The organism is Acaryochloris sp. CCMEE 5410 (assembly GCF_000238775.2).
In the GTDB taxonomy this organism is placed as follows: domain Bacteria; phylum Cyanobacteriota; class Cyanobacteriia; order Thermosynechococcales; family Thermosynechococcaceae; genus Acaryochloris.
The window spans coordinates 1095759-1153228 of record NZ_AFEJ02000002.1; the positions used below are offsets into that span (position 1 = coordinate 1095759).

56 protein-coding genes and 4 pseudogenes (2 of these 60 cut by a window edge) are annotated in these 57470 nt (G+C 47.8%); 18 read left to right on the plus strand and 42 right to left on the minus strand.

The window, feature by feature from the left end; genetic code table 11:
• From infB to ON05_RS25890, 5 genes are all read right to left on the minus strand, one after another.
• A protein-coding gene (gene infB, locus ON05_RS25870; protein ID WP_010477053.1) for a translation initiation factor IF-2 crosses the window boundary here: on the minus strand, nt 1-730 show its start. The gene continues 2243 nt to the left of window position 1, outside the view; only the first 730 of its 2973 coding nucleotides appear in the window; the start codon lies at nt 728-730; its stop codon lies off the left edge, out of view.
• A 438-nt stretch (nt 731-1168) separates the two neighbouring features.
• Complete coding sequence (gene nusA / locus ON05_RS25875; RefSeq protein WP_010477050.1) at nt 1169-2527, minus strand: transcription termination factor NusA; 1359 nt, start codon at nt 2525-2527, stop codon at nt 1169-1171.
• Nucleotides 2528-2591: 64 nt separating this feature from the next.
• Nucleotides 2592-3056: a ribosome maturation factor RimP gene (gene rimP / locus ON05_RS25880; protein WP_010477048.1), complete on the minus strand. Its 465-nt coding sequence runs from the start codon at nt 3054-3056 to the stop codon at nt 2592-2594.
• A 150-nt stretch (nt 3057-3206) separates the two neighbouring features.
• Nucleotides 3207-4691 (minus strand): hypothetical protein, encoded by a 1485-nt coding sequence (locus tag ON05_RS25885; RefSeq protein WP_010477046.1) that lies wholly within the window; start codon nt 4689-4691, stop codon nt 3207-3209.
• 39 nt (nt 4692-4730) lie between these two features.
• Nucleotides 4731-5042 (minus strand): hypothetical protein, encoded by a 312-nt coding sequence (locus ON05_RS25890; protein WP_010477044.1) that lies wholly within the window; start codon nt 5040-5042, stop codon nt 4731-4733.
• A 159-nt stretch (nt 5043-5201) separates the two neighbouring features.
• Between ON05_RS25890 and smpB the strand changes: the two genes are divergently transcribed.
• On the plus strand, nt 5202-5666 hold the full coding sequence (smpB, locus tag ON05_RS25895; protein WP_010477042.1) for an SsrA-binding protein SmpB: 465 nt from the start codon (nt 5202-5204) through the stop codon (nt 5664-5666).
• An 18-nt stretch (nt 5667-5684) separates the two neighbouring features.
• On the opposite strand, the gene ON05_RS25900 is transcribed toward smpB, so the two are convergent.
• The 3 genes from ON05_RS25900 to ON05_RS25910 form a co-directional block, all read right to left on the minus strand.
• Entirely contained in the window at nt 5685-7142 is a 1458-nt protein-coding gene (locus ON05_RS25900) for a carotenoid oxygenase family protein (RefSeq protein WP_010477040.1), read from the minus strand.
• Nucleotides 7143-7246: 104 nt separating this feature from the next.
• Nucleotides 7247-7582, minus strand: coding sequence for a hypothetical protein (locus ON05_RS25905; RefSeq protein WP_262562370.1), 336 nt, complete (start codon nt 7580-7582; stop codon nt 7247-7249).
• A 5-nt stretch (nt 7583-7587) separates the two neighbouring features.
• A complete protein-coding gene (locus tag ON05_RS25910; RefSeq protein ID WP_262562371.1) occupies nt 7588-9966 on the minus strand; it encodes a lamin tail domain-containing protein in 2379 nt (792 codons plus the stop codon).
• Between the two features lie 479 nt (nt 9967-10445).
• Here ON05_RS25910 and ON05_RS25915 point away from each other — a divergent pair, with 479 nt between their 5' ends.
• From ON05_RS25915 to ON05_RS25930, 4 genes are all read left to right on the plus strand, one after another.
• The gene (locus ON05_RS25915) at nt 10446-11012 is read left to right on the plus strand and encodes a hypothetical protein (RefSeq protein WP_010474451.1); all 567 of its coding nucleotides are present in this window, start codon (nt 10446-10448) and stop codon (nt 11010-11012) included.
• A gap of 125 nt (nt 11013-11137) precedes the next feature.
• Entirely contained in the window at nt 11138-12436 is a 1299-nt protein-coding gene (gene thrC / locus ON05_RS25920; protein ID WP_010474450.1) for a threonine synthase, read from the plus strand.
• Nucleotides 12437-12479: 43 nt separating this feature from the next.
• On the plus strand, nt 12480-12755 hold the full coding sequence (locus tag ON05_RS25925; protein ID WP_010474449.1) for a MoaD/ThiS family protein: 276 nt from the start codon (nt 12480-12482) through the stop codon (nt 12753-12755).
• A 12-nt stretch (nt 12756-12767) separates the two neighbouring features.
• On the plus strand, nt 12768-13166 hold the full coding sequence (locus ON05_RS25930; RefSeq protein ID WP_010474448.1) for a DUF2996 domain-containing protein: 399 nt from the start codon (nt 12768-12770) through the stop codon (nt 13164-13166).
• A gap of 105 nt (nt 13167-13271) precedes the next feature.
• Here ON05_RS25930 and ON05_RS25935 read toward each other — a convergent pair whose 3' ends face one another.
• The gene (locus tag ON05_RS25935) at nt 13272-14750 is read right to left on the minus strand and encodes an ammonium transporter (RefSeq protein ID WP_029315243.1); all 1479 of its coding nucleotides are present in this window, start codon (nt 14748-14750) and stop codon (nt 13272-13274) included.
• A 796-nt stretch (nt 14751-15546) separates the two neighbouring features.
• Between ON05_RS25935 and ON05_RS25940 the strand changes: the two genes are divergently transcribed.
• Nucleotides 15547-15831: a hypothetical protein gene (locus tag ON05_RS25940; protein ID WP_010474446.1), complete on the plus strand. Its 285-nt coding sequence runs from the start codon at nt 15547-15549 to the stop codon at nt 15829-15831.
• Between the two features lie 426 nt (nt 15832-16257).
• Here the strand turns inward: ON05_RS25940 and ON05_RS25945 are convergent, their stop codons facing one another.
• The 7 genes from ON05_RS25945 to ON05_RS25975 form a co-directional block, all read right to left on the minus strand.
• Nucleotides 16258-16791: a chemotaxis protein CheW gene (locus tag ON05_RS25945; protein ID WP_010474445.1), complete on the minus strand. Its 534-nt coding sequence runs from the start codon at nt 16789-16791 to the stop codon at nt 16258-16260.
• 19 nt (nt 16792-16810) lie between these two features.
• Entirely contained in the window at nt 16811-20251 is a 3441-nt protein-coding gene (locus ON05_RS25950) for a response regulator (protein ID WP_010474443.1), read from the minus strand.
• 149 nt (nt 20252-20400) lie between these two features.
• Nucleotides 20401-22806 (minus strand): methyl-accepting chemotaxis protein, encoded by a 2406-nt coding sequence (locus tag ON05_RS25955; protein WP_262562372.1) that lies wholly within the window; start codon nt 22804-22806, stop codon nt 20401-20403.
• 186 nt (nt 22807-22992) lie between these two features.
• Entirely contained in the window at nt 22993-23487 is a 495-nt protein-coding gene (locus tag ON05_RS25960; protein WP_010474439.1) for a chemotaxis protein CheW, read from the minus strand.
• A 3-nt stretch (nt 23488-23490) separates the two neighbouring features.
• A complete protein-coding gene (locus tag ON05_RS25965) occupies nt 23491-23850 on the minus strand; it encodes a PleD family two-component system response regulator (RefSeq protein ID WP_010474437.1) in 360 nt (119 codons plus the stop codon).
• Between the two features lie 103 nt (nt 23851-23953).
• Nucleotides 23954-25183, minus strand: coding sequence for a response regulator (locus tag ON05_RS25970; RefSeq protein ID WP_010474435.1), 1230 nt, complete (start codon nt 25181-25183; stop codon nt 23954-23956).
• Between the two features lie 642 nt (nt 25184-25825).
• On the minus strand, nt 25826-26218 hold the full coding sequence (locus ON05_RS25975; RefSeq protein WP_010474433.1) for a late competence development ComFB family protein: 393 nt from the start codon (nt 26216-26218) through the stop codon (nt 25826-25828).
• Nucleotides 26219-26943: 725 nt separating this feature from the next.
• Between ON05_RS25975 and leuD the strand changes: the two genes are divergently transcribed.
• Complete coding sequence (gene leuD, locus ON05_RS25980; RefSeq protein WP_010474431.1) at nt 26944-27534, plus strand: 3-isopropylmalate dehydratase small subunit; 591 nt, start codon at nt 26944-26946, stop codon at nt 27532-27534.
• On the opposite strand, the gene ON05_RS25985 is transcribed toward leuD, so the two are convergent.
• The 4 genes from ON05_RS25985 to ON05_RS26000 form a co-directional block, all read right to left on the minus strand.
• The gene (locus ON05_RS25985; protein ID WP_010474429.1) at nt 27516-27941 is read right to left on the minus strand and encodes a hypothetical protein; all 426 of its coding nucleotides are present in this window, start codon (nt 27939-27941) and stop codon (nt 27516-27518) included. The genes leuD and ON05_RS25985 overlap by 19 nt on opposite strands.
• A 91-nt stretch (nt 27942-28032) precedes the next feature.
• Nucleotides 28033-28998 carry a homocysteine S-methyltransferase family protein gene (locus ON05_RS25990; protein ID WP_010474427.1) on the minus strand — a complete coding sequence of 322 codons (966 nt, stop codon included), beginning with the start codon at nt 28996-28998 and terminating at the stop codon, nt 28033-28035.
• Nucleotides 28999-29112: 114 nt separating this feature from the next.
• Nucleotides 29113-30177 carry a ribosome small subunit-dependent GTPase A gene (gene rsgA, locus ON05_RS25995; protein ID WP_029315242.1) on the minus strand — a complete coding sequence of 355 codons (1065 nt, stop codon included), beginning with the start codon at nt 30175-30177 and terminating at the stop codon, nt 29113-29115.
• Nucleotides 30178-30402: 225 nt separating this feature from the next.
• Nucleotides 30403-30984, minus strand: a complete 582-nt coding sequence (locus tag ON05_RS26000; protein ID WP_010474423.1) for a Uma2 family endonuclease — start codon at nt 30982-30984, stop codon at nt 30403-30405.
• A 160-nt stretch (nt 30985-31144) separates the two neighbouring features.
• On the opposite strand from ON05_RS26000, the gene ON05_RS26005 reads away from it, so the two are divergent.
• The 3 genes and pseudogenes from ON05_RS26005 to ON05_RS26015 form a co-directional block, all read left to right on the plus strand.
• Nucleotides 31145-31738 (plus strand): Uma2 family endonuclease, encoded by a 594-nt coding sequence (locus ON05_RS26005; RefSeq protein WP_029315241.1) that lies wholly within the window; start codon nt 31145-31147, stop codon nt 31736-31738.
• Nucleotides 31739-31867: 129 nt separating this feature from the next.
• Nucleotides 31868-32956, plus strand: coding sequence for a 3-isopropylmalate dehydrogenase (leuB, locus tag ON05_RS26010; protein ID WP_010474417.1), 1089 nt, complete (start codon nt 31868-31870; stop codon nt 32954-32956).
• A 151-nt stretch (nt 32957-33107) separates the two neighbouring features.
• Nucleotides 33108-33227 (plus strand): annotated as a pseudogene (locus tag ON05_RS26015) (Uma2 family endonuclease); the annotation flags it as partial.
• A gap of 89 nt (nt 33228-33316) precedes the next feature.
• On the opposite strand, the pseudogene ON05_RS26020 reads toward ON05_RS26015, so the two are convergent.
• From ON05_RS26020 to sufB, 8 genes and pseudogenes are all read right to left on the minus strand, one after another.
• Nucleotides 33317-33556: pseudogene (locus tag ON05_RS26020) on the minus strand (transposase); the annotation flags it as partial.
• A 39-nt stretch (nt 33557-33595) separates the two neighbouring features.
• Entirely contained in the window at nt 33596-34138 is a 543-nt protein-coding gene (locus tag ON05_RS26025) for an IS630 family transposase (RefSeq protein WP_262562373.1), read from the minus strand.
• Nucleotides 34139-34151: 13 nt separating this feature from the next.
• Nucleotides 34152-34655, minus strand: a complete 504-nt coding sequence (locus ON05_RS26030) for a winged helix-turn-helix domain-containing protein (protein WP_010482719.1) — start codon at nt 34653-34655, stop codon at nt 34152-34154.
• Between the two features lie 47 nt (nt 34656-34702).
• Nucleotides 34703-34897 (minus strand): annotated as a pseudogene (gene tnpA, locus ON05_RS26035) (IS200/IS605 family transposase); the annotation flags it as partial.
• A gap of 197 nt (nt 34898-35094) precedes the next feature.
• Nucleotides 35095-36357 carry a SufS family cysteine desulfurase gene (locus ON05_RS26040; RefSeq protein WP_010480915.1) on the minus strand — a complete coding sequence of 421 codons (1263 nt, stop codon included), beginning with the start codon at nt 36355-36357 and terminating at the stop codon, nt 35095-35097.
• An 18-nt stretch (nt 36358-36375) separates the two neighbouring features.
• Complete coding sequence (gene sufD / locus ON05_RS26045; protein ID WP_010480918.1) at nt 36376-37680, minus strand: Fe-S cluster assembly protein SufD; 1305 nt, start codon at nt 37678-37680, stop codon at nt 36376-36378.
• Nucleotides 37680-38468, minus strand: coding sequence for a Fe-S cluster assembly ATPase SufC (gene sufC / locus ON05_RS26050; protein ID WP_010480921.1), 789 nt, complete (start codon nt 38466-38468; stop codon nt 37680-37682). Before sufC ends, sufD begins: the two co-directional genes overlap by 1 nt.
• Before the next feature lie 51 nt (nt 38469-38519).
• Entirely contained in the window at nt 38520-39956 is a 1437-nt protein-coding gene (gene sufB / locus ON05_RS26055; protein WP_010480924.1) for a Fe-S cluster assembly protein SufB, read from the minus strand.
• Nucleotides 39957-40151: 195 nt separating this feature from the next.
• Between sufB and sufR the strand changes: the two genes are divergently transcribed.
• A complete protein-coding gene (sufR, locus tag ON05_RS26060) occupies nt 40152-40799 on the plus strand; it encodes an iron-sulfur cluster biosynthesis transcriptional regulator SufR (RefSeq protein ID WP_010480926.1) in 648 nt (215 codons plus the stop codon).
• A 396-nt stretch (nt 40800-41195) separates the two neighbouring features.
• Here the strand turns inward: sufR and ON05_RS26065 are convergent, their stop codons facing one another.
• The 7 genes from ON05_RS26065 to ON05_RS26095 all read right to left on the minus strand — a co-directional run bounded on the left by ON05_RS26065 (nt 41196) and on the right by ON05_RS26095 (nt 46273).
• Nucleotides 41196-41918, minus strand: a complete 723-nt coding sequence (locus ON05_RS26065) for a bifunctional 2-polyprenyl-6-hydroxyphenol methylase/3-demethylubiquinol 3-O-methyltransferase UbiG (RefSeq protein ID WP_010480928.1) — start codon at nt 41916-41918, stop codon at nt 41196-41198.
• 367 nt (nt 41919-42285) lie between these two features.
• Nucleotides 42286-42867 (minus strand): TetR/AcrR family transcriptional regulator, encoded by a 582-nt coding sequence (locus ON05_RS26070; protein WP_010480929.1) that lies wholly within the window; start codon nt 42865-42867, stop codon nt 42286-42288.
• A 92-nt stretch (nt 42868-42959) separates the two neighbouring features.
• Entirely contained in the window at nt 42960-43592 is a 633-nt protein-coding gene (locus ON05_RS26075; RefSeq protein WP_010480931.1) for a glutathione S-transferase N-terminal domain-containing protein, read from the minus strand.
• Nucleotides 43593-43647: 55 nt separating this feature from the next.
• Nucleotides 43648-44613 carry a pyridoxamine 5'-phosphate oxidase family protein gene (locus tag ON05_RS26080; RefSeq protein ID WP_010480933.1) on the minus strand — a complete coding sequence of 322 codons (966 nt, stop codon included), beginning with the start codon at nt 44611-44613 and terminating at the stop codon, nt 43648-43650.
• Between the two features lie 34 nt (nt 44614-44647).
• Entirely contained in the window at nt 44648-45055 is a 408-nt protein-coding gene (locus ON05_RS26085) for a VOC family protein (RefSeq protein ID WP_010480937.1), read from the minus strand.
• Between the two features lie 187 nt (nt 45056-45242).
• Nucleotides 45243-45911: an ImmA/IrrE family metallo-endopeptidase gene (locus ON05_RS26090; RefSeq protein ID WP_010480939.1), complete on the minus strand. Its 669-nt coding sequence runs from the start codon at nt 45909-45911 to the stop codon at nt 45243-45245.
• A gap of 2 nt (nt 45912-45913) precedes the next feature.
• On the minus strand, nt 45914-46273 hold the full coding sequence (locus ON05_RS26095; protein WP_010480940.1) for a helix-turn-helix domain-containing protein: 360 nt from the start codon (nt 46271-46273) through the stop codon (nt 45914-45916).
• A gap of 296 nt (nt 46274-46569) precedes the next feature.
• Here ON05_RS26095 and ON05_RS26100 point away from each other — a divergent pair, with 296 nt between their 5' ends.
• Nucleotides 46570-46893, plus strand: a complete 324-nt coding sequence (locus ON05_RS26100) for a hypothetical protein (protein ID WP_010480941.1) — start codon at nt 46570-46572, stop codon at nt 46891-46893.
• The gene (locus tag ON05_RS26105) at nt 46894-48048 is read left to right on the plus strand and encodes a DUF4417 domain-containing protein (RefSeq protein ID WP_139026188.1); all 1155 of its coding nucleotides are present in this window, start codon (nt 46894-46896) and stop codon (nt 48046-48048) included.
• A gap of 253 nt (nt 48049-48301) precedes the next feature.
• On the opposite strand, the pseudogene ON05_RS26110 reads toward ON05_RS26105, so the two are convergent.
• Nucleotides 48302-48769: pseudogene (locus ON05_RS26110) on the minus strand (DUF3352 domain-containing protein); the annotation flags it as partial.
• A 346-nt stretch (nt 48770-49115) separates the two neighbouring features.
• Between ON05_RS26110 and ON05_RS26115 the strand changes: the two are divergent.
• From ON05_RS26115 to ON05_RS26130, 4 genes are read left to right on the plus strand one after another with little or no spacing between them, the layout of a single operon-like run.
• Nucleotides 49116-49475, plus strand: coding sequence for a hypothetical protein (locus tag ON05_RS26115; RefSeq protein WP_262561758.1), 360 nt, complete (start codon nt 49116-49118; stop codon nt 49473-49475).
• The gene (locus tag ON05_RS26120) at nt 49367-50158 is read left to right on the plus strand and encodes a transposase (protein WP_262562374.1); all 792 of its coding nucleotides are present in this window, start codon (nt 49367-49369) and stop codon (nt 50156-50158) included. The genes ON05_RS26115 and ON05_RS26120 overlap by 109 nt, the downstream gene beginning before the upstream one ends.
• Before the next feature lie 34 nt (nt 50159-50192).
• Nucleotides 50193-50444: a type II toxin-antitoxin system Phd/YefM family antitoxin gene (locus ON05_RS26125; RefSeq protein ID WP_010480604.1), complete on the plus strand. Its 252-nt coding sequence runs from the start codon at nt 50193-50195 to the stop codon at nt 50442-50444.
• The gene (locus tag ON05_RS26130; protein WP_010480602.1) at nt 50444-50872 is read left to right on the plus strand and encodes a type II toxin-antitoxin system VapC family toxin; all 429 of its coding nucleotides are present in this window, start codon (nt 50444-50446) and stop codon (nt 50870-50872) included. The genes ON05_RS26125 and ON05_RS26130 overlap by 1 nt, the downstream gene beginning before the upstream one ends.
• 163 nt (nt 50873-51035) lie before the next feature.
• Here ON05_RS26130 and ON05_RS26135 read toward each other — a convergent pair whose 3' ends face one another.
• Together ON05_RS26135 and ON05_RS26140 are read right to left on the minus strand one after the other, a co-directional pair.
• On the minus strand, nt 51036-52544 hold the full coding sequence (locus ON05_RS26135) for an AMP-binding protein (protein WP_010480600.1): 1509 nt from the start codon (nt 52542-52544) through the stop codon (nt 51036-51038).
• A gap of 4 nt (nt 52545-52548) precedes the next feature.
• Nucleotides 52549-53364 carry an SDR family NAD(P)-dependent oxidoreductase gene (locus tag ON05_RS26140; protein ID WP_010480597.1) on the minus strand — a complete coding sequence of 272 codons (816 nt, stop codon included), beginning with the start codon at nt 53362-53364 and terminating at the stop codon, nt 52549-52551.
• Nucleotides 53365-53780: 416 nt separating this feature from the next.
• On the opposite strand from ON05_RS26140, the gene thrC (ON05_RS26145) reads away from it, so the two are divergent.
• Nucleotides 53781-55139 (plus strand): threonine synthase, encoded by a 1359-nt coding sequence (thrC, locus tag ON05_RS26145; protein ID WP_012161828.1) that lies wholly within the window; start codon nt 53781-53783, stop codon nt 55137-55139.
• 59 nt (nt 55140-55198) lie between these two features.
• On the opposite strand, the gene ON05_RS26150 is transcribed toward thrC (ON05_RS26145), so the two are convergent.
• The 4 genes from ON05_RS26150 to rpsI form a co-directional block, all read right to left on the minus strand.
• Nucleotides 55199-55741: a L,D-transpeptidase gene (locus tag ON05_RS26150; RefSeq protein WP_010480594.1), complete on the minus strand. Its 543-nt coding sequence runs from the start codon at nt 55739-55741 to the stop codon at nt 55199-55201.
• 125 nt (nt 55742-55866) lie between these two features.
• Nucleotides 55867-56958, minus strand: coding sequence for a peptide chain release factor 1 (prfA, locus tag ON05_RS26155; RefSeq protein ID WP_010480592.1), 1092 nt, complete (start codon nt 56956-56958; stop codon nt 55867-55869).
• 54 nt (nt 56959-57012) lie between these two features.
• Complete coding sequence (gene rpmE / locus ON05_RS26160) at nt 57013-57270, minus strand: 50S ribosomal protein L31 (RefSeq protein WP_010480591.1); 258 nt, start codon at nt 57268-57270, stop codon at nt 57013-57015.
• A 46-nt stretch (nt 57271-57316) separates the two neighbouring features.
• Nucleotides 57317-57470, minus strand: partial view of a 30S ribosomal protein S9 gene (rpsI, locus tag ON05_RS26165; RefSeq protein WP_010480589.1) — the 3' end only. 260 nt of this gene lie beyond the right edge of the window; the window shows 154 of its 414 coding nt (coding positions 261-414); the start codon falls outside the window, past its right edge — the gene reads right to left on this strand; it ends in the stop codon at nt 57317-57319.

The window sequence follows — 57470 nt, forward strand, 5'->3', positions numbered from 1 at the left end:
AAATGGGACGAATGAGTCGTGGACGAGGCGGTTCAGTGACCACTGGTTTGGCCGGTGGTTCCACAACTGGCGCAGCAGCGCTGGGTTTAGGACTAACTTTGGGTTCTTCTGGACGAGTGGGTTTAGGAGGTGTGTTTAAAGTGGGCTTGCTCAAGAGCTGAGGCTTCACCATCTCGGGAACCTGAGTGGCGGGCTTGGTTAGCACCTTCTCTGCTTTAGGTGCAGGAGGAGACAAGGTCGGACTCGCAGGTTTGGGGGCAGGAGCAACAGGCGGCGGCTTGATGGCAGGCTTTTCAACCGCAGCTGGTCTTTCCGGTGCCCGGGTGGGTTCTGGGCGAACAGGCTTGGGGGCCTGTAAGGACTCCGATGCATCTGCTGCACTGACGGATGATGGGGGCGCTAGTGTTTCAGGAGGTTTAGAGGGTTGTTTGCGCAGCTCAAGAATTTGTTGTTTCTTGGGTCGATCTTGCTTGACTGGCTTGGAAATAGGACGAGGCTTGCGCGCATTGCCGTCTTTAGCAGTAGGCTTACGGTTGGGCTGATTTGGCTTTTGGCTAGATGGATGATTTTTGGCAGCGGATCGAATTTTTGCGGCTTCTTCCTCAGTAATCGTACTGCTGTGATTTTTAACAGCAATATCAAGCTGATCGCATACTGCCAAAATGTCTTTATTCTCCAAATTTAACTCTCTTGATAGCTCGTAAATTCTAACTTTGTGATTATTACTCATCCACTGGCCCCTTTGGTCTCCTGTGATCTTACATAGTTCTACCCTTTACGTTTTTGGGATAAGGATATGTTTGGTGTTACTTTTTGGTTTTTTGGGTCCCTTTTACATCGCTAATTGCTCAGCTAATAGTGAGGATAAAAAAACCTTCTCTAGCATTATCCATGCTGTTTGACAAACTTGCGAGTGAGAAGTAAAACTTTCACGGCTCGTTTGATGAAGCTCGCTTTTCATCTAGCATCCACTTTATGGGAAGGATGATCAAGCGATATTGCTATTATCAACTATTTTTTGTTGGCATTGGTTGAAAGATGCCATGGTGCTGGCAAATGGGGTTTGTCATGGCATCTTTCAGAAATTCTGGGCATCGAAGAGGAACAAGCTGTTGGCAAGATTGGCGACTTCAGTTTGTCAGTCTGGGCAGAAAATTGATCCAACGTATCATTCTTCCACATCTTCAGAAGTGTCGGCTGCCTCCTCTACTTGTGGGACTTCTTCCTCCTCTACATGGGCTGTGAATTCTTCAGTTGAGGCTTCGTCACTCGATTCAGAGCTAGCGTCTGATGCCTCAGGTATCTCAAGCTCAGGTTGTTCTACTTCAGCGGTTTCGTCTTCATCGACTTTCTGGGCTTGAAGTTCGCTCAACTGCAGATCTTCAGCTTCTTGATCATAATTGGCAATATCTTTGATATCGATTTTCCATCCGGTTAGACGGGCCGCTAATCGGACATTTTGGCCTTCTTTACCAATGGCTAAGCTGAGCTGATCTTCGGCAACGAGGACATGGGCTTGACGTTCTTCTGTATCAATCAAACGAACTGCATCGACTCTAGCAGGGCTGAGGGCATTGGCAATATAGGTGGCTGGATCGGGTGACCAACGAATGACGTCAATCTTTTCACCTCTGAGTTCATTGACCACGGCCTGGATTCTGGATCCTCTGGCACCGATACAAGCCCCGACGGGATCGACATCTCGTTCAAGGGTATCCACTGCGATTTTGGTGCGGGGACCGACCTGGCGGGAAGGGGGATTGGCTTCTCGGGCGACGGCGACAATCCGAACGACCTCATCTTCAATTTCGGGAACTTCGTTCGCAAAGAGATAGACGACTAAGCCTGCATCGGCTCTAGAAACCACCAGTTGAGGACCCCGATGGGGACCATCTGCCACTCGCTTGAGAAATACTTTAAAGGTGGCATTGGCCCGATAGTTGTCATTGGGAAGCTGTTCGCGCTTGGGTAATTCTGCTTCGACTTCTGGCTGGCCAAAGGCACTGGTGACGGCCATGATCACGGACCGCCGCTCAAACCGCAAAACACGGGCTTGTAATACGGTTTTTTCGAGGTCCTGAAACTCTTCTTGAATCAGCTTACGCTGTTGATCCCTTAGTTTTTGGGAGAGGACCTGCTTGGTTTGGATGGCTGCCATTCGCCCAAATTCATTCTGTTCTGGCGTCACATCCAGGACAACCGTATCGCCCAGTTGAGCTTCGGGGGCAACTTCTCGCACTTCAGTTAACGCAATTTGGTGGTCCGTACTTTCCACCTGATCCACGATCATTTTGGTGGCTAGAACTAGAAAGCCTTCTTCTTCTACATCTAGTTCGACGTCGAAATTATAAAAATACTCTTCGTCAAATTGAGCCCCACTATCTAAAAGGAGGGTGCGTCGATAGCGTTCATAGCCTTTCAGCAGAGCTTCTTGGAGGGCAGCTTGCACCGCAGGTTTTGGCAGATTACGTTCACGGCTGATGACATTAATCATTTCCGCTAAACCTGGTAACTGGACCATGGACATAGGCTTACTCCTTGCTGAACTAGGGTGTGAGGGAGAGATTCGAGACAGGTAAATGTCTAGAGAGTTATTCAGGAGAGTCGTGGAGCTGCACCTGAAGAATTTCTTCTCGGGGAATCTTGATGGGGCGACCTTTTTGATTAAGCTGGACGAATTTCTCATCACGGCCTGTGAGGTTACCAATCCATTGATGATGACCCCGATAAGACTGATGGGTTTGGACCAGCACGGGGAAGCCTCTGAAGGAAACGAAGTCGCGATCGCAAGTCAGTAGCGTTGACAACCCAGGACTAGAGATCTCCAGTACATAGGCATCGGGGAAAACATCATCTTCGTCCAAGACCGCTTCCAAGGCACGACTCATTTTCTCGCAATCTTCCAAACCCGTGTCTGAATCACAATTGCGAATGTCAACCCGTAAAACCGGTGGACTTTGGTTAGTCTGAAACACAGCACCGACCACTTCCAGATTAAATTGTGCCGCGACAGGGGCAGCCAGGTCGATCACTTTGGGGATCAATGGATGTGTCATGGAAATAACCCTGACAATAAAAAAAGTGGGTATTAACCCACCTTGGAAGCTCATGTTTTTGGCATGAGCCGCGGGCAGACGCCCACTAAGGTCCTAGTGTAGCGCAGCCCGGTGCAGTTTGGATTAATTGGCAAGGGATGAATAGACTGCTTAGGAGCGAGAAGAGCCTGGAATTACCTGTACAGACGGTAACCGGCCGGAATCACGGGTGACTTGGCGTAAATGTTCAACTTCCGCAGCGGCCCCTTCTCCCCCTTTAGACTCTAGACGCTGCAAAATAGTGAGTTTCGTTTCTTCCAAAAAGTCTGTGAGTAGGGACTGGATTTCATCCAGGGTTTCTTGATTTTGTAGTTCACCCCGTAAAGCATCTGTGAAATGTTCTCCTAGCTGGTCGAAAATATCCTTTCCCTTCTGATCATTAAGGACCTTGGTTAGAGTAGATTGCGAGGTTTGAGTGAGTTGTTTGGACACTTGCTGGGCAATTACATTGGGAAGCGTCATCATCCCCGGCAGTTGCTGAGCCTGGCGATAAAAAGGAATATCGCTTAAGGCTTCCACAATGGCATGGCGGATCACATTTTCTAAGTCAGGGGTGAGCTGGGGCAAAACTTTGTAAATGGTGATTTTGACGGCTTGAAGAATCAGCTCTTCTATCTCATTCACCTCATTAATCTCGACCGTATCAGTCTGAGGATTGAGCAGCCATTGCTCAATCACCCCTTGCTCGATGGCATCCTGGGCAATGCCGACCGACTGAACCAAAACGATTTCCGTCATATCCCCAGCTAGACTTTCGGCTAAGAACCGATTGATTTGAGTCTGCATCCGGCTGAGATTAATCCAGCCCACCTGATGCAGTCGCAATGTGATCGGTAAAATGCGCAGAATTCGCCAAATGGGTATAAAAAAGAGGAGATCATACCAACGCCAAAAAATCGTATCTTTCCAACTGGTCCCCTGGCGGCGACGGCTCAGATAGAAGGTTCGGACCAAATAGTCCAGCCCAAATAGCAAAACAAAGGGCAAATCAATAACCACAAAGAAATCAACGAAATCGCCGCTTTCCCCAAAGGGGCGATAGTAGTTAGAGGCAATCAGGGGGCGAATATCTTTATTAAAAAATTCGAGCTCCCGTGTCCATAGATTCTTCTTCAGGTATTCGACACTCCAAAACTCCCGAAAAGAGCCCTTCGCCGACTCATCATCCATTTGCTCCCGCATCCGGTTCTTAATCTTTTCAAGGGTCCCGGTTTTATTGGCAAGCTCAAACGGATTTTCATCGACCAATTCTTCACTCTGCCCTCTCAACTGCTCCAATAACTTTTGGAGTTCAGCCCCTTCCGTCCCGGACTTTGCTAGCTGCTGCTCAACTTGATCTACCGTTTTGAGATATTGCTGAGTATCTCGATTGGGTACGATCCCTTTGATGGGGTCATACAGTTCGGTGATTTGAGGAAGGCGACTTAAGTAAAAATCTCGAAACGGAATGTAGGTGATATTGAAGAGTACTAAGCTCAAATTCGCTAGGGCCGCTAAGGCCATCAGTCGATCTAAGCCTAATAACCAAGGATTACGCCGAGTTCGTCGTCTTTTGTATTGCTTCGTATTGTTGCGACTAACGGGGGACGAGGGCATACCAGAAGATAAAGAAGGACATCAGGATGAAAGCGAACGTTACGCAGCGCCTAAGACTGCTTGGAGTCGGCTTCTAAATTCCCCTTTGGGATGCCCGCCTTTGACTTCGCCCAAAATTGAAAACTCCGCATCAGGAGAGTCACAAATAATATAGGTGGGCCAACCCATCTCTGATTTATCGGGGTATTGAGTCAGGAGGATTTTGCGATATTTGCGGTAAGTTGTGGTGTCCTGCATTTTGACATCAATAAATTCTAAGCCCAGCTCTTCTGTGACTTTCTGATCATAGAAGGACATTTTGTGGCATATCCCACAGTCTTCAGAAGAGAACTTGATGACGGCTCTACCCATTTTTGCTTACCTTAAATAGCCCAGTGTGCGTTATTGTCCATGCTATCAGTCCGAGTGAATCCCTCAAATCCATCAGTCGGTCCAGACCCGTCTTTGGCGATACGGGGGTACGGATGACTGAATCAACGAATTAGGATTTGGCAGAGTACATTAGAAGGTATGAGTGAGTCTTACAAAGTTATTAGTGATAATCGCCAAGCCCGATTTCAATACGAAATCCTAGAGGTGTTTGAGGCAGGTCTTGCCCTAACTGGCACGGAAGTCAAATCGATCCGAGCGGGGAAAGTGAACCTGCGGGATGGCTTTGCCCAAATCCGCAATGAGGAAGCGTTCCTACTGAATGTGCATGTCTCTCCCCATACCAATGCTGGCCAGTTTTTTAATCACGACCCTCGGCGGACCCGCAAACTTTTGATGCATCGCCAAGAGATTCGCAAGCTCATTGGCAAAACCGAACAAAAGGGACTGACCTTGGTGCCGCTGAAGCTTTATCTGCAGCGGGGCTGGATAAAGGTAACGATTGGTCTAGCGCGAGGTAAGAAACTCCACGATAAGCGGGAGTCGGTTAAGAAACGTCAGGATAAACGAGATATGGAGCGGGCCTTAAAGCGGGGGGCTGAGTAGAGTTGAGCACAGAGGAGCTTACGCCCTAGCTTGCCAAGCGCCATGAAACCCAAAGGGGATAATCTCGGGCAGTCCTAAAACGGCAATAGGACCTGCATCTAGCTGATTCGCTGAAAAAATTTGCACGGTACTTTGATCCTGGTTGCCATCAAAGACCACGGTTAACAACCACCCTTGATCAAAATTGTTGGGATCAGGAGCATAAATTGCTTCCATGGGGTAACAGCCAGAAGGAAAGGCCATACTCGTGACAGCTGAGGTTTTACCATCAATTCGAGCGATGCAGTCAAACATTTCTTCAACCGGTCGTTGAGTATGGGAATGATGGTTTAGGTAAATGGCGGTGGTCTTTTGTCCAGTTTCCAGGGGCGAAATGACAGGAAATTCGCAACCAAAGTTAAACAACGGTTCATTGTGCAGGACTTGGCCGGATTGAGGATTAATTTGTAGTTGCCACAACTTCCCAGTCGCAGGGGCTTGCGGATAGCCAGTGACCACTTCCTTCAGCCACTGATTGGTTTGGAAATCGTCATAGCGAACATAGTCCACCACAATATTCCCGGCAGCATCTTCATGTCCATTGCTAAAGTGCCATTGGAACCAAGGATCGGTATCTATGCGAGTGACCTCCTTAAAGGTGTCCCGATCAATGACAATGATTTGCGTTCCTTGATGGGGTTGCCACTGCAAGGCATCGCTTAAACTCTTGGTGCCCAACAGAATAGGAAGCATTTGTAATCTCAGGGGTGGCACGATAAAGACGAGATAGCGCCCCGCTAGGACAAAATCATGAACCATAGATAATCCCGGCAAGGGAATTGAAGCTTGCCGATAAATGTCGCCTGAGGCATGGCTGCAATAGATCTGAATATAGGTTTTGGGGCCAAAGATAACGCCAAAGTTATAAATGTTGCCTGTGTGTGGATCGCGTTTGGGATGGGCCGAATAGGTGAGCTTAGGAGTTAAACCTGAAAGGGTATCCAAGCCCTGGGTTTCTAGGGTAACGGGATCGAGGGCATGGGGGTTGCCCCCTTCCCAAAGAGCTAGCAATTTGTCGGGCAAGGCCAAAACTGAGGTATTGGCTACATTCTTTGGTGGAACCCCCCACCGTTTCCAAACCGGACCAGGGGCCATTTGTCCATAGCCAGAGTAGAGAAATTGATCTTTGGCTTCTTCCGCCTGTAGTTCTTGAGTTTGGACATAGCGGTAGCTAGCTGTCACCCCTCCATTGTCAACGTGAACAGCTAAAATACCGCCATCTCCATCAAACCAGTGATCCACGGTTTGCCCCTGACGAGATAAACGGCCAGGACCGTTGCGATACAGGGTGCCCTTGAGACCTTCAGGAATTTGACCGGACAGGAGCGGTAGGGATATGGGACCAAACTCCGTAGCGGGGGTTGCGATCGCACGAGCCCACAGTGGCTTTCCTTGCGCGAATTGGTCACGTTGGGTATCGCGGTCTTGAGTTTGCATGGACACCAAAATATGACTGAAACAATGGATAAACTTTAGCGCACCATACAAGACAGCCCTCTGGACCAGAGGGCTGTCTTGTTAAAAAACAGAGCGGTTACGACCTACCAAAGCGCTCGCACAGGGGGTGGAGATTCAGGCTCATCACGAGAGGGAGCCTTTATTTGCTGTTGGGGAGCTGGTCGCTCTGCCGGAGCAGGTGATTGCTCCGTAGGTGGAGGTGACTGTTCTCTAGGGTTACTGGGAAGATCAGTCTCACCTGGACTGATTGGATCTTTAGGATCTGGAGTTTCAGGAAGACCGGATTCAGGAACCTCGCCTGGGCCTGGAAGATTCTCTGGCACATTCCCTGGTTGAGGAGAAGGTGACGGTAAGGGTACAGGAAAGGGGAATGGCTGGGATGTCGAGCCACTCGGTGGATCTGTACTTGGCTGAGGCACAGGGGTCACGTCTGGACTAGGGGCTGGCCCAGGGGTAGGTTGAGGACCCGTTGGACCTGGAATAGTTCCAGGCGTCGACCCAGGTGTGGGTTCTGGAGTTGGCCCCGGAGCTGGCTCTGGTGATGGGGCCGGGGTTGGAACTGGCTCCGGTGTTGGCTGAGGAGTTGGGGTTGGTTCCGGGGTTGGGCTAGGCTCTGGCGTTGGGATTGGCAGCGGAATTGGCGACGGACCAGGTGTTGGTTCCGGAGTAGGTTCTGGTGTTGGACTAGGCTCTGGACTTGGCTCTGGATCTGGAGTAGGTGTTGGGACTGGGTCCGGCGTTGGGACTGGCTCTGGATCTGGTGTTGGAGCGGGTTCTGGCTCGGGGGTTGGAGCTGGAACTGGTTCTGGAGTCGGCTCCGGCTCTGGATCGGGAGTTGGAATAGGTTCTGGATCTGGGGTCGGCTCTGGATCCGGCTCGGGGGTTGGAGCTGGACTTGGCTCTGGAGTCGGTTCCGGAGCTGGCTCAGGCTCAGGTTCCGGCTCGGGGTTGGAGCTGGACTTGGCTCTGGAGTCGGTTCCGGAGCTGGCTCAGGCTCAGGTTCCGGAGTGGGTTCTGGTTCAGGTGTAGGCTCCGGCTCGGGCCCTGGTTCAGGTGTAGGTTCGGGTTCCGGAGTTGGTTCGGGTGTAGGTTCTGGTTCAGGTATAGGTTCGGGTGTTGGAGTCGGTTCTGGTTCGGGCTCAGGTGTTGGCGTGGGTTCTGGAGTCGGTTCTGGTTCAGGACCTGGTTCTGGCGTGGGTTCTGGACCTGGCTCGGGTTCAGGAGCTGGTTCCGGCGTTGGCTCAGGCTCAGGGGTTGGGGCTGGACCTGGTTCAGGACCTGGCTCTGGAGTCGGCTCTGGATCTGGCTCGGGGGTTGGAGTCGGTTCTGGTTCGGGCTCAGGTGTTGGCTCAGGAGTCGGCTCATCTGAACCATTGTTATTGTCTGCAACGCTGGTAATCCGACTGCCTGTGGAATCTGAATCAATCGTTTCTAAATAGCCCAAGCAACGGGTACTCGCATCGCCACTCGTCGTGTGTTCCCAGCAAGCGCTGTTATTGGAATCTTGCCCGTTGGCAGTCAAACTAATGGATTGCCCATTATCAGCCCCGCCTAAGGTGGTTTGAGCAGAATCATCCCATAGCCCTAATGCTGCAGGGGGTGGGGTATTAATCGCTGTGCTGCTGCTAGTATTTTTGCCATAGGCAATGTAATCAATAATCCGGTTTTGGCCATCGTATAACCAAACATCATCCCCGGTGTTATTGAGTTTTGGACGTTGCCCTAGCCAGGTTTGAAACGCTGCATCTGGGGCTTGATGTGCCGCAATGGGGTTGCCTTGAGCATCTTTTTCACTACCGATCCAAATAACGGCATATTCTCCTGGCTGGAGAATGGTGTTGGCAGGAAAAACATAGGGGCTGGTATTGCCGGTAATACTTCCGGTATTGCCATCGATATCGCCATCCAGGATATTGCCATCTATTAGTTGCAATCCACCAAGATCCACTGCTTCATCTGATGGATTAAACAACTCAATAAACTCATCATTATTCTCAGCATTGGCTCTGCCAATCGTTTGCTGATAAAGCACCTCATTGATAACGATTTTTCCCGACAAAGGAGATAGCTGCGGTGGATCACCTGCTTCTGGAGTGGGTTCTGGCGCAGGTTCAGGAGCTGGGTCAGGATTTTCTGATCCGCCCTCTGGTTCAGGTGTCGGAGTGGGTTCGGGTGTCGGCTCAGACTCTGGATCCGGAGCTGGCTCAGGCTCTGGTCCTGGTGCAGGTTCCGGCTCAGGTGCAGGTTCTGGCGCAGGCTCTGGTTCTGGCGCAGGCTCTGGTTCTGGTGCAGGCTCAGGCTCTGGTGTAGGAGCAGGTTCTGGTTCGGGTGCAGGCTCGGGTGCAGGCTCAGGCTCTGGTGTAGGAGCAGGTTCTGGTTCGGGTGCAGGCTCGGGCGCAGGCGCAGGCTCTGGTGTAGGTTCGGGCTCTGGCATAGGAGCAGGCTCTGGTTCGGGTGTTGGCTCCGACTTGCAAGGACCATCGTAATCATCTGGGTGATTCTCATGACCATCCAAGGCACTGGCATTAATCGACAGAGTTCTTGGATTATCTGGATTACCAGGAGGAACGTGACAGATAATTACTTTCTTTGAGTTTTTGGGGTCAGGATAATCACCCTTGAGAGAACTATTACCCGTTTTAGGATCGGCACCGTTGTTGTTTTTTCCCTTTTGAGCAACGGCAACATCAACTGTAAGCAGGCTTATAATCGCTAAGCCAAAAATAACTGTGAGGTTTCGCACCAATTGGAAATTTCGTTTCGATTGTGAAGACTGCGCCGCAAATGTTCTTGGTGATTTCATAACAACTCCACAAACTACTGGAAATTCTGAATTTGGTGAGAAGATGTATTTCCCTTTGAGCGAAGTGTAAATCCAAAGATGCAAACAATCAATATGGCCTAATCATCAATTATTTCTTGAGTATCAATAGACCTCTTGCAATATTCATTTCATGGTGTGCTACTAACTCAATGAATGCCGCGATCTGACTTAAATTTTGAATCCTCTACCATATCAGTAGCTGAATTATGCAAGAGGTCTAATCCCTTTCTCTAACTGAAGAGCGAACTAATTGATGCTGCCATTCGGTCACTGAACAAGAATCAGTTATTCGATACTCTGCACCAAATAGTCACCCCTCCAATTTTTTAGCTTAGTCCCACTTTGCCTGTGAATCTTAAATTCACCCTTGACAGACAATATTAATCCTTTGGCGTTGAATCAAAGACTTCTATGCATCTGACCTATGATGAACGGACTGTTAGCGATGGCTTATCAACATGGGAGAAGCAAAGCGCCGCAAGCAAATTTTAGGAGACACCTACGGTCAGACCTCCTTTATTTTGATTAAGGGCGAACGACAGTTCGAAGAGCATTTCCAAAAGTTCTGCAAAGCCTGGGAGCACAAATTAAAAGAGATTAGTGAGTCTTCTGAGGCTGACGCTGAACTCTCTGACGCAGAAATTCAAGAGAAAGATCAGACCTTCCAGTCTTGGCTCACACAATACCTTCAGGATTACCGTCCCCAAGATCGAGAACGGCTAACAGGAGGGTTATTGGACTTTCTCTATGCCGAGATGGAAAAGCTAGAGCAAGAGGAAGATCCTGAAAAGCTACAGCAAAAAATTACCAACTGGGTTTTGGAAGCGCTGACATTGTTCACTTTGTTAAAGCCCCACTTAACCGTGGAGCAACAGCAGGACTATGCCCATCCGCTGCTCGAACTCTACGAAATCATGCTCAATGAGGTCAAGGAAGATATGGCTACTGAGCAAAAAGAAGAAGCACAAAAGTCTCTAGCAGAGATGTTTGCCGTTTGTTTGGATATTCCTGCAGTTGAAGAATAGAAGTCGTTTTCACAATACCCGACTAAATTAGTCGGGTATATTTGACGGTATTTTACCCCCGTGTTAGCATCTAGCGAATTGAACAGATGCGTTGTTGACGTATTCCTATCGAAGTTGCTAAATCCATGACTCAAACCCTGACCAATCAATCTCTCGGCTCGGCCCTGAAAGCACTGAAGTGTAAAGAATGTGGCGCTGAGTATGAACTGCAAGCGACCCACGTTTGTGAATTCTGCTTTGGCCCCCTAGAAGTAAGCTATGATTTCAGCCGTCTCAGCCAGCCGATTACCCGTGAAAGCATTGAAGCTGGCCCCAATTCTATTTGGCGGTATCGCTCCTTCTTACCCGTTGAGACGGATACACCCATTGATGTGGGAACGGGAATGACCCCTTTGCTCAAGTCCCATCGGTTAGCTCGGCAATTGGGCCTCAAAAATCTCTATATCAAGAACGACGCCGTCAACATGCCCACCCTCAGCTTTAAGGATCGGGTGGTATCGGTAGCGTTAACTCGGGCCCAAGAGTTGGGGTTCTCTACGGTGTCCTGTGCCAGTACGGGTAATTTGGCTAATTCAACGGCTGCCATCGCAACCCGTGCGGGTCTCGATTGTTGCGTATTTATTCCAGCGGACTTAGAAGCGGGTAAGGTCATGGGTACCCTCATCTACGGTCCAACGGTTATGGCGGTTCAAGGCAACTACGATCAGGTCAATCGCCTCTGTTCAGAGGTCGCCAACACCCACGGGTGGGGCTTCGTCAACATCAATCTGCGTCCCTATTATTCTGAAGGTTCTAAGACCCTTGGTTACGAAGTGGCAGAACAGCTGGGTTGGGAACTTCCCGACCACATTGTTGCGCCGCTAGCGTCTGGATCCTTATTTACCAAGATTTATAAGGGCTTCCGGGAGTTCGTCGACAATGGTTTGGTCGATGACAAAGCGGTTCGGTTTAGTGGTGCCCAAGCGGAAGGCTGCTCTCCCATTGCTCAGGCCTACAAAGAAGATCGCGACTTTATTAATCCCGTCAAGCCCAATACGATTGCTAAATCCATTGCCATTGGTAATCCAGCGGATGGGGTGTATGCCATCGATATTGCCAAGAAAACCAACGGCACGATTGAAGCGGTTACCGATGCTGAGATTGTCGAAGGCATGAAGTTACTGGCTGAAACGGAAGGCATCTTTACCGAAACAGCCGGTGGAACCACCATCGCCGTTCTTAAGAAGCTCGTCGAAGCTGGAAAAATTGACCCAGAAGAAAAAACCGTGGTCTACATCACAGGCAACGGTCTCAAGACCCAAGAAGCGGTTCAAGGTTGCATCGGTCAGCCCTTTGAGATTGAGCCTAAGCTTGGAAGTTTTGAGCGAGCCCTAGAGCGCTCCCGCACCCTGGATCGATTGGACTGGCAACCTGTGCTGGTTTAGGCGGTTCGTCGTTTCATTTGTTTTTCTATTGCAGTTGAATCCTATGTCCGTTACTGTCCTTATCCCTACGCCTTTACAAAAGCTGACGAAAAATCAGGCCACCGTCGAATGTGACGGCAGCAGCATTGGCGAATTGCTAGAATCCTTGGAGCAAAATTGCCCCGGGATTAAAGCCCGTCTTTGTGATGAGCAAGGCGAATTACGCCGCTTCGTCAACTTTTATGTAAATAATGAAGATATCCGTTTTTTAGAGGGACAACAAACGGCCCTTAAAGACGGCGATGAAGTTAGTATCATTCCTGCGATCGCAGGGGGATAAACCAATAAACCTATGGCAGAAGCAGAAAAGAAAGCCGCTGACGCAGCACCTGCAGCGAAACCCAAAGAGAAAAAGCCCAAGCTCGAAGATAAGCCCTTTGCCGAGTTTATTCAGCAAGACTATCTTCCCGCCCTAGAAAAGGCCTTAGCCGCTAAAGACATTAGCGATTTGCAGCTAAACTTTGCCGATAACAATATCACGGGCGAATGGTTAAACGGCACTCGGCAGTTTACGGTGTACTTCCCGGAAGGCGATATCAAAAAGCAGCGAGCCTTTTCCTGGTCTAATACGGGCAGCAACCCCAGCACTATCGAACCCTTTTTAGGGGATGAACGAAAGATCACTCTCGACTTACTGGTGTTTGGAGTGGTTCAGCGGCTCGACGCACAGAAATGGTTGGGCGGAAATTAAATTTCTGCTAAGGCCAATTCATATTTTTTGGAATTAAAAAGCGGCTGTCGATGACAGCCGCTTTTCTATATTGAATAGTGATTAGATTCTAAACCTAGCCCTACTCTACAAATGCTCATCCCCTAAGAAACCAGGATAAGCTTCCATTGCATGTTCGCTCAGATCCAGACCGAGCTTCTCGTCTTCCAGGGTAACTCGAATACCAGAGAGATATTTGAGTGCAGTCCATACAATGTAGCTGAATAACACCGTAAAACCGCTGACAATCCCTAGACCTAGAAGTTGAATCCCCACTTGCTCAAAAGACCCACCCGAAAATAGACCCGAAGCAGGACCAGAATTGGCAGTGTACCAGCTGAACCTCTCTGGACCGACACTAAATAGGCCAACCGCTAGAGTCCCCCAGAAGCCGCCAACCATATGGACAGATAAAGCACCCACGGGGTCATCAATTTTGAAGTTGTCAAAGATATCAACGGCAAAAACAACAGCTATACCGCCAACAAAGCCAATCAGAACGGCACTACCCGAGGTGACAAAAGCGCAACCCGCTGTGATACTCACCAAGCCAATTAGCATACCGTTGATGGTCATGGTTAAGTCAGGCTTACCAAAATAGATCCAGGCCGTGAGGGTACCTGCAACACCCCCCGCAGCACCGGCAAGGTTGGTGACCACAATAATATGGCTAATGGCAGCCGGGTCAGCAGCCATGGTACTGCCACCATTAAATCCAAACCAGCCTAACCACAAAATCAATCCGCCCAGGGTCGCGATACTGAGGTTATGGCCCGGAATAGGATAGCTTTTGCCTTCAAAATAGCGAGCTGTTCGGGGGCCAATTAATGCAGCACCCACTAAAGCAGCCCATCCTCCGACCATATGAACCACGGTGGAGCCTGCAAAATCTACAAAGCCCATCTTTTGTAGGAAGCCTCCACCCCAAACCCAATGGCCCACCATGGGATAGCAAATGGAGGTCAGCAAAATACTAAAGATAAAGAACGCAACAAATCTGGCCCGCTCAGCAATCGCACCAGACACAATGGTGGCCGCAGTACCGGCAAACATCAGTTGGTAGAAAAATTTGGCGTTGAGGGGAATCCCTGCCCAGTTGAGGGCAGAAAATACACCATCATAGGCTTCACCAATGGCGGGGCTGTTGTCATTGCCTCCCAAGAAGAAGCCAGTCGTCCCCATAAATTCATTGCCATCACCAAACATGATGCCAAAGCCTACTGACCAGTAAGCCAAACTCACCAAACCAAACACAATCAGGTTTTTTGCCAGCAGGTTGACCGCATTTTTACTTCGACAAAGCCCCGTTTCCAGCATGGCAAAGCCAGCATTCATAAAGAATACGAGGGACGCTGCAAAGAGCACCCAAATGGTATCTGCAACGACTTTAGCTTCGCCAGAAAAAACCGATGAAGGGGCTTCTTGTGCAACTGCAGCACTGCTCCATACCAATAGAATGGCCGCAGTTAAATATAGATAAATTGGTTTTTTCAACATTGACCAACGCCAGGATGCGCGTCGATGGCGCGGCTGGCCGGGTGGCTTAGGCTTTAAATTTCTAGACATGAGTGCTTTACAGCTCCTTGACCTCATTCACACAGTTGTTTATCTAGCAAGAGAATCATCATTGGGACAGACACACACAACTATCAAATCTTTGTCCAGACTAGTCCTTCAATCCAATGGGTCTGGGTGTTTTGTAGATGTGTAAAAACACCTAAACTTTGTGGGATTGAATCACTAATGCTCCCATGCTTAATCTCTAGACAAATCACATGTTGAGTATGCCCTTTTCTGGAATATGTTTTGCCATATCATCAGATTATTCAAAGAGTCCAATGGATATCTAGCCCCCTGCATAAGGCTTTTACGGAAATTATTGTTGACTCAACTAGAGTCAATATTCCGTGACATAGAGACCTGCTTTGTCCGTTGAGAGTCTGGGACGAATCACCACCAAGCTTAATCAAAAAATGTAAACGTCCTGGCTAAGAGTCAGTATAGTTTTTTATTAACCATGCTTCTATTCTTTGATACTTGCAGGGCATGAAAGAATTCTCTATAAATTTGAATAGAATTTAGAAGATGAAATTCAATCTCAAGCATTAATAGACTACCTTTCAGTCAGCCCTTCACAGGGATTTAAACGGTGTAATAAAGAGAAGATTGGGTGATGTATTTTTCATTTTTTATTGCATAAACTGCATATTCTTATAAGGCTAATTAAATCTGGATATGAATGTCTAATCCGTAAAATGGGTACCCTAAGAATGGTTTAGTATTGATATCATATTGATGATATTAATTACCTAATAGTATTCTTCCAAAACTATCGGTTTGTTAAAACCTGAAGGAATATAGAATGGACGATCGCCTTAAAGTACTCGTTGCCTTGCAAATGCGCTATAAGGTGCCTAAACCTGAAGCAACCGTGATGGCAGAAGCCTGGTTACAAGCAAACCCTGACCAAACTTGGGCCAGTTTGAACTCAATGTTGAAATCTTCGCAAGTTGTTGTGGCTGGCGATCAGTTGGTGTTCGCAGGTAGTGCGCCCCAGTCTCCCCCTTCACAAGCCCCCGCTCAGTCTCCCCCCCCATCAGCCCCAAGCAACAAAGCTCAAAGAATGTACCGAGGTCGCCCCATATAGGTATGAGCTTGCATTGAGGGTAAATGTCTCAAAGTTGATGGCTTAATTTAGCAATCAGGTTTGGCCAATCAACCGTGAAAAATCTTAAATATTTGCCTACTTATCCTCAAAATCCCTAGGAAAATTGGATAGAAGAGTTTGGCAACCAATAACCACTCCAAGACATCATTAGGAGGATACCCTTTTCCCCTCATGCTTGGATTTCTCCATGGGTTTAAATGAACCCTGCCGCAATTTAAAATCACTCCTTCTTGCAGATTCCTGCTTGAGTCATCCCTTGGGAGTGTTGCCATTTTTTAAAATATTCCTAAGGAATAATAGAGGTAAAAGCCTCCATAAACAGTTGGGATTTTAGCTTGTTTCAAACTCAAATAAAGCCAATTCCTAGACCCCATAAGTAGCAGTTCTTCTATCTAGTGAAGAGACTTAAACGGAGGCCAGTTGTTCTGGATCGATTAGGAATAAAGGCTCCACTCCTCCATCATCCACAATCATAGAACTGACGCAATGGATATTTCCCCGGCTCAGGTAAGAACTGGGTAACGGGGCAAACTGGGACTTCCCGGCTCGGCGAATGGTGGGTTGAGAATCAATCGGCACACCCACAACCCCTTCTTCTCCCGTTTTCACAATGACAAGACATCGCTGGGAAACTTGGGCATTATCTGCTTCCAAGGGGGAAGGCGCTTCTAGAGCCTTTGCTGCCGAAGACAAAGCAGCTTCATTGAAAATCCGATGTCCCACATCCACGACGGTGATTTCTTGGCCTTGGTGGAGGGTTAAACCAATACCCGTATGGTTCGGATCGCCATGCAGGGTTCCTAACGGAATCACTTTCTGCACTGCCGAAACGGGTAATGCAAACCATTCTTCCCGGAGTCGGAAGGCAATGAGCTGTTCAGTTGCTTCGGTATTGCGGTTCGCACCCCGTTGCGATCGCACCGATGAAAAAATAGCCATAGCGTTCAATCACTCACAATCATTTTGCTTGGGTAAACTGCTCAAGGGTTTGCAGCAGTTCTTTCTCCCTAAAGGGTTTGGAGAAATAAGCAGACGCCCCTAGAGTCATAGCCAACTTTCGATGCTTATCCCCACTTCGCGACGTCAACATCGCTACAGGAATCGACTTAAAGTTAGGCTTGGCCTTCACATGGGCCAAGAACCCATAGCCGTCCATCCGGGGCATTTCAATATCACAAACCACGGCCTGGATCGGTAGGCCCGATTCGAGTTTTTCTAAGGCATGTTGACCATCTTTAGCCTGCTCAACGCGATACCCCGCCTTTTCTAGGGTCAAGGCTAGGAATCGACGCACATTAACCGAATCATCTACCACCATCACCAACGCTTGTTGGGAGGCTGTATCCACCATTGGATCGTCGGATCCAGATAATGCATCGGCCAAAGCACTAGAGCTACCGGTGAAATCATTATTACGATCATTCATCCAGTTCAGGAGGCTCAGGGCATCGACCAGGGGAATAACTCGTCCATCCCCCAAAATCGTACAGCCTGCAAAGCCTTCCGGCATGGCAATATTCCCCTCGGCCTGACGAATGGTGACTTCCTGTTCACTCCAGTAGCGATCCACCTGTAGGCCCACCAGTTCGTTGCCATCTTCCACCATCAACACTGTGGGAGCGTTAATACTGGGGGTCTGTTCTGTATCGGGTAATTTCGCAATCCGGGGCAGTTTTAACCACTGATTGAGCCGGACCAACGGCACCATTTCTCCATCCCAATTCAGGACTTCGGCCCCGGCGCTATCTAGAACATCTTCAGAATTCAAGAGCATCATCTCTTCGACGATATCTGTAGGGAAGGCCAACATCATATTGGCCACTTCAACGAGTAATACCCGAATGACCGATAGGGTAAAGGGTACTGAAATCGTGAAGGTCGTGCCGACCCCTGTTTCTGTATCAACCGCAATCGAACCCCGAATTTTCTGTAAATTGGTGCGCACCACGTCCATACCAACGCCTCGGCCGGATAGGTCCGTCACGGCTGAAGCTGTACTAAATCCAGGTTCAAAAATTAAATCGAGTAAGTCACTGGTGCTGGCATTCCGTAGATCTTCCGCATCCAACCCCATTTCCATCGCTCGATTTTTGATCTTATCGAGGTTAATGCCGCCCCCATCATCCTTGATGGTAATTTGAGTTTGGTTGCCTCGATAGGTAGCCCGGATTTCGATAACCCCCTTCGGAGATTTACCAGCGGCAACCCGTGCTTCAGGCTTTTCTATCCCATGGTCAAAGGAATTACGAATTAAGTGAATCAGTGGATCATTCAGTGATTCCAAAATCGAGCGGTCTACCAGGGTAGAACCCCCAACAACCTTCAGCTCTACCTGCTTGCCAAATCGTAAGCTCAAATCCCTTAAGACTCGGGGGAAACGACTCAGCAATTCAGAGACCGGACGCATTCTCACTTGCGTCATACTGGTCTGAATTAGTTTTGATGTTCGGGTCAGTCCTCGTGTGGTTTGTTCCGCATCCCCCAAACTGGTATTGATATCCCCAGTCACCTCTTGAATTTGGACCGCTGCCTCCATCAATTCCTGAGAGAGCAAGTGCATTTCACTGTAGCGGTCCATCTCCAGTAAATCAAAATCACTATCGAGATGAGGGTTACTATAGCTAGTCAGGGCAGGCGAGCCATTGGTTTGGCCGCCAACGCCAGCCGGAACAGCCATGGCAGGGGCTGCTTGAGCAGACACCTCCTGCACTGAAATTTTGTCGTAGGCTGCCCGCAATTGAGCATTCGATTTATCTAAGTTGTGGACCCGATCTCGCAACAGTTCGGTTAGATCTCGCAACTGCTTTAATTGCATTTGCAATCCGTTCCGTTCAATAATCAGTTCTCCAAATAGCTCATTGAGCTGATTGAGTTTACTCACAGGAACGCGAATGGTTGTATCTGCTGTCTCTGGTGCTGCAGCACCCGTAGCCATGGGTTTAGCAACCGTCCGGGTAGAGGTCCGTTTTCGAGCAGGTTTACGCTCAACTGGTTTGGGGGCTTCTACGGGGGCACTTACAGGCGGCTCAGGCGCAGCAGAATCAAGGGAGCTAATCAGGTCAACAGCTTCTGCCGCGAATGACTCAGACCACTCAACCTCTTCTGTTATTTCTTTCTGAGGAGTCGCGGTCTCACCGTCAGCAGGCAAGGCCATGTTGTCGGGGGCAAGCGCCTCAATTTCTTCGGCAATATCGGTCAAATCCACATTGGCAAAAGCATCCAGATCTGCCGTTGGAGCTAGCTGTGGTTCCTCTTCCGGTTCTGGAACAGCCGTCTCTTCTGGGGAAGCTGCTTCAAGGGGAGCAACCGCCTCTAAATCTTGAGCCTCTAAGGTTAGATCCGCCCCTGCAAACAGATCAGATTCCGAAACTGAAGCCACCTCCAAATCCTGGGGCTCTAAAGCTAAATCGGCTCCTGCAAATAGATCTGCTTCTGCAGTCGTCTCTAAATCTTGGGACTCTAAGGCTAAGTCAGCCCCAGCAAACAAGTCGGATTCTGCTGAATCGGTCATGCCTAAATCCAGCGGTTCTAAAGATAAATCAAGGCCTGCAAATGGATCCGCTTCATCAGGCATCGGATCCGTTGATGCATCAGCCGGTTGAGGGATGACACTTGCGATGTCTCCAAGGGAGCTCAAATCCAAAGTCGCAGGAATGGCATCTTTTTGGCCCACCAAGACCATGGCTTGCGATCGCCGTAATTCTTGTAAGCCCACTTCAGCAATTTTGAGTTGCTGTTCAGGATCATTGGTGGCTTTGAGATATTGCATTGTCGACATGCACAACCCATGAAATGCTGCCATATCCAGCATTTCTCCTAATCCACCCAATTCCTCCAGGGTGGAATCAAATTCGGCAACAATAATACTTGCATCTTGGCTAGCAACTTGCTCTTCTAGCCGAGTCAAGCATTCTTCTACTTCAGACTCAAAGAGCACAATGCTCATATCTTCCCCTACCTCAGAGGAGAGCAGGGAGGCTTCGTCCTCGGGTTGGGGGTCACCCAGCAGATCATGGAGTTGTTCCATCACTGGGTTGGCTTGGGTTTCTAACCACTGTTCGTCAACGTCATCTCCCTGTTGATTGAGGGTTGCGACCTGACGCATGAAATCCATGCCCGTTAGCAAGAGGCTTTCGGTTTCGCCATCTACCTGGACTTTACCGATTTTAAGGACTTTGAAAAAATCCTCAAGACGGTGGGCCAAATGGCTCAGGTTATGGAAGCCCATTAAGGCGGCTCCCCCCTTGACAGAGTGGGCAGCTCGCAGAACGCCGTCTATTTGTTGTCGATCAACCCCATTGCTGCCTATTCCCAGAAGGCCCGATTCAATTTGGTGGCAATGCTCAAAGGCCTCTTCCAGAAACTGAAGGCGAACTTCCTGTTCACTATCGTGGGACATGGTTTATCTCTCAGTACCAATGATTAACTCGGCAATCAGCCTGCACCCGATATCAAGATGGACTCAATCTCGTTGGGCGTTGTATAAAAATGGCGGATCAAAGCTGAATTAGGTGAGCCAAATCCAGCTTTGATCTATTGGACGTCTAATTAGGCTTCGCTAATTTTGAAGGTACTCACGGAAGCTTGAAGCTGCTTGGCAATTTCCACCGTTTCTTGCAGTGATCCGGCCACTTGGCGAGAAGAAGCGGAGGTATTCTCAGACACCTTCGCCACGTTTTGAACCAGCTTAGACAGCATCTGGGCTTTCGCCGTTTGGGATGCGGTAGAACCCGAAATGGTTTGCACCAGGTCCGCAATCTGTTGGGACACAGACACAATCTGGCCAAGGCTTTGTTTGGTATCTTGAACCATGCGCGTACCTTCGACCACCTGGGTTGTACCCACTTCCATCGCGTTGACCACTTCAGCAGTTTCTAGCTGAATATTTTCCACAATCTGCTCAATTTCCTTGGTGGCTGTTGCCGACTGAGACGCTAGCGCCCCCACTTCTTCCGCAACCACCGCGAAGCCTCGACCTTCTTCTCCAGCTCGAGCTGCCTCAATACTGGCGTTAATCGCCAGCAAGTTGGTCTGCAACGCAATTTGGTTAATCAAAGAAACCGCTTTAGAAATCTGCTGAGACGATTCTCCCAACCGTTTCACCTTCTTCGCCGTTTCAGCAACGGTTTCACGCAGCTGGTCAATACTGGCCACTGTTTGATCCATGGTGGCTCCACCATTCACCGCCGTTTCAGAGGCTGTTTTGGCAATTTCGGCAGCCTGCTGAGCGTTATCTGCAACTTCTTGGGCGGCTTGGGTCAAGTCTTCCACGAACTGTAGAGATTGTTCCACCTGCTCGGCCTGGGAACTCGCATCGTCGGCCAGGTCCACAATGGAAGAACTGCTGGTCGACACCGACTCGTTCACCTGGGTCGCAGCAACCTGTACCTGGGCCACAATGTCTCTCAAGTTCTCAATAATGGAGTTAAAGAAGTCACCCACAATTCCGATTTCGCTGGCGTCCACGTTGGCTCGGACAGTTAGGTCTCCATCAGAAGCGGCTTCAACATCGGTTAGCAGGGTCAGCAAATCAGATTGCAATTGCTCGTTCTGTTTCCGCTGTTGTTCTGCAGTTTCAGTCTGCCGGTCTAGTTCCTGTTGAGCGGCATATTCTTGCTCCAAAATCAGCGTCTGAATTTGCTCCGCCATTTGGTTGATGTTGTTCCCCAGCTGGGCTAACTCATCCTCACCCGCGACTTGTACCCGAGCGTCCAAGTCCCCTAGTCCAATCGCGTTCACCGCGTCAGCAGAGTCGATAATCGGACGAGTGGCTCGTTCCGCAATCACCGCCGCAATCGCACTAATGATAATCGCCGCTAGGACCGTACCTCCAAGGATGGTCCACAACAATTGTTGAGTGGCGTTAAACGCGATGCCTTCATCCGTTTCAATAATGGTTTTCCAGCCCAAGTCCGGCAAATTTTTCAAGAAGGGATCGTCCGAGTTATTCAAAGACTCGAAAGGCACAATCGTTTCCAACTTGCCCGAAACCCTTTTGTTTGTGGGTGTCTTGGAATCTTTAATGGTCTTGTACCAGGAGAACTGGTCATCTGCACCAAGAGGTTGACCCGATTGGTTCGCTTTCAGAATGGTCGCTTGGGCTTCATTCGAACCCGCAAACAGTTTGCCGTTTTGGTCTACCAGGTAGCCATTTTCATGTTTTTCAATGCCCTTGAGCAAATCTTCCAAGAAGGTTACTGGCATTCGAGCTCGCACAACACCAATAGGTTTGCCTGTGGCTTTATCTTTCACCACATTAGCGGTATAGACCGAGATTATACCTGAAGATTTAGACAGCAGGGGCTGAGAAATATGGGGTTTGCCAGTTTTGACAGCAGCTTGGAAATAGCTTCGATCGCCGTGATTGCCTAAGGCTTTACCGGAAGACTGGGCGAGAACATTCCCCTGCAAATCAAAAAAGGCAATGCTGTTATAGATGGTGTAAGCTTCAATAAACTTGTCTAGGGCTGCTTGCTTCGCCTGTTTAGTGGTAGACCCTCGCAAGTTAGAGTCAATGAAAATATCCAAACTTGACATAATCTGAATATCACCATATCTCTCCCGCATATAGGAGGCAACTTTCGCTGCAATTTGGGTTGTAGAAGTTTCCTTGTTGGCAATAATCTTTTGTGATACCGATTGGTTCGCAAAGAAATAAGCTGCAGTACCCACTACAGCCACAGGTACAACCCCAATGATGACCGAAAGGACCGTGGCCTTTGCTTTGAGGCTCAACCGTTGAAGTAGCGGTTTTACAGTTGCGGCTTCTGGAACGGGTTCAGCACTAGGGGCAGGGCTAGTCGAAATGGCTGCAACTGCTTTAGACCCATCTGACCCCGCATCTTGGGGGAAAGCATCGTTTAAGCCAGTGGTCATCTGCTCTAGATCCAGGGGGACAATATTTTTGTCACCATGACCATTGTTGGTGGCTGTATCATCTGCATGATCTTTCATATGCATGGGGAATCGTGCCTCTCTGAATACGGATAATGTTGGATAGAAGATTTAAGTTCTTAAGAACTTTAAAAGAAATAAAATTGCTGTAGTGCTCTCTCCAGGGGGAGATTCCAGATCAATCAGTTTTAGTTAGTTTTGACATAAGGTCTTTCCGATATTTCAAAACCGTTCCCCCTGTTGGTATTAACGCTGTAGTACGGATGAGTTAACAATTGCGTCAGGATCCAGAACCAATAGAATTTCTTTCTCTTCTGGCAAACACCCCCGTAAATAGGGCGCAATATTGGGGGCAACCGTACCAATGGGGGACTGAATGGTATCTGAGGGAAACCGCGTTACACCTTGGATAATGGGTACAGCTAACCCTAGGGGCACCTGACCCACCTGGAGAATGGCAACGTTATATTGTCTGGCATTGGTCATTAAACCTGAATAACCCAACATAATGGACAGGTCCACCACCCAAAACACCCGACTTCGCTGGTTCAAAAGACCCAGGACACAAGTGGGCATATTGGGAATGGGCGAAATTTGCTCAACAGGTACCACAATGACTTCCCGTGCTGCCTCCATGGGTAGTGCAACGGGCACACTATCACTCAGCCGCAACTTGAGGTAAGGATCACCTAATCCTTCTTGTAACGGCGAGGCTTGGAGGTCTAAGGTGGGCAGTTTCATTGCTTAAACAACAGATTGAACAGCTTGGAGCAAATCTTCGCGGGTGAAGGGCTTAGTAACGTAAGCATCTGCCCCTTGTTTTTTACCCCAGAGCTTGTCTAAGTCTTGATTCTTAGAGGTGCAAATCACGACAGGTAATTGTTGAGTTGCTTCATTCTTTTTCAAGCTACGACAGAGCTCGAATCCACTCATGCCGGGCATCACCACATCAGTTACCACAAGATCGGGCTTTTGAGATTCTGCTTTGGCTAAGGCATCCTTCGCATCAGTTGTGCTGATGACGGTATAACCGCCTTCTCGTAAATAACTACAAATTAGTTCTAGTTCGGCTGGACCGTCATCCACTACTAAAACAGTTCTCATTTGTTATTGCTCCTAAAACTAATCAAAGTAAGCTCGTAAACATGGCCTTATCTGATACCTTCAGAGTGCCCCTTTCCCAGAAAAATACATCTGTAGGTATCGATCAGGTCAAGTGGCGAAAGACCATTTTTTGTAAATCAGCTTGGGTAAATGGTTTAGTTAAATAGTCCGTAGCTCCAGCAACTTTAGCTTTGGCTCGGTCGATTAACCCAGTGTTTCCTGTGACCATCACTACCGGAATTTTCTTGAATTGAGAATTCTTGCGGATCAGGCGACAAAGCTCGTAACCATCCACCCACGGCATACCGACATCTAACAAAATCAAATCCGGCTTAGCTCGCATAATTTGGATTAAGGCTTTAACCGGATCGCTGATCATGACGACCGAAACGTTTTGATCTTGCAGATATCGATTGATGGTGTTGAGAATGGCGGGGCTATCATCCACACAGGCAATGGTGTAGCTCTTCTGGCCAATATCGCTGGAACCAATATTTCCTAATGCAGCATCACTATCGGACTGGGTTCCGCTTGCCTGGGGAGTGCTGCTAACAGCCCCGACGGCCAATCGAGGTAACTGATTAAAGGGGGGCTGTGGATCTTGCAGCAAGATCACTTTGTCTACAATCAAAGAATTGAGGTTTTGAGCTAGTTGGAGTTCATCGAGGTTGAGCAGCACTCCAAGATGGCGGAAGCTAAATCCTCGCAGAATTTTCTGTAACTGCTGGACTTTGCTGGGGGATAATTTGGCAGCGCCCGGACTCTGCTCTGCAAAGTAGAGCCGCTGATGGGGCGACCAAACCATGGGACCTAAAGCCTGCCAGGCATTCAAACGTTTCTGGCATTTTTGCACTAAGGGAGGGATGGTTTGCTTAGCATATACAGGCAGGTGAGCCGATTTGGGTAAGAACTTAAAGGTTCCTTCGGACACCAGCAGGTAGGATTCTAGAATTTCGATGACAATGCCTTCTACCAAGGTTGCCGCTTCGGCAGGCTTTAGCTGGTTGGTTCTCACTAACCAAGAAATGGCTTGATAATCCGGGCAGATTTGCTCGGAAGAGTCGTCGTTGAAGTTAATTCTGACTTGAGTCCGCACCTCGCTATTGAGGGAAGGAACCTGACGACTGAGTCGTCGCAAATGGTTATCCAATAAGTCCAAGGGGTCAGCTGAGTAAGTTGCATAAACTAACTGGCTTTCTTCCAAATAAAAAAACCAATTGATAGCGCCGTTAGAAACGACTAAGCAACCATCTTTTTTGGCATTAGCGTGCTGGCTGAGCAAGTCCGCTACGTTCAGCTTATTTGAGATTTTGCCACTCATAGTTGCTGCCATGGGTATTGTTTTTCCTTCTCAACACACAACGGTTTGGTGAACTCTGCATCACTGATACAGAGGAAATTGGGTCATAAGTGGGAGTTATTCAGTGGAGAGAATGCTAAGAAAAGTGTAGAAATCTACGTTAACTAAGATATGGATATGACACATTAAGTAATAATCGGTTATTTCTGTTCATGCTTGAAGAAATCTCAACTTGAATGATCAGAGTTCCCTTATTATTCAGAGTGAGTAGAAGATCTTATCGTACTCTTCTCTTGGCTCTCTATGGGCCACGTTACCTGTAACTATCTCTATCCTTTGTCTGCTTTCAGTTATCCCTGCGATCAACTCTACAAACTTTATTTTTCCACTTAGGTTAACGGTCTTACTAAAGATCGTTACTATTTATAGTTCCCCGCGTGGGTCTTAACGGATCACCGTAAAATTAACTAGAAATATTTTTTTGTGGTTGCAAAGTATATATAAATTTAAAAGGCTCATGGCAAAATTGCCATGAGCCTTTTAGTCTGTAAAAAATTGTTCTCTTATTTTTATCTGTCTAGATAAAATAGCGAAGGGATTGAGCGATAATAGCTGGCAAGAATTAGAGCCCGACCTAATAGCAACCACAATTCAAGGGAATAGAGAGAAAGAGACTTAACCGTCCAACTCAAGATCCGTCATGGAGTCAGCCAATTCCTCTAGGGCCATTCTGGCAATATGCATCTCTGCTTCGACTTCTTCTTGGGGAAGAAGGGGAGTCGTCACCCGTGTAGGCTGCTGAGCAACCACTTTTAAGGATTGATGGACAGCAGCCCGGAGGCGTTGACCAAATTGTTGTTGCCCTCGCTGTTTTTGCCGATAGACCCCTTCTTGGCTAGATGCATAAAGGGGAGGCAACCGATTGAGAGCGTAGGATACGACATCAATGCGGTTTAGAGCTTTGGCGGTTTCAGGTTTAAAGTTGCGAGTCTGTCTGTCGATTTCTTCTTCGACCAGCTCTTCCATCACGTTCTTATAGACCTGGGCTTTGTAGAATGCTTTTAACATGTGTTTAGCTAGTGTCCCTGCCTCATAAAACTAGTGTTCCCCATATTTTTTCAAATTTAGTATGGGGTAGCCTCCGAATATTCTCGGTTAATCGTGACTTTGCTCAAATGCACATGCTTTTATCTTGATCCGTCACTATTTCAGTTTTATACGTATTTTCCCCCAAAAGTATAAATTTAATCTAAGAAAGTTCATGCTCTGCCTACATTTTCTTAACCCGAGAACAAATTCATGCTTATAAATACGGTTGAAATATTGAGATTGAAAGATTCATATCCCTAAGGCTCTTCAATGACCCAAAAAGATCTACGTGCGAAAGACGATGCTGGCTATATCCATGACTGGGCAGAATTTAGCTAACTCAACAACTGCATATTCCGATGCATTTACTACATCCACAGTTTACGGGTGACTCTCGCCCTTGATGTCACGGATAACGGCGGAGTTTAGACCTTCTTTTCTCTAAAAACTTGAAGATTTACGGGCTATTCTTCTCTTAGAGGTTGGTGAAATATAGGTTTAGCTAAGACACTCAATTGTCACACCTGGCGGGCCAATGTTTGAGGATAAAGTCTGACGTAGACAACTTTTTCTGATGGGGCTGGTCTTCAATACCCATCAGCATAAAACCCACGTCCCCCAGGCTGACCGGTTGATTTCTTTGACGTCATCGGTAGAAATGATGTCAGAATAAAGACCGACCTCATCTGTCATTACCCCAAATCATGAGCCAAATTCATTCCCATACTGGCGCTGGTATTCCCTTGACTGGCAACGATATCGATACGGATCGGATTATTCCTGCCCGATTCTTGCGATGCGTTACCTTTGACAGCTTGGGACAACAGGTCTTTGCAGATGATCGCCAACAAACGGGTGGACAGCATCCGTTTGATTTACCCCAATTTCAAGGGGCAACGGTATTAGTTGTTAATGGTAATTTCGGCTGTGGCTCGTCTAGGGAACATGCCCCCCAAGCGATTTCAAAATGGGGGATTCAGGCGATTATTGGCGAGAGTTTTGCCGAAATCTTTTTTGGGAATTGTGTGGCAATTGGTATTCCCTGCGTTACGGCTGCTGCTGATGTGGTGCAACAACTGCAATCCCATCTGAATGAGCATCCTGGGACGTCGGTGCAAATTAATCTAGACCAAATGACTGTGACCTGGGGGGATGTGTCCCATCCCATCCATATGGGCGAAGGCCCTCGACAGATGATGCTGTCTGGTACTTGGGATGCCTGCGGTCAATTGTTGGGGCAGGTCAAACAGATTGAAGCAACGACGAAACGGCTCCCTTATTTGGCTTGGAGTTGAGGTTGCGATCGCATCATGGTTTCCAGTTTCTGCCAATCTTTAGCGTGAATGATCCACGGAGACAGTCTCACTTTCTTCAAGGCGTCTCCTTGCTGAACATACAGTTGCCGCCCCTGGAGCTGCAAATCGCTAAAGGTTTCAAGGGAATAGGATCTAACCTCTCTTCCTAACATGTTGTACAACACCACGTGGTCCGGATGAATGGCCGCAATGGGTTTGGTGAAATAGCCAAAACCAATGTAACCGATGAGACATCCTAAGATCAGGGGGAATTGAAACTCGCCTAAAAATAAAAGCCACATCCCCAAACCGACGTTCAGCCCCCCTAACAACATAAAGACCACTGCAACCTCTCTTTTATATCGGAGAATGCAGGGGAGTTGAGGAAGAGACTGATCGGTACTCATGGCCGGACGCTAGTGAAAGGGTTCATGTCTATGATTACCATATTGAAATTTGTCTGGAGTGACGACCATAGGGGCTATGAGGGGATCAGGCTTAGGATGCATGGACGGCTAACCGCGCTGGTAGACAGGCTTTACAGATGGCTTCAATATGCCGATGGTCGGTGCCACAACATCCACCGAGGACATTTAGGTTAGGCAAAGCATCACTTAAATTTAAATATTGCTGACCCAGCTCTTGGGGATTGCCATCATCCAAATCGACCGCTTCATCCAGTTCTGCATGACTTTTGGTGGAGGCATTGGCCCGGAGCCCATGAATGCGAGTCAGCCAAGGTTCGTTGGTTGCGAATATCTGCTCGAAATGGGACGGATGGGCACAGTTGATCATGTAATAAATCGGTCCATTGCCTGTGGCTGCATCAACTTGTGCGATCGCATCTTTCAAACTCTGTCCGGTTGGTAGCTTGCCGTCGGTTTCCACGGTAAAGGAGATAACCACGGGCATACCAACTAGGTGGGCCGCCCGGGTAATGCCAATGGCTTCCTCGGTATAGGTCATGGTGACGGCACTAACCATATCGGCTTCGGCCTCTTTAAACGCTGCAATTTGGGGCAGATGATATACCTGAGCTTCAGCAGGAGTCATGGCCGTATCGACTTGATACCCGTCTCTCCGAGGACCGATACAGCCACTAATGACCATGCGGCTAGCTTCGGTTTCGTATTGTTGGCGGATGGTATGGAGAAGTGCGATCGCATTTCGATTCACAGCAGCTAACTCGGCGGCATCATACCCAAGCTTGGTTCCCCAGTCTGGATTGGCCCGCCAGGTTGCACTTTCTAGAATTAGGCCCACTTCATAGGTCTGAGCAAGCTGAGCATATTGTTGAAAATATTCGTAAAGGGCTTCATAACCTTGGTTATCTTTCAATAAATCGAAGGCAGCAAAGTCAGGTAAATCGATGCCCTCATGAAAGATCAGAGTGGTTTCCAGCCCTCCATCCGTCAAAAAAACGTCGCTCGATAATTGGGGTAAATTCTGTCGATATTGAGGCATGGGCTGCTCCCCTGTCAGATGCATATACCTTTCAGGGTGTGGGATTTCAATAAACGGAACAATGATCACTATCACCCCAGGTCCTAGTCCTCATCACAGCCCCTACGCTGGATCTCACTGCCATTGATTTTTCTGTCGCTGCCGCATGGATTTAGTGATCTTTTTCCAGCGAGCTTTGGTGTTGATCTGCGCTTTTTGATTTTGCTTGCGGTGCAGATAGGCTTCTTCCTTGCGGAGTTTTTGGTAGCTTTGCAAGCGCTGAGCCTCGAGCTGACCACTCGCTAAAGCCGCCTGCACGGCGCAGCCTGGTTCTTGCTGATGTTGACAATCTCGAAACCGACAGTGCTCTGCTAGGGCTTCAATCTCGTTAAACGCATTGGCAACCCCCGTTTGCGTCGTCCACAGCTGAAGTTCTCTCAACCCCGGAGTATCGATTAAAATGGACCCGGAGGGTAAGCAGATCAGTTGACGGCTGGTGGTAGTATGGCGTCCACGACTATCATCTGCCCGCACTGCTTGCACCGCCTGGATTTGTTCCCCCATAAGTTGATTGGTTATTGTGGATTTCCCCACCCCAGAGGAACCCACTAGGGCAATGGTTTTTCCCGGCTGCAGCCAAGGGCTTAATTCATCCAGACCTTGATTATGCAAAGCACTGATTTGAACCATGGGAATGCCCAAGGCAATGGTTTCTAAGTCAAAGAGGCGCTGTTCAATCTGCTCACCAATATCGACCTTATTTAAGATAATGATCGGACGGGCACCGCTCTCCCAAATCATCACCAGGTAGCGCTCAATCCGCCGCACATTAAAATCATGGTCTAATCCACAGACTAGAAAAACGCTATCCAGATTAGCGGCAATCAGTTGAACCTCCGTCGTCCCTCCGGCCACCTTACGAGAAAATAAGGTACGCCGAGGCAACAGATGCTGAATCGTGGCAGTCTGGCCTGCAGCAGAAATTACGACCCAGTCTCCGACGCAGGGCAGATCTTCTGTGCTCTGGATTTGATAGCGAAACTTACCGCTGATTTCAGCTGCCAATTCTCCTACTTCGGTATAAAGGGTGTAAAGCTGCTTATGCTGACGGGCGACTCGACCCACCTGGAATTGTTGGGCTGCAAACGGAGCAAAGCTGAGAGCAAGATCGTCGCTCCAGCCCAGTAAATCTAAATTCATGGGAATGCCTAAAGTGTCTATGGGTATAAGCCAGACACCCAGAGGCATAAAAATCTTATCCACCTCCATTTTTCAGGTGGACGATGGAAGGTAACAAATACCTCTAAGGGTCAAGCCAGATCAGTTGTAGAGATAAAATCAATGACCGACATAGGTGCACCTCCGTTGATGAAGTGAGGGATATTTCTACAGTAATTGTTTTGAACAAAAGTGGCCATTGTAATTTCAGTCTGCAAACCGTTCAACGGATAACTGGAACCCAGGTAAAATATCTTCTCCAGAAAGGGTTGTGGGCAAGGATCTAACTTCAGCAGAGTGACCTTGGCGATAAATTTCCACCTGTTGTTCTTGCGGGTTGAAGAGCCATCCTAACTGGACCCCGCAGGCGAGATATTCCTCCATTTTTTCCCTTAAGGGAGCTATGGCATCAGAACGAGATCTCAATTCGAAGACAAAATCTGGAGCGATCGGTGGAAACTTTTGCTGTTGCTCAAGGGTGAGGGCATGCCATCGGTCTTGTTGAACCCAGGCTGCATCTGGCGAACGGTCTCCGCCACCAGGAAGCTTAAAAATGGTAGAAGAGCTAAACACTTTGCCAAGCTGGGTTTGACGATTCCAAATACCTAGATCAATGCCGAACTCTAGTTCACGATTACCGCTTTCGCCGCCTACAGGTGGCATGAGTACGAGTCTCCCTGCTTTAGTCCGTTCTACTCTCAGGTCGCGGTTTGCGATACAAAACTGATAAAACTGCTCATCGCTAAGGTGAACCGTTTCAACATTGAGAATAAGGGGTTCAGATAACATCTATAAATCACTTCCGTTGATGGAGAGCAATAAGGAACCAACTCTTTTCTATTCTAGAAGTTGTGATGTAGTCTCTGTCTTTTGTTAATTCTGATTGTCGCCAGAAGATAGCACGTTATTCTAAATGGGAGATCTAACTTGCTTGACCCAACTTGAAAACATGGTTGCCTCCCCAGAACAAGTCCATCTCTCCCCAGAACAATACCTCTCTTATGAGGAAGCCAGTCCGATTAAGCATGAGTATCGGGATGGTGCAGTCTATGCAATGGCAGGTGCATCAGATGCCCATGTCACCATTGCAGGCAATCTATTTGCCATCTTACGCAATTACTTGCGAGGTTCTGGATGCCGAGTCTATATCTCAGATATGAAAGCGCGCATCAACGAGAACAACCGTTTTTTCTATCCTGATGTCATGGTGACCTGTGACAACCGAGATCAGGAAACGGCGACCTACAAGCAATTTCCTTGCCTGATTGTAGAAGTCCTCTCGGCCTCAACTGAAGCCTTTGATCGGGGAGATAAGTTTGCCGATTATCAGACTCTTGAGAGTTTGCAAGAATACGTATTGATTAATCCCAGACGACAGCGAATCGAATGCTTTCGACGGAGTGAAGGCCAATGGGTTTTGGAGACTTACACTGCTACCAGTGAAACCTTCACATTGAGTAGCGTTAACTACGAAGGTGAAATGGCGGCGATCTACGAAGATGTGATCTTTGATCCGCCCATGGTTGAACCGCCTGATCGCTAAGTCAACAGAGCCAGCTAATCCTCTTCCTCAATTGCTAGGAACGGAGTCATGAAGATTTTCAAGTTCTGTGGTGTTGGGGATTGCTGCGTCATATGATAGATAGCCTGTGCGCTTTTGATCGAAACAATCATGACTCAGTCCTATCGAATTACGCTGTTGCCAGGAGACGGTATTGGCCCGGAAATTATGGCCGTAGCCGTCGATGTGCTCAAGGTTGTGGGGCAGCAGCAAAATTTGACTTTTGAATTTAATGAGGCATTGATTGGAGGGGCAGCGATTGATGCGGTAGAGAACCCGCTACCCAAACAAACTTTAGATGCCTGCAAGCAGAGTGATGCCGTGCTTTTGGCTGCGATTGGGGGCTATAAATGGGATACGATGCCCCGTCACCTCCGACCTGAAACTGGACTTTTGGGATTACGGGCAGGACTGGAACTGTTTGCTAACCTTAGGCCTGCTCAAATTTTGCCCCAGCTGATTGATGCATCCAGTCTCAAACCAGAGGTGGTTGAAGGCGTTGACATTATGGTGGTGCGGGAGCTGACAGGCGGCGTCTATTTCGGCTCACCCAAAGGGGTATTTAGCACCGAAACAGGTGAGCAACGCGGCGTCAATACAATGGCCTACACGGTGGCTGAGATTGATAGGATTGGTCGAGTCGCTTTTGAAACCGCCCAAAAACGGGGTGGCAAGCTCTGTTCAGTGGATAAAGCCAATGTATTAGAAGTGTCGCAACTGTGGCGCGATCGCATCACTGATCTCTCCTCTGAATATCCTGATGTAGAACTCTCTCATCTGTATGTAGATAACGCCGCCATGCAGCTGGTCCGCTGGCCCAAACAGTTTGACACTATCGTTACCAGTAATCTCTTTGGCGATATTCTCTCGGATATTGCCGCAATGCTTACCGGCAGTATTGGCATGTTGCCCTCGGCCAGTTTAGGTGCAGATGGCCCAGGAGTGTTTGAACCCGTCCATGGGTCTGCCCCAGATATTGCGGGTCAGGATAAGGCAAATCCTTTGGCTCAAGTGCTGAGTGTGGCGATGATGTTGCGCTACGGATTAGATCAGCCTTCAGCGGCGGATAAAGTTGAGTCTGCGGTGCTGACTTTGTTGGCTCAAGGCTATCGGACGGGGGATATTCAATCGCCAGGTACAACGGTCTTAGGTTGTAAGGCTATTGGAGAAACTCTGATCCAGATTTTGAATCAGAGTTAAACCCTCTTAACGGGCTTTCCTCAAGCGATCGCAACCCCAATACACAAAGATCGTCCATCTCCCATCATCAACTACAGTCAGCTGAACTCTCGCTATTATGGGTGAATAAACCAACGGGTAAGCGCACCCCAAGGATATTTAAGCGAGAACGATGCCCCTTGCTAAAAGTTATGCCTACTTCACCCCCGAAGACTATTTAGAAATTGAACGGGTGAGTCCCATTAAGCATGCATATTTGCAAGGGCAAATTGTGGCCATGGCAGGTGCGAGTTAAATTACCTCCGGCAGAGCCGGAGGCTTATCATTGTTAGCCCCTGAAAGGGGCCAGTGGATTAGCCCCAAAGGGGCACTCCTGTATCATCAACTCATCGGTAGGTTTAACTGCTCTATTCGCTCATCCTCTATCTCTTGGTTCCGAATGTAGGCACGAACTACTCCTTCATCCAAACCAACTGGCGACACATAATAACCACGCGCCCAAAAGCTCTCGCCTGAATAATTCCGACGCTTTCCCATAAATTGACGCGCTATTGCTATGGCACTCTTACCTTTCATAAAACCCACCACCCCTGAGACTGGATGCTTTGGTGGAATACTCATACCAAATCCGACTCATTAACCCCCGAAATATCTTATCTGTCAAGCTGGCCACCAATGGTAGTGAGTGAGAGCTTGAATGTCTGATTGCATTGTCATTAAAGTTCGACAGCGCTGCTCGAGCACATCTTCCAACTCATCCAGGGTCTCAAAGCATCGATTGGCCAGTGGTTCATCCGCTAGCCGCCACAACCGTTCAGCGGGCTGTAGCTCTGGAGAATAGGGGGGTAAAACCTTCAGATGAATGCCAGGTGGCACCACCCGATTCTTACAGGTATGCCATCCGGCTCCATCCAGAACGAGAAGAATCTGTTTGTGCTTTCCCGCTCCAACTTGCTGAGCAAAGCTTTGTAGGGCTTGATTAAACCATTCTCCATTGACCCGAGGCAGAATGAACCATTCGGTATTGCCAGTTGCGGGATGAACGAATCCATACAGATAGGTCCATTCATAGCGATGGTCCACCTCAGCAATTGGACGCTGACCCACAGGCGCCCAAATCTTTCGAATAATGGGTTTAAGGCCTAAACGATGTTCATCAAAGGACCAAACTTCGACCTGAGCATTAGGGTAGCGTCGCTCCAATTCTGCTTTGTACTTAGGCAGTTTTTTTAAAAGCGGCTTGGGCCTCTGGTTCACCTTTACGGTGGTGAGGACGTGGGCATTGCAGGGACTGCTCCAATCGCTTGAGATAGTCCCAACCGCGTTGGGGCCAAACCTTATCGACTCCTGTCATCTGAGCGATGACCTGGGCTACTTTGGGGCCGTTCCATAGACCACCGTCGGCGGGTGGGGTTTGTAGACGAGTCAACAATTGTGCACATTGGTCTTGAGTCAGAAGACTGCGAGATTGATGAGGTCGCTTATCTTTGCGTCGGTTGCGTAACCCATGGGCGCCATTGTGGTTATACTCCCTGACGATTTCTCGAGCGTAATCGTAGTTGAGACCGACCACTTGGGCTGCTTGAGTTAGCGTTGTTTGCTCACTGACGAGCCACAGCAGATGCCAGCGGCGCGATTCTACTGGGTCTTGGCTGGCTCGATAATGAGACTTCAGCTCGTCAGGCGAAAAATGAGGTTCTAGATACAGTTTTCTTGGCATTCTTTAATTATGCATTATATCGGAGTTATATAAATCGGATTTGGTATCATACACATGTGAACATGATCTGGTAACAAATGACCTTCCAAAATTTCAACACCACGTTGTTCCGCCAGCTCCCGAAATAAAACGCCTAAACGACTGCGAAGACTACCATATATAACTTTCCGACGACGCTTAGGAATGAATACAATGTGATATTTGCAATCCCAAGTCGTATGATTTAGCTTCTTAGGTGACATTTCTTTCGCCTTGCGAGAAAACTGCAAGGAGAATTTTCTACCGTTGCACCCGGTAAAACCTACCAGAGTCTCCCCGGCAGAGCCGGGGGCTTACCAATATTTAGTTAATCCTATTCAGCAAACCCTGCTGACCCGGAGGAACTTTGATTTGCTAAATCTGAACGAGGGCAACCATAAACGCTACAGCTCACTTGCACTTATCCAAAGATACTGCCGAAAAACTCTACAGCTTCTTTAAGTGAGTTGATAAACGTATCTATTTCTTCGCGAGTATTGTAAAAATAGAGACTTGCTCTGGCCGTAGACGACACCTTCAGATGCCGATGCAACGGCTGAGTACAGTGATGTCCAGCCCGAATAGCTACACCTGCTTGATCCAGAATCGTCGACAAATCATGGGGATGTACATCCCCTGCCGTAAAGGAAGCCAATGCCGCTCGACCTGTCCCGTCTGCATGAGGCTGAGGACCATAAACCTGCACCTCAGAAATCTCCCGCAGCCGCTTAAACAGATAAGCCGTTAACTCCGCTTCATAGGCATGAATCTTGTCCATACCAATTTGGCTCAAGTAATCAACCGCTGCCCCTAGGCCCACTGCCTCACCGATGGCAGGGGTGCCCGCTTCAAACTTATGGGGTAAATCCGCATAAGTGGCATGGTCTAGGAATACATCGGCAATCATTTCACCGCCGCCTAAGAACGGAGGCATACTGCGGAGCAAATCCAGCTTGCCGTAGAGAAAGCCAATGCCTGTGGGGGCGCACATTTTATGGCCAGAAGCCACCAGCCAATCGCAGTCCATCTTCTGGACATCGATGGGCATATGGGGGACGCTTTGGCAGGCGTCGATCAGCACTTTGGCATTGTATTGGTGTGCGATCGCAACAATCTCTTCCACCGGATTCACACAGCCCAAAGTATTGGAGACATGCACCACCCCCACTAGTTTGGTGCGGTCATTTACCAGAGTTTTGAACTGCTCTAAATCAAAGGCTTGATTCTCATCCAGCTCCACAAACTTGAGCACCGCTCCAGTTTTCTGAGCCACCCACTGCCAGGGAATCAAATTACTGTGATGCTCCATCACCGTCAGGATGACTTCATCCCCAGCCTTGAGATTATTCATTCCCCAGCTATAGGCCACCAGGTTAATCCCTTCACTGGCATTGCGGGTATAGACAATCTCCTGCCGAGACGCCGCATTGACAAAGGCAGCCACCTTGTCTCGTGCCCCCTCATAGGCATCCGTGGCCCGACTGCTGAGGGTATGGACCCCGCGGTGTACATTGGCATTATCCCGCTCGTAATAATCCTGCAGTGCCGCCAAGACAGAGGTCGGTTTCTGAGAGGTCGCCGCACTATCCAAATAGACCAAGGGACTCTCCTGAATTTGCTGATGCAAAATGGGAAAGTCAGGACGGACCTGAAGGGCTAGGGACTTTTCTTGGATGGCAATCATAGGTGCAGAATCACGAATCTAACGTATTTGGGACAACACAGCGTTCAGCAAAGTCTGGCGCTGTTCAGCAATGGGCAATTGATCAATAATTTCCGCCGCAAACCCTTCCACCAGCAAATCGCAAGCGCTATTGCGGTCTAACCCCCGGCTCTGTAGATAAAAGACTTCTTCATCGTCCAGCTGACTAACTGTGGCTCCGTGGGCGCACTTAACGTCATCGGCAATAATTTCTAGCTGCGGTTTGGTGTCCACCCGCGCCTTGGCCGACAGCAACAAATTGCGGCTGAGCTGGCTGGCATTAGTCTGTTGAGCCAGTTTGGGCACAAACACTCGGCCATTAAACACCGCCCGGGCAAGATTATCGACGATGCACTTATGCAACTGCTGAGCTGTACAGTGGGGACTTGTAAAGGATAGATCAGAATGGGTGTCGGCCACCTGCTGATCCACCGCTAAGGTCAATCCATTGAGAGTAGTATCCGTCTGTTCCGCTGTAGGCACCACCACGGGGTTATGGCGAGACATCTGTCCCCCTAGGCTGAGGCTAGTTAATGCATAGCGACTATCGCGATCCTGAGACACCGCCGTTGTACCGATATGAAAAGCTGTTTTTGCCTCTCGCTGAATCCGATAGTGGTGAAGCTGCGCATTTTGCCCCAGGCTCACTTCCGTCACCGCATTCGTAAAGTAGGACGCTGTTTTGACCGCCGTATATTCTTCTATTAAAGTGGCTGCGCTATTGGCTTCAGCTACCACCAGCCCCCGAGGCGAGGTGACGATCGGTGTATCCCCTGTGGTCAAATACAGCAGATGGATGGGCGCTTCAATCACCTGATTTTTAGCAATGCGTAATACGGCAACATCGGCAAAGCTAGCGGTATTGAGAGCCGTAAAGACTTCCGTCATGCCCGGTTGCTGACCCAGCTCAGGTAGATTGCCTGCATCGGCTAAGGTACTGACGCTTAATCCAGCAGGTAAGTTGTCGATCTCAGATAAATCAGGAGCAAACCAGCCATTCACAAACACCAGCCGTACCGGGGCTTCTGCCAAGATAAAGGGGGCAATCTCTTCTAGGGAGAGCGACGCAGCAGTAGGAGCAGTAAAAGCAGTTTTGTACAGACCCGATAGATCTGTAAATCGCCAGTCCTCATCCCGGTTACTGGGCAGGCCTCGCTCTTGAATGATGCTGAGGGCACTTGCTCGCACTTTTTCTAGTCCCTTCGGGTTGGGCCGCTGAGCGAGAAGATGGGTCAAATAGGCTTGCCGATCCTGGGCTGCCGCGGAAAGGGTTGCGACGGCTTCGGGGTTTACTTCTACGGTCATTAGACTGCCACCTCAGCCACATCTTCTGCTTTCACCCAGTCGTAGCCTTTGGCTTCCAACTCTTGGGCCAGTTCCTTACCACCCGTGGTCAAAATTTTGCCCTCGGCCATCACATGCACAAAGTCAGGAACAATATAGTCCAGCAAGCGCTGATAATGGGTAATCATTAAGGTGGCGTTTTCAGGTTTAGCCAGTTGGTTAACGCCATTGGCGACAATCTTCAGGGCATCAATATCTAGGCCAGAATCCGTTTCATCCAGGATCGCCAAAGTCGGTTCTAGGAGGGCCATCTGCAAAATTTCGTTGCGCTTCTTTTCACCACCAGAGAAGCCTTCATTGACACTGCGATCCAGGAAGGCCGGGTCCATTTTGACCACGTCTAAGCGCTCCCGCACCAAATCATCAAAATCAAAGGCATCTAGCTCTTCTAGACCTTCATGCTGACGCTTGGAATTAAAGGACACCCGCAGGAAGTCCAGATTACTCACCCCAGGAATTTCTAAGGGATATTGAAAGGCGAGAAATACACCGGAGCGGGACCGTTCTTCTGGTTCTAGTTCCAGTAGATTCTGCCCTTTGTAAATGACCTCGCCGCCAGTGACCGTATAGGCGGGATGCCCGGCCAATACCTTTGAGAAGGTACTTTTTCCCGATCCATTCGGACCCATAATGGCATGGATTTCTCCCGCCTTAATTTCCAGATTTAACCCCTTCAGAATCGGAGTTCCATCCACATCGGCCGTCAAATTACGGACCGACAGAATCACGTCGCTATTGTCAATAATCACGCCTGAACCTCTAACTGCGTCTAACGTCTAGTACTGCTTAGGTGGGAAACCTTATCCCACACTTCCTTCTAGCTTCAGGCTTAAGAGCCGATCGGCTTCCACGGCAAATTCCATCGGCAGTTGATTAAACACATCCTGACAGAAGCCGCTAATCATCATCGATACCGCATCTTCTACGGAAATTCCCCGCTGGGCAAAGTAGAAGAGTTGGTCTTCTCCAATCTTGGAGGTGGAGGCTTCATGCTCCACTTTTGTATTGTTGTTTTGCACCTGGATGTAGGGAAAAGTATTGGCCTCGGCATCACTGCCAATCAGCATGGAATCACACTGGGAGTAATTGCGGGAGCCATCGGCCTTCGGCCCCATCCGCACCAAACCGCGATAGCTATTTTGAGAGCGACCTGCAGAAATGCCCTTGGAAATAATCGTGCTGCGGGTATTTTTGCCCACATGGATCATTTTGGTGCCCGTATCGGCCTGCTGTTTATTGTTAGTCAGGGCTACAGAGTAAAACTCACCCACTGAGTTGTCACCCACCAACACACAGCTGGGATATTTCCAGGTAATTGCTGACCCCGTCTCTACCTGGGTCCAGGAAATCTTGGAGTTCTTACCCGCGCATAGGCCCCGTTTGGTCACAAAGTTATAGATACCGCCTTTGCCGTTCTCGTCACCTGCATACCAGTTCTGGACTGTGGAGTATTTGATATCGGCGTCATCCAAGGCCACCAGCTCTACCACCGCTGCGTGGAGCTGATTGGTATCGAACATGGGTGCGGTACAACCTTCTAAATAGCTGACCTGGCTGCCTTCTTCAGCAATAATCAGGGTGCGCTCAAACTGTCCCGCCCCTTCGGTATTAATGCGGAAATAAGTGGACAGTTCCATGGGGCATTTCACACCCTTAGGAATGTACACAAAAGAGCCATCACTAAAGACTGCCGAGTTGAGGGCAGAGAAGAAATTGTCGTTAATGGGTACTACGCTTCCCAAATATTTCTCCACCAAATCGGGAAAATCCTTGAGGGCTTCAGAAATGGAGCAGAAGATCACCCCTTCTTTGGCTAGCTGCTCTCTAAAGGTGGTGGCCACAGAGACGCTATCAAAGACCGCATCTACAGCCACATTACTGAGTCGCTTTTGCTCTGATAAGGGAATGCCAAGTTTATCGAAGGTTTCTAGCAGCGCCGGATCCACATCATCCAAACTCTTTTTCTTTTCCTGCTCTTTAGGAGCAGAGTAGTAGGTGATGTCTTGGTAATCGATGGCCGGATAGTTGACGTGGGGCCAAGTGGGCTCCTTCATTTTTAGCCATTGGCGATAGGCCTTGAGCCGAAACTCCAGCATAAAAGCCGGTTCTTCCTTTTTGGCAGAGATCAAGCGAATCACATCTTCGCTCAGTCCCTTGGGAATAGTTTCAACTTCAATATCCGTGACAAAGCCGTATTTGTAGGGTTGATTAACCAGATTCTCAACGGATGCGGTCATGGGGTGTGTTCTCTCAGAGCAAGTGGCGCGCGTGTATAATCATAAAACAACATTTTTGTTGTTCAACACCATCATAGAGTACTTTAGCAACATTTATGTTGTCAAAGTCGAGAGAAATTGTTGTAATAGGTTAAACCGCTTCTTGGGATTGGCCCTTCAAAAACCAATGTTGATTGCTGCTTGGACATCTCAATTGTGAACACCGCCTCTTCCACAAAACAAGATATCCTTCAGCATTTGCTCAAGCAGGGGCAAGCCAATACCCATGAACTAGCAGAGCAGCTACAGGTGACGCCCCAAGCCATTCGCCGTCATCTCAAAGACCTAGAATCAGAAGGACTTATTCTATTTGAGAGCGTCCATGCAGGTACTGGACGCCCCAAACATATGTATCAGTTGAGTCGAGCGGGGCGCGATCGCTTCCCAGATCACCACGATACCTTTGCGATCGATTTACTCGATACCCTCTCAGAAACCGTTGGTAAAGACCAAATGCGGGTGATTCTCCGCAAACAGTGGGAGCGCAAAGCCCTGGAATATCAACAAAAATTAGGCCCTGGTACCTTAGCAGAACGGGTAGCCAAGCTAGTGAAGCTGCGGGAAGCCGAGGGTTATATGGCTGAATACTACCCGATTCCCGAAGATGCTGACCCTATGAAAGCGACGCGGTTTATCCTCACGGAATATAATTGCGCGATTTCTCAGGTGGCTGAGACCTTTCCAAGCGTGTGTGACAATGAGCTGGAAATGTTTGCCATTGCCCTGAAAGACTGCCAGGTGGAACGCACCCACTGGCTAGTTAACGGTGAGCATCGCTGTGGGTATTTGATTGAAGCAGATTAGTGCCAGGTTGCCCTTAATTGCACCTAAAATTTGTTTTCACACTATTAAAATCACTAATGTCTTCAACCGCGAAGTAAGGGTAATGCCCGTGCAGAGAAGATCCATTGTAATATTTGACGATCCAAGCGCTTCTGGGGTCGGGCAGTCACACAACCGAATTATGCCCGCGTTGATCTTCAAGCAAGTAACTCTTCAAGGCGTTTATGTTTACGTGAAGGAACATGGTTTCAAAATATACAAGCCCTTCTCAACGAGTCATTACTGAAAAGTGCAGTCATAAAATTCCTGCAACTGTAAGACTGTCCATCGACCAACCTCACTATCCATAGAGACAGACCTACAGATCGGCATGATTAACTCATTTTTCCAAAAAAACGATCCTGGGAAAAAACACAGTTAAACATTAACCAGATTTGTGGCCCTATAGTTAGCGGTCTGGGTATAAGCAACAAACGACTTATTTAACCCCAGATACTTCTCTTGATAGATATTAGACTCAGGGAAAAGATTTTGAAATTCATTCTGAGACAATAGACGAATACTACTTACTTCATCTACAGCAGCTTGATAGTCCTCAATGGGATTTGTGCGCCAACCCATCGCAAAATTATGGGCAAGCCATGCTCGCATTGAAACCGGCAGAAATTGAAATAGTGGAAAAGCAAAATGAGGTTCAATCGGGAAGAATTTATTGGGAGTTTGAATAAAGTATCGCTTTCCTAAGCGCTTAACTTCCTGTGCCATACGGTGTTGATCATCATAATCTCCAACATGTTCGATGGTGGAATTGGAGAAAACAATATCGAATTGTTGGTCAGCAAACTGAGATAAGTCCCTAGCATCACCCGTTACTGATTGAATATTGGTTGATGAAATATTGTGTTTCTCAATATTAACTAAAGTGATAAACAGATCATCCTTGATATCGAACTCAGAGAACATCATTTCCCAAAATCCTGGCCTACCACCTATATCAAGGACTTGAATGGGGCGATCAAGTCCCTCAATCATATCCATGAAAATCTGGAATCTTTGGCGACGCAGCTTATTCGCTACCGAGATTTCATTTTTATTATCTACGAATGTTTTATAGAACATGTCATACCCTTGCACAGGCATAAGCAGCATCTCTAAATTGGTCTACATGTGAGTTTTATACCTAATATTTCGGAAGACTCACATATGGATTACAAGAATACTGCAGATACTTATGGCGAAAATTTTCTCGACCATTCTATGCCATCACTGACTATTTATTCGTATTTTTCGCAACATCTGAGGTATTAAAAATGTAATATAAATCACATTATTGATTTGAATTTATTTTACTACCTTAAAAAATTAATACTGGGAAATAATTATTCGTTAGCTATTCATTGCTTCACTAAATTCTAGGCGGATTTTTTCTAGTCTTATCAATAAATACAAATCTTGCTTCTTTTTCACTAACTCATTAATCGCCTTGACAGATGACTTGAAATATCAATTAGCTCCCATCACTATTCAGCAATAGAGTCGCTGCACTTTTAGCTTCAGCGGCTGCTTGGGGACGATCTTGCATCATGGCAATCACGATGGCACCTTGGACGAGCAACAACAGCTGCCGAGCAACAGGTTCGGCGGGTTCCAGACCTTCTGCCTTCACTAAATCAAAAATATATTGATAGACCGCGAGTTGATGGTCTAAAGCCGCTTGGCAACCAGGATGATGGGGATTTGCTAGTTCAACTGTGGCATTAATAAAGGCACAGCCCCGGAAATTGGGGCTTTCAAACCATTCTTGCAAGACATCAAACAAGCTCAAGAGTCGCTGTTTGGGGTCAGCACTGTGTTCTTCAACACGAGTGACAAACCAGTCTCGCCATTGCTGATCTCGCTGACGCAGAAATGCTTCGATTAAGGCATCTTTGGACTTGAAATGGTTGTAGAGAGACATCTTCGCCACACCAGATTCAGCAATAATCCGGTCGATGCCAACATTCTGAATACCCTCACGGTAAAACAGTTCGCAAGCAGTATCTAGGATGCGCTCACGAACAGGTTTCCGAGGTGTTTTTGACACGGACATAGATGAGTAGGAAAGTGTAGTCGGCTTCAGCTTATCATTTGGTTAACAGAACAGCGTTTGTGGGTTCTTTGGAGGAAGGGTTTTCAAATAGATCACTGAGCCAAATCGCTCTTAAACTCAGGGGTTAAGATGGCCATTCCGGTTTGCACTGCTGGTCTTTGCCCCACTCGCTGTAGCCAAGCTTGAACATGGGGAAAGAGGTCTAAACTGAGTCCCACATACTCATAGGCAGCCACCCAGGGATAGGTAGCAATATCTGCAATGGAATAATCGCCAGCAATAAAGTCCCTCTCCTGTAATTGTCGATCTAGAACCTTCACTAGGCGTAACGCTTCTTGTTCATAGCGGTTAATCGCATATTCAATCGACTCTGGAGCGGATCGGCGAAAATGCCCCAGTTGGCCAAACATCGGGCCGACGCCTGCCATTTGGAACATCAGCCATGCCATCACTTGAGCCCGACTCGCAGCATCAGTGGGTAATAATTTTCCAGTTTTTTCCGCCAGGTAAATGAGGATGGCACCGGACTCAAAAACGGTCACACCTGTATCTTCATCTTTGATGGCTGGAATTTTACTATTGGGATTGAGGGCCACAAATTCGGGACTAAACTGTTCTCCCTTTCCCAAGTCAACTTTGTGTAGGGTGTAGGGCAGCCCTAGCTCTTCCAAGAGAATGGCGGGCTTGCGTCCATTGGGGGTTGTATACGTGTAGAGGTGGATCATGGTAGGCGCTAGGTTATGGGTGGGGGTTGATCGAGAGTCATCGCTGTTCAGGCTGCTAGACCGTCTTTGGCCAGCTACCTGTCTTTTGCAAGAAGGGAGAATACTCTTGAAAGTCAGCCTGAAAAGGTAAGGCTGATTGAAGTAAGAAGCCTGCTTCCAGTTTGATTTGAATCAGTCGTTCTGCGCCTGCAAAAGACTGCAGATCGTCGCCGTCCCAAATCACGTCGGCCTTGCCCGTCAAGGTCAGCAAATCCCCCGTTTGAAAGTTGGGGAACAGGAGTCCGACCCGTGGATCGAGGATCAGGTTACCGATGGTATTGAAAGCCAGATTGCCAGCAAAATCTGGGAAGGTCAGGGTTTGGGCATCATCCACCCGGATAAACCCAGGCTTACCGCCTCGATGGGAGACATCGACACCATGGGCTAGGTTAGATGTGCTATCGGCATAGCGAGTGGCAATAAAGAAGGTATCAGCCGATTCAACGACCGCTTGAAGATCTGAATCCAAGGCGTCAACAGCCGTCAATGCCGCCGGGTTCGCTTGTTCAGGTATAAACTGCACGTCGCGGGTCTGAATATATTGGGGACAGTTGCCAAAGGTTTGTTTTACCTCCACAACAAATCCTGCAGGGGTGATCTGCTGGATCACCCCATTCATCCGATTGCGGCGTCGGGTGGGGAGTTCGATCCCTAACAGCCCCACATCAGCGCCGACCTTTAGGTTCTGCTGAAGCGGATCCCCTGCGATGGGTTGAGTTTGAATGCTCAGGGTTTGCGGATCTGGGGAGGAGATAAAACCGGGCTGTCCAGCCACAATTGAGGCCCAAGGACATCCCTTCTGATCAACGCTACCCACGAGAAGGAACGGCAGCTGCGGATAAAAGGTCCGATGCTGTTCTGGCAGGAAGTCACGGATAATGCGACGCCCTTGTTTTTCCATGCGATCGCGAATCCCATACCGTTCTTGAACCGCCTGTTCTCCCGCATGAAAGGGAGATGTTTCTCTTGTCCAACCTGACATAGGGATGACCTCTTCAATTCACTCTAAAAACCCATTAACCCGCCGCAATAAATTCCATCCGAATGCCGCCAGGGATGTAGCACATCATGTGGTGCATAGGAGAACCGCCTAGGGACTCGGGGGCAAACTCAATTTCAACACCTGGGGTCTGAATCAGGGTTTGGTGCAATTCATTTAAGACAGTCAGGCTTTCCATCTTGAGGGCAAAGTGATGCAAGCCAATCACATTTTTGCGATCAAAAGGGGTGGCCTGTTCTGGATTCATGGCTTGCCACAGAGTAATCATAATCGTGCCGTCGGAAACAAATACAGCAGGGTAATCCGGTTTTTCACCGACTTGCTTGAAGCCTAGGGTGTCAATAAAGAAGGCCCGAGCCTGTTGGAGATCGGGAACGGTTAATCCGATGTGGTGAGCACCTTGAGTTGCTGCGGAGTTAGTCATGATGGATTTCCTTAAATTTCAATGAGAGGGATGCCGATACGTATAGAAGATGCTGCTAATGACATATAGTATTGCTTTCGTTAATCTATTTATACAGACAGGTCTGTCTATTGTCAAGACAAAAGATGCCACACACCTCCCAAAATGATCATTACCACGGGATGAATGGGTTAAAAATCTACTTATTTCAAAATAAATGAGATTGCTTTATGGGGCTTTTGTCAGATTTCTGGAAAAGAGTATTATCAATCCAATCTAGATCTTTTAAACGATGAATAAGGTTCGAGATAGTCACTCCCATCTCATCTTTCATTCCATAAAGATCCTTCAATGAATTTAAATTATACTTTGAGCGAATCTTCTCCAAAACATATCGAGGCATAAGTAAGCAGCTAGAGAAGTATTGGGCTTGCCATTCACGCCAATCTCCATTCTCATCTAAGCTTCTACATAGAAAAGATTCTTCAATTTGTGTAATTCCTGAAAAATTTAGTTCTTGTTGCTTAGCATTTCCTTCAACTTCGTCAATATTGATATGAAGGATCCAATGGCCAATTTCATGCCCAATTGTAGATTCACGAAATCCATTTTGCCCTGGATCAGACATACTTTCTAAATCTTGGTTTATGATAATAAGCTTCTTAGTCGGAAATATCATAGCGGCAACCACTCCTTCAGAATCAGAAGGAATGCTTTCAAAATCAAAATCTAATCCTAGATACTCAGCAACATCCATAGTATCTAAAGGCCAAGTTAAAGAAGAATCTCGAGAACTCTCAATTTTCTTAATAACTTCATTCGCCTTAAACTCAATTTCTGACTTACTTAGGAATGTATAAGGCTTTATGATGCTCATTGCTAATCTATTGAATTAGATTTTCCAATTTTCCGAATAAAACTATTGGCAAAATTAGGATTTTCTTTCATTTTCCTGAATAAAATACAAGCTTCTTCAGGATTATTCTTTACCAGATCCTCGATCATCTTTGCATCACTTTGTGTAATTCGGCCAGCTAGATATATTAATTTATCTTGATCTAACTCTAAAGTTTTGGCAATCTGCCTAATAAGTTCTTCAGAAGGAGGATGATCAGCTCGATCATTTTCAAGCTTCGATAGGTATGCAAAGTTAATACCCAGCAATGGAGCTAACTGGCGCAAAGTATAGCCACGTTCCTTACGTCTTTCTCTAATTTGACTGCCAAAGCTGTGTGCCACGTTTACCTCTTTTCCAAAAATATTAGCTTTTAAATATTTCTATAGGGGGCCGAAAGAAAGCTTTTAATGCAGTCAGTGACTACATTAAAAGCTTTCACCGTTTTGTTCAAGGATTGAGATTACTCGGTGTGTTGAATAACCATAATACCCAGCATGTTGCCATCTGAAGGCAACATGCGTTAGGATGCCCGTGTTGCCATCTGAAGGCAACAATATATCTACTATATATAGCGTTTAATTTGCTCAAAAACAAAAAAATACACTTTATGTAGAATAATAAAGGATCATTAAGCATAATGGGCAGTAGAACAACTAGACCGCAAAAGGGACAAGCAGATCGTGCTTATTCAAGTGGTGTGGCCATAGATAGTATTACCTCCACTAGCTTTGGAGAAGGTAGAGATGACGGAATTGAAATTCCTTTAGTCAACGTCAATAAAATTGTTTTGAGTGAAACACAAATTGGTGAATGTGTTGTTCTGAAAAGATTTGAAGCGAATACTCCTTTTGGGCGACTTGGAGATATCCCTCACAATTACCAAAAGCTAGTTAAAGAAAGAGATTTTAAAAACGGTGTAGTTTCAAACATCAACATCCCAGCTGTATACTTTCATGGATAAATGAGTAACTTCAACAGTTTCTATCAGCCTACTATTTGGGAATCAAAATGTTCTATCTGTGAAATTTATGATTCATGTGGAGGTTCGAATAGTGCTCCATGCGGATGTATCAAGACTGGAGATGATCGTTACCATTGCTCTAAATGCACTATTTTATGTAAAGAAAGGTGTTCAAGCATAGATAAAAGAGATATTTTTTCTGCGCATGTACGTGATGTCTTAAAGCTGAATGATTTATGTATTAAACAAGATTTTAATGGCACGAAATATTTCCCATTATTTATACCAACACAAACCCGTCAACTCCCCGAAAACGTATGTCTTTCATGGGCAGGTGTCAGCATAACTGATCTAGTTAACAAGAGAAGAAAGCCTCCTGTTAGTACCAAAAAATATCTAAATTCAGATTCTAGTTTTCGTAAAAATTTAAGGATAAATGAACAAAGCAATCTAATAGTTATAATGAATAGTCAAGATGATTTATTAGAGCATTTTTGGGCTTCAGATAGAAATGATTTTTACAATTCAATTACTAATAGAATCTTTGCTGCTTCCGGCCCTACTTTTTCTATTTATAAAGAAACGAAGAATAAGGAAAGAGAGCCTGATTCGCATAAAGTCTTAATGAATATGCGTCAGAATCAAGTTCTTCAAGAAATGAATAACAAAGGGATAAATGCTATACCTAATATTTATTGGCGGAACAAAAAAGATCGTATGCTTTGGGCCGAATGGTTAAATAAAAACACTTCAGTCTGGGCAATATCACGTGATTTTTCTTCAACAAGATCGAGGGATGGAGTTGATTATAAAAATGGGCTTAATTACTTAATAGACATTGTTCGCGCAGTGAATAGGAGAATGCATATATTTGTAAATGGTATAAGTTATAAAAAAGCTGCTTCAGTCATAGAGAAATTTGCAGAAATAGGATGTACATGTTCTTGCATAACTTCAAACCCTATTATTTTAGGTAGAAAAGGTATAAAACTAGAATACCGAGGATCTGACATTCCTGATACTTCTCATCAAGGTAGAGAGATTTTAGCTAAAGACATAGCTTTTAGCAATATTTGCGTAATGCAAGATTATTTAAATAAATTTTCATCATCATTTAGCATATATTCAGATTCACCTATAATTAGTATTATCTAGATAATAGATTTATAATGAGCCCCTTATAGCTAAAATTTAGATAATCTCAATCATTTTTAACACACCTAGATTCTCTTAGTCTTATTGCTGGAAACCTAATAAATCTAACAATATAGAAATATCAACCTTAGTAGTTATTATATAAAAATCAATTACCTGCAAAAAATCTACTTAAAAAGTAAAGGATTATATTTATTTTATTCAACAATTTATTTATCAGATTGCTTGATTTTAACTATTTTTATTTGATTAACTATTTTTTAGACTTTCGAGCTAATAAAAACTCACTGATCAAGGTAGATGAATCGGTTTGGACATTCGTCATGCAAATACCTTGCATAGAGCCCAGAACCGCCTCTACTTCTGGCGTACTAAACTCACTATTCGCCATATCGGGATAACGAAATAAAAGGCGATTCACCTCTTCCTTATTGACGTAGAAATAACCCGAGTTTTGGGGTAAAGATTTCGTCACAGATTGGAACTTATCGCTCTGATCTAGAGTTTTTTGGGGGCGATTCGCCATAAGTTGAGTAATGGGTTGACCAACGGTCACAAATACCGTGTTGTCATCCAACCACCCCCGCCCAATCATGTTTTGGCCTAGGGGGGGAAATTGCCAATGGGTCACCTGCACGTTACCAATCTTACTATTGGCGATCTTGATCTTATTTTGCTGGACAAAGGTATCCAGTTTGGCAAACGTGGCGGTAGCTTTTTTGCGATCGCATGTCCTATCTCCTACATGAGACTACCTTTATGATTTTCGAGAGATAAGTAAGCAATGCATATAATGTAGGTACATCTCTACATTGGGTGAAGCAGGTGAATACCTGACTGCCTGACAGAAGTATCTCAAAGCCTTTATTTTCATAGTCTTTGAGAAAAGAGTGGAGCGACATGTGAAGCTAGATTTAAGCACAAATCAGCGTTACTCAAATGTCAGGCTCCACCCAAATTTATCGTCAACTGTTCTCCTTTTTACGTCAACACAGCCATTATCGAGATTTGCGTCATCTCATGACCCTGGGATGGATGGTGAGCGCCTTAATCTGCAGTGAACGATTATGCTTATCTGCTTGGGAATCCTATGTCCCCTGCCGAGCAAAAAAGCCCAAAGTGTCGAGCGTCGCTGGCAACGCTTTCTGTGCAATCCGCTCATTGATGTCCACAAACTGTATGTCCCTTTGGTCCTTCTAGCGCTTAAGAACTGGCGAACCCATCGCCTTTACCTAGCGATGGATACCACGGTTTTATGGAATGAATACTGCATGATTCATGTATCCGTTGTCTGCTGTGGCAGAGCAGTACCGTTGTTATGGAAAGTATTAGAGCACAAGAGTGCGGCGGTTGCTTTGAGGAATATCAACCGCTATTGCGTCAGGCCCGTTGGTTATTACGGCAGCATCCAGATGTCATGTTGTTAGCAGATCGTGGGTTCGCGAACCATCAACTGATGAGCTGGTTACAGCAGAGCCGTTGGCATTACTGTCTGCGTATCCCATGTGATGTCCTTCTCCATGGCCCCCGTCAATGTCCAAGAGAAGTCCGTAGGTTATGGCCATCCAAAGGAGAAGCTCTCCTCTACCGTAATGTCGGGCTTTGGGATGATGGCCTCTATCGGTGCAATTTGGTACTGGCGAATATCCGAGGCGTAAAAGAACCATGGGCAGTGATTACAGATGAATCACCCTCGTTACAAACCTTGTGGCAATACGCCTTGAGGTTTCGGGTGGAAGAATTATTCCTCGATAGTAAATCTGGTGTGTTTGAGCTTGAAGAGTCGAAAATTCGCTGTGCTGATGCTCTGGAGAGGCTGTACCTGATTGCTGCTGTGGCACTGCTATACAGCACGGCTCAGGGGATGGCTGTTCATATTAAAGGGCTACGCCAACAGGTTGATCCCCATTGGCACAGAGGCATTAGCTATCTCAAGATTGGATTGCGGTGGCTCAAGGGGGTGGTCCATAAAGGACGGGAGTTGTTGATGCCAGTCCCCTTATTCACCAAGGATCCGCAACCGTGTTTTGCCTCTAAAAAAGCTCAAAAGAAACACTACAACAAAATCTGGTTCTCTCGTATCCGCTCTCTACAGTGCAAAGCTTTATGAGCTATGGAATACAAAGATCTGTCAGGCAGTCAGGGTGAATACCTTTTCTAGTCGCGAATTTAATCAAGATGTGAGCAAGGCTAAACGGGCAGCGGAGGATGGACCTGTCTTTATCACGGATCGGGGGACGCTAGCCCATGTGTTGTTAACGGTAGAGCAGTATTACAGCCTTGTGCAATCTGCTGACTCTGTGGCCGATTTGCTGGCAATGCCTGATACTGCTGAAGTTGAGTTTGAGACGGCTCGGAATAAGGATACAACGCTCAGACAAGTGGATCTGGCTTAATGTTTTTGCTCGATACGAATGTTGTATCGGAACTGCGAAAGGTCGGTTCAAAGAATGCTCATCCCCAGGTAGAACTATGGGCCAGGGGGACACCGGGGGAGCAATCCTATATTTCAGTCATCTCAATCTTTGAGATTGAACGGGGAGTGTTGCTGACAGAACGGCGTGATGCTGCGCAGGGAGCACTACTCCGACAGTGGTTTGATCATCATGTGCTCGATAACTATGCAGAGCATATCTTGCCCGTTCATTCCCAAGTCGCGCTGCGTTGCGCGAGGCTCCATGTCCCGGATCCGATGCCTGCTTACGATGCACTGATTGCGGCTACAACACTGGTGCATGGTTTGACGCTGGTAACTCGAAATGTCAGTGACTTTGAGCGGACTGGGGTAGAGATTATTAATCCTTGGGAGTTTGGTCGTGGGTAGAGCCATTCGGCTTGGCACAAGTATTCAGCTTGGTAAACGTGGCGGTCGCTTTTTTGCGATCGCTCGTATCAAACACCAACGCGCCTCCAAAGCCAACGGATTCTAGCTAAAGTCTTCCTGTTTGCCTCAAAGCACTGAACAAATTTGCCGAGAGATAAAACCATCACAAGGCTTTGCGGTTTAACTTACCCAAGGACGTGTAGGGAAGGGCTTGGCGAAACTCAATCACAGCAGGCATTTGATAGCGAGCCACCCGTGGCTTTAGCCATGCTAAGACCGTGGATTGCTCTAAATTCTCAGCAGGCTTGGGGATAATAATCGCTTTCAGTCGCTGACCAAACTCTGGATCAGGAATCCCCAGAACCACTGCTGCCTCAATCCCTGGATGTTGGAGCAGCACATTTTCCAGTTCCAGGGGATAAACATTCTCCCCCCCAGACACAATCATGTCATCCACCCGACCACCCAAAAAGATATTCCCTTCCCCATCTCGATAAGCCAAATCTCCCGTTTCTATCCACCCTTTTCCTCCCGCAGACCAGGCACTGCGGATACAAAGCTGCCCTTTTCCCGAGGGTCCATCCGGCTGAATCTGGACCTGAACCCCGGTAATCGGTTGGCCAATGGACTCTGGCTGCTTTTGCAACAGCTCTGGATCCGCCAAGATACAAAACCCCGCTTCAGACGTGCCGTAGAGGTTAAACAACACTGGCCCGAGCTGCTCTAGGGTGGCTTGGGCCAACGCGGGTCGCAGGGCTGCCCCTCCCGTGAGGATGCGCTGGAGGGAAGACAAAGCCTGGGCATTATGGTTGAGCATCCGCCGCAGCATCAACGGCACCAGGGTAATCACCTCAATGTTGTCTTGGGCAATCAGGTCACAGGCCCGACTAGCATCAAATCGGCGAGTGAAATACTGTTGCGCCCCCAAAGTCACCCCAATTAACAGGGCCGCTAACCCAAAGCCGTGATAAATCGGGGTGGCGATATACACCGTGCGATACCGATCCAAATGAACCTGCGAGAGTAGGGCAATAAAGGGAGGCAGGAAATCAAAAACGGAGGGCTTACGACTGGCGGGTTTCGGTTGCCCCGTCGTGCCTCCCGTCATCACCACCACTTTCCCCGTCTTCACTTTACGCAGCGGTGTGGGGGTGGAGGGAGGCGTCACCGCCATCCGATCCACAGAATTGCTGGAAGGATCATAGGTGGGCATCGCTTTATGGCTTAGGGAAAGGTCATCAACTACCGAAGCAAGTTCTGGATCATAGATGTAGTAGTCAAACTGAATCTGATGTTCCATGGCCCGAATTTGATCTGCACTCATCTCGGGATTGACCAGAAACACATCAGCCCCTAATCGGGAGACGGCAAAAATGGCTTTGATGGCTGCGGCATGGTTCCGAGCTGCGATCGCAACCCTCTGTCGAGGCTGAATTCCACACTCTTTAGACAATCCAACTGCAACCGCCTCTGCCTGTTGCCATAGCCTGGAATAGGTTAATTCTTCCTGGTCATCAATCACAGCAATCCGCTCTGGATGCAGCTTGGCCGCAATCCGCAACAAAGCCATCAAGTTGACTCCCGTCGTCCAGATCGCTTCCAGCAAACGATATAGACCAACAAAGGTTAGCAGACGCGTCCGATGCAGTTTTTTCAGCAGGGAAAAAATCATGGCTCTATCGTCTCCACCTCATCACCCCACTCCAAATCACTTCTCCCGGCCACCGCAGCAAGATAGATGCCAACTCCCCCATCATCAACCACCAAGGGGCAATGATACGAGGGCGGGTAACCATTGCTTTGCAAATCAGTTTAGCCACCTGATCTGGACTCAGCGCCGGCATATTCTGATAGGCTTTCGTCGGCGCAATCATCCGAGTGCGGACCAAAGGCAAATAAATAGATGTGGTCTTGACCCCTTGGGCATTGAGTTCAGGGGCGGCACAGCGAAACCATTGGTCAAAGGCCGTTTTCGAAGCCTGATAGGCCGCCCATTGAGGGGCTGGCAGAAGCAACACATTGATTGCCGAGATATTAATCATATGACCCTGCTGAGCCACCAAGGTGGGGGTCAAGGCCAACATCAACTGAACAGGACCAAAGTAGTTGATATTCATGGTCCGGGTAAAGTCATGGAACCGATCCAGGGAATCAAACAGGGATCGCCGAATCGACTTCCCCGCATTGCTCACCAAAATATCAATGCGATGAGGAAGCTGCTCTAGCAACGCTTCAACTGCGGCGGGCTGTCTCAGATCGCAGGGAAAAATATCTGCCTGCCCACCACGGGCCTTTACCTGAGCTTGAACGGCCAATAGTTTCTCTTCAGTCCGCGCCACTAGGATTAACCGAGTCGTGGGCAAAGCTAGGCGTAAGGCCAAGCATTCTCCGATTCCGTAGCTCGCTCCGGTAATCAGAACCGTTTTTCTTGCCAACAACCGTTCGAGTCTACGCTGATTAACCCTGATACAGGGAAAGAACAATAAATCCATTAGGCCACCCCTCGTTCGCACAAGGGCGCATCTGCCAACGGAAGTCTACTGGATGGAGCTGGGTTAGTTTGAGCTGACCTAGCAAGACATATGGTTGCAGCAGACATAATCTTTAACGCTTTCTCAAGTCACCCACGATACAGGGGCATACTACCTTAAGTCATTGTCCCAGCAGCCATATCAGGGTCACGAATACCCCTACTTAAGAGCAAGTGATCAATGGATTTTCCACAAACTGGCCAATGACCTTCTGCACACTAATCGACGCCAAAGACATTAATTTAAGGGTTTGGCCCTGTCTAATGACCCCATTTTCTAGGGTTGTTGAATTGAACCCACAGAGAAACAGCAGTCCATAGCCTTCCAATACAGCTATAAAATAATCTCAAGTGATGAATCCATCTCCAGGAACCCCCATGTCCCTAGCTCTAGACTCCAAACCCGATACCGATAAACTGACGACTTATTTTCGCTGCATTGCCGGGTGTCCTGGCAAGCACTCCATCTATGACGTGATTTACACCTGTCCCATCTGTGGCAGTTTGCTAGAGGTACATCATGAGCGGGAACCGCTGAAAAAGCGCAATGCCCTCCAATGGCAGCAATTGCTTAGCTCCAGAGCCAGCACCTCCATCTGGCCCTACGGGAGTGGTGTTTGGGGCATGCGGGAGTGGGTGGTTCCATCCCTAGCCGATGAAAACGTCGTCAGCATGTTCGAAGGCAATACCAACTTATTTTGGGCAGAACGCTTAGGCAAACAGCTTGGCGTCCCCGACTTATGGATTAAGCTTTGCGGCAATAGCCATACGGGTAGCTTCAAAGACCTAGGCATGACCGTCTTGGTCAGCGTCGTCAAACAAATGATGGCCCAAGGCAGTTCCGTCAAAGCCGTGGCCTGCGCCAGTACAGGAGACACCAGCGCCGCCCTCGCCGCCTATGCCGCCTATGCGGGCATACCGGCCATTATTTTCTTGCCTGCCGGTAAAGTCAGTACGGCTCAGCTTATTCAGCCCGTCTGCAACGGTGCCCATGTCTTAGCCCTCGACACTGACTTCGATGGCTGCATGAACATTGTCAAAGAGGTCACGCAAGACAATTCAATTTACCTTGCTAACTCGATGAACAGTCTGCGCATCGAAGGGCAAAAAACCGTTGGCATCGAAATTATTCGTCAGTTTAATTGGCAAGTCCCCGACTGGATCATCATTCCTGTGGGCAATTTGGGCAATATCAGTGCCCTCTATAAAGGCTTCAAGTTAATGATGGATCTGGGGCTAATCACTCGAATGCCCAGACTCGTCGCCGCCCAAACGCAGAAAGCCAATCCCTTTTACGAGTCCTTTAAAAACGGATTCAAAGAAAAAATTAGCGTGACGGCCCAAGACACCTTAGCCAACGCCATCCGGATTGGTGATCCGGTCAGTTATGACAAAGCCGTCACTGCGATCACCGAAACAAATGGCATTGTCGAACAGGCCAGCGAAGACGAATTAGCTGCCGCAGCCGCCAAAGCAGATCTAACAGGCATGTTTACCTGTCCCCATACGGGCGTTGCCTTAGCCGTACTCACTAAGCTGATCGAACGGGGCGAGATCAAATCCAGCGATAAAACCGTGGTAATTAGCACCGCCCACGGTTTGAAGTTCACCGACTTCAAAGTGGGCTACCACGAATCAACCCTGGCAGATGTCAACAGTCAGCATGCGAATCCTGCCGTTCACCTGCCCGCCAATGCAGATGCCGTCAAAGCTGAAATCGAAAAACGGCTGGGCTAAAACAGCACAAACCCTGCCTATAGAGGGCAGGGTTAATGTTCAGAAGATTAATTGTCTCGTTAGCGAATCACCTTTACAGGCGTCCCCACAGCGACGAGTTCATACATTTCTTCAATATCCTCGTCATACATACGGACGCAGCCATGAGAGGCAGAGCGACCCACGGAATCGCGATTGGGCGTACCGTGAAAGCCAATCCAGTTATTACCATCGGTCCAGAATCCCATCCACCGGCGACCGAGGGGATTTTCTGGATCACCCCCTGGAATCACATAGCCCTTAAAAGGATGAAGCCAGGGTGGATTGCGGTATTTTGTTTTAACTTCAAAATCTCCTGCTGGGGTTGCCCAACCGGCTCGTCCGATCGCAACGGGATACGACTTAACGGCTTGGTCATGCTGATACACCGTCACCCGCCGCTTGGACAAATTTAGTTCCAACCGCATCGGGTCAACAGCGGGAGGTAAATGATCCGTCACATTGTCGAGGCCCGGCAACGGCGGTGCGATCGCAATTTCTTCTACAGCTCGTACCGGCTGGCCCAGGGCTAAAGCACCTGCCACCACGCTCAGGGCAATCAGTTTTATCGAAGAATGACGCATGATCTAGATCGATTATCTTCAGCAAGCCAAGTTTTAGAATGGCTATTCTATTCTAGCGAATAGAAAAAGACCGATTCTGTTCCCAACCTTTAGATTTCCCCAAAGGAATGGCGCATCGAGCAGGCTTAAACCGCTGCTGCCAGGTCTGCTAGCTGAGCCTGCTGATCTTGAGCGATACAGGTTTCTAAAATCAGCTCAATATCCCCTACCAATACCTTTTCTAGGGGAAAGTTTTGGTTAAGACGATGATCCGTGGCGCGATTATCTTTGTAATTATAGGTGCGTATTTTCTCAGATCTGGCCCCCGTTCCCACCTGGGATCGACGCATAGAGGTCACTGATGCTTGCTGCTCTTGCAGTTCCATTTCATAGAGCTTGGCTCGCAGAATTTGCATGGCCCGCTCTTTGTTTTGCAGTTGTGATCGCTCTTCCGTACAGAAGATCCGAATCCCCGTCGGTTTGTGGACCAAATCAACCGCCGTCTCCACCTTGTTCACATTTTGTCCACCCGCACCACCAGACCGGGCCGTGGACATTTCAATATCTTTGGGGTCAATCTCAATCTCAACGTCATCCACTTCTGGCATGACGGCCACCGTCGCCGTGGACGTATGGACCCGACCCGAGGCCTCCGTTGCCGGCACCCGCTGCACCCGATGCACACCCGCCTCATATTTAAGCTTGCTATAGACCCGCTCGCCCTGGATTTCGAGGATGGCTTCCTTAAAGCCCCCCATCTCTCCACCGGACTCACTCAGCAGCTTCACCCGCCACTTTTGGCTTTCCGCATACTTAGAGTAAATGCGAACTAAATCTCCAGCCCAAATACTGGCCTCATCACCACCAGCCCCAGCTCTGATCTCCAACATAATGTTTTTCTCATCGTTGGGATCGCGAGGCAGCAGCAGGACTTTCAGCTTCGTTTCTAGCCCTTCCAGCTTTTCACCCAGCTCGGCCGCTTCCATCGCCGCCATCTCTTTTAGCTCTGGATCTTCATCACCATCTTTGGCCATCTGTTGAGCATCGGCTAACTCCTGTTGAGTGACTTTCCAATCCTCAAACGTATTGACCGTCTCTTCTAAAGACGCTCTTGCCTTTGCAACTTCCTGAAATTCAGTCGGATTCGTCGCCACCTCCGGGTCACCGAGGCGACGAGTCAACTCATGGAACGTTTGCTCAACGGATTTCAGCTTTTCAAGCAGATAGGCTTCGGCCATGGATCGGTACTAGGGGAAAGGACAAGAAGACAAGGTAGCTTAGATTTAGCTGTCCTACTTCTCGTCTTTCTTTTTAGCGTTACCTTTACCGCCTGCGCCTTGGCTTTCGCTCATACCGTATTTACGCATAAAGCGTTCCACCCGACCTTCGGTGTCAATAATCTTCTGAGTGCCCGTAAAGAAGGGGTGATTCCCAGACCAAACATCAACATGAAGCTCTTCTTGGGTTGAGCCTACGGTCATCACGACTTCTCCATCGCAATAGACTTTGGCTTCGGGGTACCACTTGGGATGAATATCAGGTTTTGCCATCGGTATCTCTCTAAATCTAAATATCTATATCGGGTGATCCAGCCCATTAACGCTTGGAGTATTGAGGGGCCTTACGAGCCTTCCGTAAGCCATACTTCTTCCGCTCTTTTGCTCTTGGATCGCGGGTTAAATAGCCTTCTAGCTTCAAGGGCTTCCGGTTCTCAGGATCGAGTTCACACAAAGCTCGAGCAACGCCCAAC

Excerpts from the sequence above, each read along its gene's own strand:
- nusA (WP_010477050.1), bottom strand. The coding sequence starts at position 2,527 with ATGTCCATGGTCCAGTTACCAGGTTTAGCGGAAATGATTAATGTCATC.
- rimP (WP_010477048.1), bottom strand. The coding sequence starts at position 3,056 with ATGACACATCCATTGATCCCCAAAGTGATCGACCTGGCTGCCCCTGTC.
- ON05_RS25885 (WP_010477046.1), bottom strand. The coding sequence starts at position 4,691 with ATGCCCTCGTCCCCCGTTAGTCGCAACAATACGAAGCAATACAAAAGA.
- ON05_RS25890 (WP_010477044.1), bottom strand. The coding sequence starts at position 5,042 with ATGGGTAGAGCCGTCATCAAGTTCTCTTCTGAAGACTGTGGGATATGC.
- smpB (WP_010477042.1), top strand. The coding sequence starts at position 5,202 with ATGAGTGAGTCTTACAAAGTTATTAGTGATAATCGCCAAGCCCGATTT.
- ON05_RS25900 (WP_010477040.1), bottom strand. The coding sequence starts at position 7,142 with ATGCAAACTCAAGACCGCGATACCCAACGTGACCAATTCGCGCAAGGA.
- ON05_RS25910 (WP_262562371.1), bottom strand. The coding sequence starts at position 9,966 with ATGAAATCACCAAGAACATTTGCGGCGCAGTCTTCACAATCGAAACGA.
- ON05_RS25915 (WP_010474451.1), top strand. The coding sequence starts at position 10,446 with ATGGGAGAAGCAAAGCGCCGCAAGCAAATTTTAGGAGACACCTACGGT.
- thrC (WP_010474450.1), top strand. The coding sequence starts at position 11,138 with ATGACTCAAACCCTGACCAATCAATCTCTCGGCTCGGCCCTGAAAGCA.
- ON05_RS25925 (WP_010474449.1), top strand. The coding sequence starts at position 12,480 with ATGTCCGTTACTGTCCTTATCCCTACGCCTTTACAAAAGCTGACGAAA.
- ON05_RS25930 (WP_010474448.1), top strand. The coding sequence starts at position 12,768 with ATGGCAGAAGCAGAAAAGAAAGCCGCTGACGCAGCACCTGCAGCGAAA.
- ON05_RS25935 (WP_029315243.1), bottom strand. The coding sequence starts at position 14,750 with ATGTCTAGAAATTTAAAGCCTAAGCCACCCGGCCAGCCGCGCCATCGA.
- ON05_RS25940 (WP_010474446.1), top strand. The coding sequence starts at position 15,547 with ATGGACGATCGCCTTAAAGTACTCGTTGCCTTGCAAATGCGCTATAAG.
- ON05_RS25945 (WP_010474445.1), bottom strand. The coding sequence starts at position 16,791 with ATGGCTATTTTTTCATCGGTGCGATCGCAACGGGGTGCGAACCGCAAT.
- ON05_RS25950 (WP_010474443.1), bottom strand. The coding sequence starts at position 20,251 with ATGTCCCACGATAGTGAACAGGAAGTTCGCCTTCAGTTTCTGGAAGAG.
- ON05_RS25955 (WP_262562372.1), bottom strand. The coding sequence starts at position 22,806 with ATGAAAGATCATGCAGATGATACAGCCACCAACAATGGTCATGGTGAC.
- ON05_RS25960 (WP_010474439.1), bottom strand. The coding sequence starts at position 23,487 with ATGAAACTGCCCACCTTAGACCTCCAAGCCTCGCCGTTACAAGAAGGA.
- ON05_RS25965 (WP_010474437.1), bottom strand. The coding sequence starts at position 23,850 with ATGAGAACTGTTTTAGTAGTGGATGACGGTCCAGCCGAACTAGAACTA.
- ON05_RS25970 (WP_010474435.1), bottom strand. The coding sequence starts at position 25,183 with ATGGCAGCAACTATGAGTGGCAAAATCTCAAATAAGCTGAACGTAGCG.
- ON05_RS25975 (WP_010474433.1), bottom strand. The coding sequence starts at position 26,218 with ATGTTAAAAGCATTCTACAAAGCCCAGGTCTATAAGAACGTGATGGAA.
- leuD (WP_010474431.1), top strand. The coding sequence starts at position 26,944 with ATGAGCCAAATTCATTCCCATACTGGCGCTGGTATTCCCTTGACTGGC.
- ON05_RS25985 (WP_010474429.1), bottom strand. The coding sequence starts at position 27,941 with ATGAGTACCGATCAGTCTCTTCCTCAACTCCCCTGCATTCTCCGATAT.
- ON05_RS25990 (WP_010474427.1), bottom strand. The coding sequence starts at position 28,998 with ATGCCTCAATATCGACAGAATTTACCCCAATTATCGAGCGACGTTTTT.
- rsgA (WP_029315242.1), bottom strand. The coding sequence starts at position 30,177 with ATGAATTTAGATTTACTGGGCTGGAGCGACGATCTTGCTCTCAGCTTT.
- ON05_RS26000 (WP_010474423.1), bottom strand. The coding sequence starts at position 30,984 with ATGTTATCTGAACCCCTTATTCTCAATGTTGAAACGGTTCACCTTAGC.
- ON05_RS26005 (WP_029315241.1), top strand. The coding sequence starts at position 31,145 with ATGGTTGCCTCCCCAGAACAAGTCCATCTCTCCCCAGAACAATACCTC.
- leuB (WP_010474417.1), top strand. The coding sequence starts at position 31,868 with ATGACTCAGTCCTATCGAATTACGCTGTTGCCAGGAGACGGTATTGGC.
- ON05_RS26030 (WP_010482719.1), bottom strand. The coding sequence starts at position 34,655 with ATGCCAAGAAAACTGTATCTAGAACCTCATTTTTCGCCTGACGAGCTG.
- ON05_RS26040 (WP_010480915.1), bottom strand. The coding sequence starts at position 36,357 with ATGATTGCCATCCAAGAAAAGTCCCTAGCCCTTCAGGTCCGTCCTGAC.
- sufD (WP_010480918.1), bottom strand. The coding sequence starts at position 37,680 with ATGACCGTAGAAGTAAACCCCGAAGCCGTCGCAACCCTTTCCGCGGCA.
- sufB (WP_010480924.1), bottom strand. The coding sequence starts at position 39,956 with ATGACCGCATCCGTTGAGAATCTGGTTAATCAACCCTACAAATACGGC.
- ON05_RS26065 (WP_010480928.1), bottom strand. The coding sequence starts at position 41,918 with ATGCCTGTGCAAGGGTATGACATGTTCTATAAAACATTCGTAGATAAT.
- ON05_RS26070 (WP_010480929.1), bottom strand. The coding sequence starts at position 42,867 with ATGTCCGTGTCAAAAACACCTCGGAAACCTGTTCGTGAGCGCATCCTA.
- ON05_RS26075 (WP_010480931.1), bottom strand. The coding sequence starts at position 43,592 with ATGATCCACCTCTACACGTATACAACCCCCAATGGACGCAAGCCCGCC.
- ON05_RS26080 (WP_010480933.1), bottom strand. The coding sequence starts at position 44,613 with ATGTCAGGTTGGACAAGAGAAACATCTCCCTTTCATGCGGGAGAACAG.
- ON05_RS26085 (WP_010480937.1), bottom strand. The coding sequence starts at position 45,055 with ATGACTAACTCCGCAGCAACTCAAGGTGCTCACCACATCGGATTAACC.
- ON05_RS26090 (WP_010480939.1), bottom strand. The coding sequence starts at position 45,911 with ATGAGCATCATAAAGCCTTATACATTCCTAAGTAAGTCAGAAATTGAG.
- ON05_RS26100 (WP_010480941.1), top strand. The coding sequence starts at position 46,570 with ATGGGCAGTAGAACAACTAGACCGCAAAAGGGACAAGCAGATCGTGCT.
- ON05_RS26105 (WP_139026188.1), top strand. The coding sequence starts at position 46,894 with ATGAGTAACTTCAACAGTTTCTATCAGCCTACTATTTGGGAATCAAAA.
- ON05_RS26115 (WP_262561758.1), top strand. The coding sequence starts at position 49,116 with ATGCTTATCTGCTTGGGAATCCTATGTCCCCTGCCGAGCAAAAAAGCC.
- ON05_RS26120 (WP_262562374.1), top strand. The coding sequence starts at position 49,367 with ATGGAAAGTATTAGAGCACAAGAGTGCGGCGGTTGCTTTGAGGAATAT.
- ON05_RS26130 (WP_010480602.1), top strand. The coding sequence starts at position 50,444 with ATGTTTTTGCTCGATACGAATGTTGTATCGGAACTGCGAAAGGTCGGT.
- ON05_RS26135 (WP_010480600.1), bottom strand. The coding sequence starts at position 52,544 with ATGATTTTTTCCCTGCTGAAAAAACTGCATCGGACGCGTCTGCTAACC.
- ON05_RS26140 (WP_010480597.1), bottom strand. The coding sequence starts at position 53,364 with ATGGATTTATTGTTCTTTCCCTGTATCAGGGTTAATCAGCGTAGACTC.
- thrC (WP_012161828.1), top strand. The coding sequence starts at position 53,781 with ATGTCCCTAGCTCTAGACTCCAAACCCGATACCGATAAACTGACGACT.
- ON05_RS26150 (WP_010480594.1), bottom strand. The coding sequence starts at position 55,741 with ATGCGTCATTCTTCGATAAAACTGATTGCCCTGAGCGTGGTGGCAGGT.
- prfA (WP_010480592.1), bottom strand. The coding sequence starts at position 56,958 with ATGGCCGAAGCCTATCTGCTTGAAAAGCTGAAATCCGTTGAGCAAACG.
- rpmE (WP_010480591.1), bottom strand. The coding sequence starts at position 57,270 with ATGGCAAAACCTGATATTCATCCCAAGTGGTACCCCGAAGCCAAAGTC.